Source organism: Rathayibacter sp. PhB186, from assembly GCF_003751825.1.
GTDB lineage: Bacteria > Actinomycetota > Actinomycetes > Actinomycetales > Microbacteriaceae > Rathayibacter > Rathayibacter festucae.
The window spans coordinates 1,470,705-1,527,486 of record NZ_RJKO01000001.1; the positions used below are offsets into that span (position 1 = coordinate 1,470,705).

Below are 56,782 nucleotides of genomic sequence, written 5' to 3' on the forward strand. Positions count from 1 at the left end.
TCGGTCCTCCCGGGCCTCGCGCGGGCCCGGCGTCCGAGGTCCGACCTATGATCGTCGGGTGATCCCGGACCCCCTCGACGCCTCGCTCGCGCCGCTGATCGGCCCGCGCACGGCCAAGCCGATCGAGAAGGCGTTCGGCTACCGTACGGTCGGCGAGCTCCTCGGCCACTACCCGCGCCGCTACGCCAAGCGCGGCGAGCTGACCGACGTGTCGCGGCTGCCGGTGGGCGAGAACGTGACGATCGTCGCGGAGGTCCGCGAGGTGCGCTCCCGCGAGATGAAGAACCGCCGCGGGGGACTGCTCGAGGTGATCATCTCGGACGGCACCGGCACCCTCTCGCTGACGTTCTTCGGCCAGCCCTGGCGCGCCGCGCAGCTGCGCCGGGGCGTGCGCGGCATCTTCGCCGGAACCGTGTCGATGTTCCGCGAGACGAAGCAGCTCACCCACCCCGACTACCGGCTCTTCGACGACGAGGAGGTCACGGCGCACGGCCCGATCGCGAAGTCGGCGCTCACGAAGGACTGGACCGAGCGGCCGATCCCGATCTACCCCGCGACCAGCACGATCGCGAGCTGGCAGCTGCAGGCCGCGATCGACGTGGTGCTCGACGACCTGAAGTACGTGCAGGACCCGATCCCCGCCGAGGTGCGCGCGAACCGCAAGCTGCTCGACCTCGGCGTCGCGCTCGAGCTGATCCACCGGCCGCAGCGCGAGGGCGAGGAGATCCCGGCGCGCGACACCCTGCGCTTCCACGAGGCGTTCCTGCTGCAGCTGGCCCTGCTCGAGCGGCGGGCGGCGGCGCGCTCGACCCCGGGCACTCGGCGGGTCGCCGAGGCCGGCGGGCTGCTCGAGCGCTTCGACGCCGCGCTGCCGTTCACGCTGACCGACGACCAGAGGACGGTCGGCCGGGAGATCGCCGGCGACCTCGCGGCCGAGTCGCCGATGTCCCGGCTCGTGCAGGGCGAGGTCGGCTCGGGCAAGACCCTGGTCGCGCTGCGGGCGATGCTCGCGACGGCGGAGAGCGGCGGGCAGTCGGCGCTGCTGGCGCCCACCGAGGTGCTCGCCGGCCAGCACCTGCGCTCGATCGTGCGCACCCTCGGACCGCAGCTGGCGGCCGAGCTCTCGCCGACCCTCCTGACCGGCGGCCTCGGCGCCGCGGCCCGGCGCGCGGCCCTGCTGCGGATCGTCTCGGGCACCGCGAAGATCGTGGTCGGCACGCACGCCCTGCTCGGCGACAAGGTCTCGTTCTACGACCTCGGTCTGGTGGTGATCGACGAGCAGCACCGGTTCGGCGTCGACCAGCGCGATGCGCTGCGGCGGAAGGGGGCGCAGCCGCCGCACGTGCTCGTGCTGACCGCGACGCCCATCCCGCGGACGGTCGCGATGACCGTCTTCGGCGACCTGGACGTCTCGACGATCCGCGAGCTGCCGGCCGGTCGCCCGGGCATCACCAGCCACGTGGTGCCGCTGGCCGATCACCCCGCCTGGATCGCCCGGGCCTGGGAGCGGGCCGAGGAGGAGATCCGGAAGGGCCATCAGGTCTACCTGGTCTGCCCGGCGATCGAGCCCGGGGAGGCGGCGGAGGGTCCGCTCGCCGGTGACGACGAGCCCGCGGCCACCCCGCTGTCGACGGTGTCGGAGACGATCGAGGGCGTCCGCGGGCACGCCCTGCTCGGGAAGCGGCGCTCGGCCGCCCTGCACGGCCGGATGACGGCGGAGGAGAAGGACGCCGTCATGCGGGCCTTCGCGGCCGGCGAGATCGACGTCCTCGTCTCGACGACGGTCATCGAGGTCGGCGTCGACGTGCCGAACGCGTCGATGATGATCGTCCTCGACGCCGAGCGGTTCGGCGTCTCGCAGCTGCACCAGCTGCGCGGCCGGATCGGGCGCGGCGGCGTGCCCGGCGTCTGCCTCTTCGTCACCGCGGCCGAGGCCGGCACGACCGCGCGCGAGCGGGTCGAGACCGTCGCGGCGACCCTCGACGGCTTCGAGCTGGCCGAGGCCGACCTCGAGCTGCGCCGCGAGGGCGACGTGCTGGGCGACTCGCAGTCCGGCGGGCGGTCCTCCCTGCGCCTGCTGCGTGTCGTGCAGGACTCCTGGCTCATCCTCGAGGCGCGGGTGCTGGCCGAGCGGCTGCTCGAGACCGATCCGGTGCTCGCGACGCACGACCGCCTGCGCGCCGCGCTCGAGCGGCGCGTGCAGGAGCGCGACCGCGAATTCCTCGGCAAGAGCTGACCCCCGACGGGGTGGTCGGGGCCCGGCCGGCCCGCCGGGGCGCCCGATACGCTGGGGGCATGGCCCGCATCGCCGTCGTCCCCGGCTCGTTCGACCCCGTCACCCTCGGGCATCTCGACGTCATCGAGCGCGCCGCGCGTCTCGTCGACGAGCTGCACGTCGTCGTCGTGCACAACCCGTCCAAGACCGCGCTGCTGCCGATCGCGCAGCGCGTGGCGCTGATCGAGCAGTCGATCGCCGAGGCCGGCATCGAGGGGTCGATCGTCGTCGCCTCCTGGAGCATGGGACTGCTCGTCGACTACTGCACCGACGTCGGCGCGAGCATCCTGGTGAAGGGCATCCGCTCGCAGGTCGACGTGGCCTACGAGACGCCGATGGCCATCGTGAACCGCAACCTCGCGCACGTCGAGACGGTCTTCCTCCTGCCGGACCCCGCGCACGCCCACGTCTCCTCCTCGCTGGTGCGCCAGGTGTCGGGACTGGGCGGCGACGTCTCGCCCTACGTGCCGCCGGCCGTCGCGGCGTACCTCGCCTCCTGACCGCCCGCTCGCACGGTCCGGGCCCGGGCCGCAAGCGCCCCGGGGGCGTGCGCTCCGCGTCTCCGGCGCCTGGGACAATGGCGGGATGAGTGCGATGCGCGTGGCGGCCTGGGTCCTCGAGGGCATCCCCGAGGTGGTCCCGGGGGACGACCTGCTCGAGCTGATCCTCGCGGCGGTCGCGGCCGCTCCCGAAACCGACCGTCCCGTCGACGGCGACGTCCTCGTGGTGACCAGCAAGGTGGTCTCGAAGGCCGAGGGCCGGGTCGTCGCGGCCGACGACCGCGAGGACGCCATCACCGCCGAGACGGTCCGCGTCGTCGCCACCCGCGCGCACGCGCACGGCGTCACCCGGATCGTGGAGAACCGCCTCGGCATCGTCCAGGCCGCGGCGGGGGTCGACTCCAGCAACGTCGCGGAGGGCACCGTCCTGCTGCTGCCCGAGGATCCGGACGCCTCGGCCCGCGCGCTCTGCGCCGGTCTGCGCGAGCGGCTCGGTGCGCGCGTCGGCGTCGTCGTGAGCGACACGCTCGGACGTGCCTGGCGGGTCGGCCAGACCGACGCCGCGATCGGCGCGGCCGGCCTGCTGGTGATCGACGACCTGCGCGGCGCCGTCGACGCGCTCGGCCGGACGCTCGCGGTGACCATGCCCGCGGTCGCCGACGAGATCGCCGCGCTCGGCGACCTGGTGAAGGGCAAGGCGACCGGGCACCCCGTCGCCGTCGTCCGCGGCCTCGACCGCTTCGTCAGCGGCCTCGATGCACCGGGCGCCCGCACGCTGACCCGCACCGGTCCGGACGACATGTTCCGCGTCGGCGCCGACGAGGCGCACGCGGAGGGCTACGCCGAGGGCCACGCGGCCGGGCTCGCGGCAGCGGCCGGGCGGGTCGCGTCGTGAGCGGCGCCTGGACCGCCGTCGTCGTCTACCGGGGCCGCGGCACCTCCAAGACCCGCCTCGAGCTCGTCGCGCGCTCCGCCCTCGCCGAGGCGTTCCTCCTCGACACCCTGGCCGCGGTCGGCGCGGCGGAGTCCGTGAGCGCCGTCGTCCTCGTCACCTCCGACATGTCCGCGGCGGAGCGGGCCGCGCTCGAGCACCCCGGACTGCACGTCGTCGGCGATCCCGGACAGCTCAATCCCGCCGTCGCCGCTGGCGTCGCGGCGGCGCAGGACCACCGCCCCGGCTCGCCGGTGATCGCGCTGACCGCCGACCTGCCCGCGCTCACCGCCGCGGATCTCGACGCCGCGCTCGCCGCCGCCGGCGACACCCCGGCGATGGTCGGCGATCGCGCCGGCAGCGGCACGACCGCGCTGCTCCTGCCCGGCGGGGCCGGCCCGGAGCCGGCCTTCGGTCTCGACTCGCGGGAGAAGCACGTCGCTGCCGGCTACCGCGTGCTCGGCCTGCCCGAGTCCTCGACGCTGCGGCTGGACGTCGACACCGTCGACGACCTGCGCCACGCCGAGTCGGTCGGGGTCGGCGCCTGGACCGCGCGAGAGCTCTCCGACGCGGCCTGAGCGCTCGGGACACGTCAGTCGGCGAGCAGTCCCTCCTCGAGGGCCGAGGTCAGTGCACGGTCCACGGTGAGCGGCTCTCCGGCCACCGAGCGGATCGGCACGGCGCGCCGGGTGCTCGACACCAGCCAGGCCGCGTCGGCGCCGGCCAGCGCCGCGACGGGCAGGTCCCGCCGCGCGGAGGAGAGGCCGCGCCCCTCGCCGATCGCCAGCACTCGCGCCACCGTCGTCCCGTCGAGGATCCCGGCGCCGGCGGCGGGCGTCACGAGCACCCCGTCCGCGAGCAGGACGAGACTCGAGGTCGCGCCCTCGAGCAGCAGGCCGTCGCTCGTGCGCCAGACCACGTCGTCCGCGCCCCGCCGCTTCGCCTCGCGCAGTGCGGCGCGGGTGACGGCGCCGGAGGTCGTCTTGACGCCGCCGAGCAGCCAGGGGGCCTCCTCCTGCACCCCGTGCGGGTAGCCGCGGTCGAGCACGGCGACGGCGACGCCCCGGGCGCGCAGCTCCGAGGCGTCGGCGGTCGGCTCCGCACGGACCGTGGCCCGCGCCGTCGTGGCGTCCCGGTAGCCCGCGACCAGCCGGATGCTGAGGTCCTCGACTGCGTCGTGCTCGGCGACCGCGAGGGCGATCGCGGCGGACCACGCCGCCGCGGACGGGATCTCGAGCCCGACGGCCGCGGCGGAGGCCGCGAGGCGTGCCAGGTGCTCCTCCTGCCCGCGGGCTCGGCCGCGGATCACGGCCAGCGTCTCGAAGACGCCGTCGCCGCGCAGGTAGCCCGGCTCGTCGACGCGGACGAGGCCGGCCCCGGCTTCGCGGAGCAGGGGAGTGCCGGAGTCGTCGATCTCGACGAGGACGGGGGAGGTCATCTCCCCATCCTGGACCGCCGGGCGGCTCGGCGTGCGGCTCAGCGGGTGGTCAGACCGCGCGCCACGTCCTCGGCCGTGAGCAGCTCGCGCGGCGGCTCCGCGCGCGCTCCGGCTGCGCCGAGGACGTCGACGGCGGCGAGTGCGTCGAGGTCGAGACCCGTCGCCCCGGCCAGGCTCGACACCGCGACCTGGAAGGTCCGGTAGGCGCCGAGCGGGGCGAGGCCCTCGCGGTCCTCGCCGTCGACGATCCGGCGCACCAGCGCGGTCTGGTCGAGCAGGTACGCGCTCGCCGCGAGGGTCGTGCCGTCGGGGCTCCAGGCCGCGATCTTCCAGAACCGCAGCGGGATGCCGATGCCTCGGTAGACCGGGTCGCCCTCGGCCAGCACCGGGCCGGTGAAGACGTCGATCCGGGCGCGGTTCGCCTGCGCGTACTCGAGGACGAGGTCCTCGAGGCCGAGCCACAGCTCCTTGGACTGGTTGAAGCCGCTCGCCTGCGGTGCCGCGTTCGTGTAGCAGAAGCTGTCCACGTTGCCGGCGCGCGCCTCGGCCGGCTCGCCCCAGACGGGGTCGCGGCGGCGGACGAGGTGGCCGCGGTCGAAGTCGTTCCGTGCGTACACCTCGGGGCCGGTCTGCTCGCTCGCGGGGACCCGCTCGTCGAGGTGCCAGTCGTCGCCGCGGCCGAGGTCGAGCAGGCGCGCGCCGTCGATGTTCACCGCGGTCGAGAGCGCGAGGCGGCGCTCCGGGTCGAGGAGCACCTCGAAGTGCGTGTACGGCAGCTGCCGCACCACGCGGTCGCCGGAGGGACGGGGCGCCGCCAGCGGGGCGCCGAGGAAGCCGGGATCGAAGCCGCTCACTGGTCGACCTCCGCCGTCGGGGTGACGGTGGGCGTCGCGGTCGGCAGCGGCGTCGAAGTCGCGGTCGGCTCCGCGGTGGGCTCGGCCGTGGCGGTCGGAGCCGTGGTCGCCGTCGGAGCGGGCGCCTGCGTCGCGGGAGCGGGCACCAGGGCGCCGTTGCTCACCAGCAGCGTGATGCTGGAGTAGCGGGCGATCGTCGTCCCGGCGCCCGGGTCGGTGCCGGCGACGGTTCCGGCGGGCGTCGCGGCGTCGACGGTGGCGCCCTCCTCGACGTCGAAGCCGAGGTCCTCGAGGACCTCGGTCGCGTCGTCGACGGACTGCCCGGCGACGTTCGGCACGGCGATCTGCCGGCCGTTCAGCAGCGCGCTGCTCGGCTCGGCGAAGTCGTCTCCGCCGTACTTCTCGTCGGCGGCCGTCATCACCCTGTTCCAGATGTAGTGGCGCAGGTTCGACGCGTAGGCGCGCGCGTTCGTCTCCGCGCTGCGGACCAGCACGCCGCGCATCGACGCGTCGCCGACGATGTTGCCGACCCAGACCACGGTCGCGACGCGGCTGGACGCGCCGTCCATCCAGGTGTGCACGGCGTCGTCGGTCGTTCCGGTCTTGCCGATGTGCTCGATGCCGTCCTCCGGATCGGAGGCGGCGGCGGTCCCGCTCGTGACGACGTCCTGGAGCGCGTCGTTCGCCACGGCGGTGAGCTCGGGCGAGAGCGCCTGGGTGCAGGTCGAGACCGGCGCCTGGACGCCGACCCCGGCCGAATCGGTGATCGCGTCGATCGCGATCGCCGTGCAGGCCGTGCCGTTGTTGGCGAAGCCCGCGAAGGCGGTCGCCATCGAGATCGGCGCGATCTGGTCGGCCGACCCGAGGATCGCTGCCGGTGAGGGCGTCAGCGGAGCGCCGGACGCGGTCTTCACGCCGAAGGCGGCGGCCTGGTCGCGGATCGCGCAGAGGTCGAGCTGCTGCGCCATCGCGACGAAGACGGTGTTGATCGAGCGCATCGTGCCCTGCAGCACGCTGTAGGTGCCGTTCTCGTCCTCGTCGTTGCCGACGGCGAAGGTCCCGTTCCACTCTCCGCTCGGCTCGCAGGAGGAGGGGAACTCGGTGAAGGTGCGCTCGCGCCCGTTCACCGTCTCGTAGATGGTGTGGCCGTTGGCGATCCACTGCGCGAGCGTGAAGATCTTGTAGGTGGAGCCGACCTGGAACCCGGCGGATCCGCCGTAGGCGGTGTCGGCGTTGAAGTTGATCGCCGAGAAGTTCTCGCCGTTGACCGAGCCGGCCGCGTCGTAGTCCTTGTTCTGCACCATCGCCAGGACCCGGCCGGTGCCGACCTCCATCGAGAGCGTCGAGCTGCCGATGTTGACGTCGTCGATCGGGGTCTTCGGCACCCACTCGTTCGTGGCCGCCGTCGCGACGTCCTGCAGGTCGCGGTCCAGCGTCGTGTAGATCTTGTAGCCGCCGCGCTGGAAGTTGGCGAAGCGGGTGTTCTCGTCGTCGCCGAAGGCGGGGTCGTTCTGGATCACCCGGGTCACGTAGTCGCAGAAGAAGGCGGCGTTGCCGGCCTGCTGGCAGCCCGTGGGCGTCTCCTTGATCGCCGGGACGACCTCCTCGGCCACCGCCGCGTCGTGGTCGGCCTGGGAGATCTTCCCCTCCTCGAGCATCCGGTCCAGGACGTAGTCGCGCCGGACCTTGTTCTCGGGGATGTTCTCCGGCTGGTCGATCCGGAGGCCGTTGGGGTTGTTCACCGTCGCGATCAGGCTGGCGGCCTGGGCGAGCGAGAGCGTCGCCGCGGTGCTGGAGAAGTAGTACTCGGCCGCGGCCTGGATCCCGTAGACCTGCCCGCCGAAGCCGGCGATGTTGAGGTAGCCCAGCAGGATGTCGTCCTTGCTGTACTTCTTCTCGAGGTCGACGGCGAGCTTCATCTCCTTGAGCTTGCGCGCCGGCGTCGTGGCCGTCGCCTCGTCGTAGGCGGCCTGCGAGGCGGCGGCGTCGGTGTCGCTGAGCGCCTCGGCCTTCTGCACGAGGACGTTCTTGACGTACTGCTGCGTGATCGAGGACCCGCCCTGCAGATCGCCGCCGACCACGTTGCTCAGCACCGCGCGGATCGTGCCCTGCAGGTCGACGCCGCCGTGCTCGTAGAAGCGCGGGTCCTCGGTCGAGACGGCCGCGTCCTTCACGAACTGGCTGACCTGGTCGAAGGCCACCTCCTCGCGGTTCTGCGCGTAGAAGGAGGCGAGGAGACCGTCGGTCCCGTCGGCGTTCTTCGCGTAGATCTCGGTCTTCTGCGCCAGCTGGCCCAGCTCGAGGTACTCGGGCACGGTCTCGAAGAGGCCGATCGGGTTGTTGGCGGCGAGCCCGGTGACGGCGAGGGCGGGAGTGACGCCGACGGTGATCAGCAGCCCTCCGGCCAGGCTCGCTCCGACGACACCGAGGACGCGGGCGAGCAGGCCGCTGCGGGCGGTTCCTTGCGCAGACATGGCTACGAGAGTAGGCGACGAGTCTGTACCGGCGGTGCCGCGCTGCGCCGCGTCGGCTCGGAGTACGGTGAGCGGATGAGCCGGCAGCAGCGATGAGCACCTCCGCAGACACCGCGACGAGCCGCCCGCGCGCGGTCCTCGTGGTCGCGATCCTCGCCTCCTTCGTGGCGTTCCTCGACGGCACCGTCGTCAACGTGGCACTGCCCGCGATCACCCGCGAGCTCGGCGGCGGGCTCGCCGTGCAGCAGTGGGTGGTCGACGGCTACCTGATCACCCTCGGCGCGCTGATCCTGGTCGCCGGCTCGCTGGCCGACCGGATCGGGCGCGCCCGCAGCATGACGATCGGCCTGATCGGCTTCGGCGTCACCTCGCTGCTCTGCGCGCTCGCGCCGACGGCGGAGGTGCTGATCGTCGCGCGGATGCTCCAGGGCGCCGCCGGGGCGATCCTCGTGCCCAGCTCGCTCGCGCTGATCATCGCGACGGTCCACGGCGCCGCGCAGGCGAAGACCATCGGCGCGTGGACCGCGTGGACGGGCACGGCGACGATCGCGGGCCCGGTGATCGGCGGGCTGCTGGTGGACGCCGGCTCCTGGCGCTACGTCTTCGCCCTCAACCTCCTCCCGATCGCGGTGACGCTGCTGCTCCTGCGGCGGCTCGGCCACGTCGACTCCGGCACCCGGGTGCCGATCGACGGCGTCGGCGCGGTGCTCGGCGTGATCGGCCTCGGCGGGCCGGTGTTCGCGCTGATCGAGCAGGAGCGGCTCGGCTTCGGGAACCCGCTGGTGCTCGTGGCCCTGATCGGCGATCTGGCCGCCCTGGTCGCCTTCGTGCTCTGGGAGCGGCGGACGCCGAACCCGATGCTGCCGCTCTCGCTGTTCGCCTCGCGCAACTTCACGGTCGGCAACGTCTCGACGGCGTTCATCTACGGGGCGCTCTCGTTCGGCTTCTTCGCCCTGGGTCTCTACCTGCAGCAGGGACTCGGCTTCTCGGCCACGCTCGCCGGCCTCGCCACGCTGCCGCCGACGATCCTGCTCCTGCTGCTCTCGCAGGTCGCCGGCTCGCTGACGGCGCGGTTCGGGCCGCGGCTGTTCATGGGTGTCGGACCCCTGGTGGCCGGCGTCGGCTTCCTGCTGCTGGCCGGCGTCCGTCCGCCGGCCGACTACGCCACGCAGCTGCTGCCCGGCATCCTGCTGTTCGGACTGGGCCTCGCGATCACCGTCGCCCCGCTGACCTCGACCATCCTCGGCGCGGTCGACAGCCGGCACAGCGGAGTCGGCTCCGCCATCAACAACGCGGTCTCGCGGATCGCCGGGCTGGTCGCGATCGCCGCCACCTCGCTGATCGTCGGCGACACGCTCGACGCCGAGGGCTTCCGCCGCGCGGCGATCGCGACCGCCGTGCTGCTCTTCCTCGGCGGGCTGGTCTCGCTGCTCGGCATCCGCAACCCGGTGCGCGACACGGAGCCGACGGCCGCGCGCTGACAGGTCGGCCGCCCCGGACGGCTCAGCCGTCGAGCTCCGCGACGTCGTAGCCGAAGATCGCGCCGTCGGCGTCCTCCTCCGCGATGCCGGCGTAGGCGAAGCCGAACGGGTTCTCGCCGTCGACGATCGCGTTGTAGACGCCGTCGAAGGAGAAGCGGCCGGTCACCGGGTCGACCGGGGTGAACCGGCCCGCGTCGCGGCGGAGGTCGACGCGCTCGTTCGGGTCCGAGAAGTTGACGAACGCCTTCGAGGGCATCGGACCGCGCGAGATGGTGACGGTGCCGGTCAGCGGCGGGAACTCGACCCGGTCGCCGACGCGGGTCCCGCGGTACTGGCGGGGGGTGAAGACGATCGTCCCGGTGATCTCCGTGGTCGAGGCCGCGGCGCCGGGGGAGGCGAGTGCGGCTCCGACCACGGGAGCGGCCCAGGCGCCGGCCAGCACGGTGCGGCGGCGGAGGGCGTCGGCGGGGGTGGGGGCGTCGGTCATCGGTGTCTCCTGTCGAAGGGCGCCTCCGGAGGGGCGCCGGCTCTGGCCGGGGATCGCGCGGATGCTGCGGGGCCGTCCTCAGTCTTCGTCGTGCTCCGCGCGGACTCGCCCGCGCCGTGGCGACCGTCTGTGCCCCTTCCGAGGGTGGAAGGCGGCGTGGAAGTGTCCATCAGTCGTCGGACAGGGGTCCGGTGTCGAAAAAGGTTGTCGCTACATGGAATACTCGATCCGTCGATGCGCTTGCATACATCGGACGGGGACGAGCTTCCCGCGCGATTCACACTCTCGAGGAGAAACCATGAGCGACACCACCACCATCCCCGGATACCGCGCCGGCACCTGGGTCATCGACCCCACGCACAGCGAGGTCGGCTTCAGCGTCCGCCACCTGATGATCAGCAAGGTCAAGGGCAAGTTCGAGCGCTTCACCGCCACCTTCACCACCGGCGAGAACCCGCTGGACTCCAAGGTCGAGGCCACCGCCGAGGTCGCCTCCATCAACACCAACGAGCCCAACCGCGACGGACACCTCCGCACCGGCGACTTCTTCGAGGCCGAGAAGTACCCCTCGATCCACTTCGTGTCGACCGCGGTCCGCGCGAACGGCGACGACTTCCTCGTCGACGGCGAGCTCACCATCAAGGACGTCACCAAGCCCGTGACCTTCGAGGTCGAGTTCGGCGGCTTCGGCTCCGACCCCTACGGCAACTACAAGGCCGGTCTGACCGCCAAGGCGACCATCGACCGCACCGACTTCGGTCTCACCTACAACGCCGCCCTCGAGACCGGTGGCGTGCTCATCGGCGAGAAGGTCACCATCACGCTCGACCTCCAGGCCGCGCACCAGGCGTAGTCCGTCCCACCACGACCGAGGCCGCCCCTCCCCACCCGGGGAGCGGGCGGCCTCCGTCGTTCCAGGCCACCCCTCCGCCACTCCACCCCTCCGCCACCCCGGTACCTCCGGCTCGCGAAACCACCTCCGGCTCGCGATTCCTGCCGGTTCCCGCGTGCCGAGGCGGTCTCCGCGAGCCGAACCTCCGGCTCGTGATTCGCCCTCCGGCTCGCGATTCCGCCCCGTTTCCGCGTGCCGCGACGGTTTCCGCGAGCCGAACCTCTGGCGGGAGAACCTCCGGCTCGTGATTCCGCCCCGTTCCCCGTGCCGAGGCGGTTTCCGCGAGCCGAACCTCCGGCGGGAGGACCTCCGGCTCGTGATTCGGCCTACGGCTCGTAGTTCTGCGGGGTTCCGGCGTGCCGAGACGGTTCTCGCGAGCCGAACCTCCGGCGGGAGGACCTTCGGCACGCGAAATCATCTCCGGCTCGTCGTTCTGCGCGGTTTCCGCGTGCTGAGGACGTTTCCGCGAGCCGAACACGTCAGGCGCGATGAGCTTCGGCTCGTGATTCGAGCTCCGGCTCGTGGTTCTGCGGGGTTTCCGCGTGCCGGGGCGGTTTTCGCGAGCCGAACCTCGGGTGGGAAGCCCTCCGGTTTGCGATTCGACGGTCGGCTCGCGAAATGATCTTCGGCTCGTCGTTCTACGCAGTTTCCGCGTGACTGGGCGGTTCTCGCGAGCCGGAGCTTGGGCGGCGAGGCCTTCGGCTCGCGATTACGCGTACGGCTCGTGGTCTGGCGGGGTTTCCGGGTGCCGAGGAATGTTCGGCGATCCGGAGGTACGGCGGGAGGATCTTCGGCTCGTGATTCGACCTCTGGCTCGCGGTTCCTCACGGTTCCCGCGTGCCGAGGTGGATTCTGCGAGCCGGACTTCGCCGTCGAGCAGCTTCGGCTCGCGGAATCAGCTCCGGCTCGTCGTTCTGCGCGGTTTTCGCGTGCCCAGGCAAGTTTCGCGAGCCGAAGCTCGGGCTGCGGGAGTCGCGGCTCGCGATTCCACGTCCGGCTCGTCGTTCCGCACGGTCTCCGCGTGCCGAGGCCGGCTCTGCATGCCCGAGACCCGCGCGTCGGCACGGCCGTGCCGCACCGGGCTAGAGGATGCCGAGCTCGGTCAGCTGCTCGGAGATGCCGGCGCCGTCCGGGGCGTAGACCCACGGGGTGCCGCTCGTCTCCGAGAGGTCGGCCGCCTTCGAGCGACCGCCCGCGAGCACCGCCTCGCCGTTGGAGAGCTGGCGGATCGCGATCGCCGCGACCTTCTCGGGGTGCTCGTGCGCGAAGTCGGAGTAGATCTCCTCGTCGTGCTGCCCGTCGTCGCCGACCAGCAGCCAGCGGACGTCCGGGAACTCCATGGCGAGGCGGCGGAGGTTCTCCTCCTTGTGCTGCTTGCCGCTGCGGAACCAGCGGTCGTGCGTCGGCCCCCAGTCGGTTAGGAGCAGCGCCCCCGCCGGGTAGAGGTGCCGCGACAGGAACCGCGTCAGCGCCGGCGCCACGTTCCAGGCGCCGGTGGAGAGGTAGATGACGGGCGAGCCCTGGTTCTGGCGGGAGAAGCGGTCGAGGAAGACGGCCATCCCCGGCGTGGGCATCCGCGCGTGCTCGTCGAGCACGAAGGTGTTCCAGGCGGCGACGAAGGGCCGGGGGAGCGCCGTGACCATGACCGTGTCGTCGACGTCGGACACGACGCCGATCCTCGCCTCCGGCCGCACGATGAAGACGGGGGCCTCGACCGGCGCGCCGCCCTCGACGGTGAGGGTGATGCGGTGCCAGCCCGGCTCGAGCGTGATCGGGATGTCGGTGTCGATCACGCCGCCGCGGTCCGCGACCATCCGGTGGCTCTGCCCGTCGACCGAGACCGAGACGACCGCCCCGCTGATGTAGAGGCTCGTGAAGCTGCGCCAGCCGCGGACGCTCTCGACGGGCTGGACCTCCTCCGCCCCGGGCGGGGTCGGCCGGGTGTAGAGGACGCGCGCGAGCACGCGGAGCTGCTCGGTGGTGCCGTAGCCGGTGTAGGGGATGATCCGCGGCACGTAGCCCTTGCGCGTCACCCGGCGCATGCGCAGCGCGTGGATCCGGTCCTCGATGCGTGCGGCGCGGTGCAGGACCTCGGCCGCCCCGGCGCTCATCGGTTTGCTCTCAGGCGTCAGCGGCATCCGCCCAGTGTGCCAGACGGCCCCGGGAGCCGGACGCCCCCGTCGGGCGGGCGCCGCGCTGCACTGGAGGAGGGACGGCGGTCCGGCTCAGTCCTCGACGGGCTCGATCAGCTCCGGCCCGTTGCTGCCCACCGTGCCGACCGCGGCGCCGACGCGGTGCACGTCGAGCTCCTCGGCCAGCTCGGCCGCGCCGTCGGACGCCGCGCGCAGCAGCGAGCCGTCGCCCGGGGTGAGCGGGTCGAGCCAGTCCTCGATCAGCTCCGGCTGCAGCAGCACGGGCATCCGCTCGTGCACCTCGGCCACCGCTCCCGCGGAGGGGCGCGTCAGGATCGTCGCCGACAGCAGCCACGGGGCCCCGGGCTCCGCCGAGCGCCACCACTCGTACAGCCCGGCGAACAGCACGAGCGCGCCACCGCCCGGCGACACGAAGACAGGTGCCTTCACGCCGTCGGCGCCGACCCGCCACTCGTACCAGCCGGAGGCCGGCACGATCGCCCGTCGCGCCGCGAAGGACTCCCGGAAGGAGGGCTTCTCGGCGACCGACTCGATCCGCGCGTTGAAGAGCGGCGCACCGGACGGATCCGCGGCGGAGCGCGGCACCAGGCCCCAGCGCGCGCCGGCCAGGCGGCGGCGCGGCGGCTCGCCCTCCTCCACGCCCTTCATCGACTCCGCGACGACGGCGATCCGCTGCGTCGGCGCGATGTTCCAGGACGGGCCCGGAAGATCCGCGCCGGGCTCGTCGATGTCGAAGAGCGCGACCAGGTCGGCGCTGGTCTGCGAGAGGACGAAGCGTCCGCACATGGGTCCTCCTGGGGTGCCGCTGCGCGCCCACCCTACGCGGGGCGAAGAAAGCGAGAGACATTCGGTGATTCGATGCGAACGGCACGTCCGCGTGCGTACGATTGTAGAAACCGATACCGAAGGAGCTTCGCCGTGCCGCTTGGAAACCTCGTCGATCGACCTTTCGGAGAGTCGCCTCAGGTCCGCAACGAGCCGGTCCAGGTCCGCAGCGCGGCCCGGCTGGCCTCCCTCCTCGACGCCGCCGCGGCCGTGGTCGACGAGGTCGGCTTCGACCGCCTGACCACCGCGATGGTGGCCGAGCGCGCGGGCGCCGCGATCGGCACCGTCTACCGCTACTTCCCCGACCGCATCGCCGTGCTCCAGGCGCTGCGCGAGCGCGCGCTCGAGCGCTTCCGCAAGAAGGTCATCACCGACATCCGCGAGAAGCACCCGGCGGACTGGTGGGGCGCCGTCGACTGCGCGGTCGATGCGTTCTGCGACATGCACCGCACCGAGGCCGGCTTCCGCTCGATCCGCTTCGTCGACACGATCCACGCCCCCGAGGTCGCGGGGGAGGCGTTCGAGGCCGGCTTCTTCGCCCGCCGCTTCGCCGAGATCCTCGCCTCCGAGTACGGCCTGCCCGGCGGCGCCCAGCTGTCGTTCCGCCTCGAGGTCGTGATCGAGGTCGCGGACGCGATGCTCACCCGCGCCTTCCTCATCGACCCGGCCGGCGACCAGCGCTTCATCGACGAGGCCCGGGTGCTGCTGCGCAACTACCTCTCGATGCACTACGGGCCGATCGAGCCCTGACCGCGACGGCCGCCGGCGGCCTAGCTCTTTCCACGCTCCGGTGCAACACTGCGCCATCCGGGTTGGCACGCGTCTCCGAATGATGTTTTGCTGATCGCCAGGTTCTGACCGGGACCACGGGACAGGGAAGAGCAGGACCGTGATCGAATTCCGCGGAGTGAGCAAGCAGTATCCGGACGGCACGCGGGCGGTGGACGACTTCTCGCTCGTGCTGCCCTCCCGGCAGACGACCGTCTTCGTCGGCTCGTCCGGCTGCGGCAAGACGACGATCCTGCGGATGATCAACCGCATGATCGAGCCGACCGGCGGCACGATCGAGATCGACGGAGAGGACATCTCGCGGCTCCCCGCCGTGTCGCTGCGCCGCCGCATCGGCTACGTGATGCAGAACTCCGGCCTCCTGCCGCACCGCCGGGTGATCGACAACATCGCGACCGTGCCGCGGCTGAACGGCGTCGCGAAGAAGCCCGCCCACGACCGCGCGCTCGAGCTGATGGACACCGTCGGCCTCGACCGCTCCCTCGCCACCCGGTACCCCAGTCAGCTCTCCGGCGGTCAGCAGCAGCGCGTCGGCGTCGCGCGCGGTCTCGCCGTCGACCCCAACATCCTGCTGATGGACGAGCCGTTCGGCGCCGTCGATCCGCTCGTGCGCGCCGACCTCCAGCGCGAGACCCTGCGCCTGCAGCGCGAGCTCGACAAGACGGTCGTCTTCGTCACCCACGACATCGACGAGGCCTTCCTGCTCGGCGATCAGGTCGTCATCCTCGAGAAGGGCGGCCGGATCGCGCAGAAGGGCTCGCCCGCCGAGATCCTCGCGAACCCCGCCAGCGAGTTCGTCGCCGGCTTCGTCGGCGCCGACCGCGGCAAGCGCTCGCTCTCGATCGAGGAGCGCGACGGCGCCCGGATCGTCGTCGACGGCGACGGGCGGCCGACCGGCGTCCTGCGCGCGCAGGACGGCGTCGACGCGTGAACTGGGTCGTCAACAACACCGATCAGATCCTCGCGAACCTGCTGGCGCACCTGGCGCTCTCGGTCCCGCCGATCCTGCTCAGCTTCGTGATCTCGCTGCCGTTCGGCTGGGTCGCCAACCGCTACCGCTGGAGCCGCGGCACGCTGCTGACCGGGCTCGGCGTGCTCTACGCGATCCCGTCGCTGGCGATGTTCATCCTGCTGCCCGCGCTGCTCGGCATCCCGCTGCGCTCCACCGCGAACGTCATCATCGGCCTCACGCTCTACGGCATCGCGCTGATGGTGCGGACCACCTCCGACGCGCTCTCCGCGGTGTCGGAGGACGTGACCCAGTCGGCCACGGCGATGGGCTACTCCGCCTGGGCCCGGTTCTGGAAGGTCGAGTTCCCGCTCGCCGGTCCCGTCCTGCTCTCGGGTCTGCGCGTGGTCACGGTGAGCACGGTCAGCCTCGTGACGGTCGGCGCGGTGCTGGGCATCCAGAGCCTCGGCCTGCTCTTCACCGACGGCTTCCAGCGCGGCATCCAGGGCGAGATCATCACCGGCATCGTGCTCACGATCGTGCTGGCCCTCGTGCTCGATGGGCTCCTCGTCCTGCTCGGTCGCCTGCTGATGCCCTGGACCACGCTCGACCGGAGCCGCTCCCGCCGCAGGAGCGCCGCGAGCGCGAAGGCGGTGACCGCGTGAACCTCATCGCCCAGGCCTTCGCCTGGATCGGCGACCCGACGCACTGGGAGGGCATCTACGGCGTCCCGACCCGCGTCGCGCAGCACCTCGGCATCAGCCTCATCGTGCTGGTGATCGCCGCGGCCATCGCCATCCCACTCGGCTACCTCATCGGCCACACCGGCAAGGGCAAGGGCATCGCGGTGCCCGTCGCCGGCGGCCTCCGCGCGCTGCCCACCCTGGGCGTGCTGGTGCTCGCGGCGATGAGCCTCGGCCTCGGCCTGGGCGCGCCGCTGATCGCACTGGTGATCCTGGCGATCCCGTCGATCCTCGCGGGCGCCTACTCCGGGCTCGAGGCGGTCGACCGCCGCACCGTCGACGCCGCGCGCTCCGTCGGCATGACGGAGTGGCAGATCCTGGCGAAGGTCGAGATCCCGCTCGGCCTGCCGCTGCTGATCGGCGGTCTCCGCGTCGCGGCCCTGCAGATCATCGCCACGGCGACGCTCGCCGACTACATCGGCGCCGGCGGTCTCGGCCGCTACATCTTCCAGGGCGTGAAGGCGGGCGACTACCCGCAGATGCTCGCGGGCTCGATCATCGTGATCGTGCTCACGCTGCTCAGCGAGGTGCTGTTCGCGGTCCTCCAGCGGATCGCCGTGCCCCGCGGCGTCGTGCTCGGCCTCGGCCGCGCCACGACGGAGCGCTCAGGTTTCCGCGCGTCGTCACTCCGACGCCGCGCGGTGGTGGGAATCCCCATCGACGAAGGGAAATAAGAGATGTTCACAGCAACCAAGAAGGGCCGTGTCGTTCTCAGCGCACTCGCGGTCGGCGCCGTGGTGGCGCTGGCAGGGTGCTCGTCCAGCGATCCGCTCGACGAAGGATCGGGAGCGACCGCCGGCGGCGACACCATCGTCATCGGCTCGCAGGACTACTACTCGAACGAGATCATCGCCGAGATCTACGCGCAGGCCCTCGAGGACGGGGGGATGACCGTGCAGCGCGACTTCCGCATCGGTCAGCGCGAGATCTACCTGCCCGAGATCGAGAGCGGCTCGATCGACGTGTTCCCCGAGTACGGCGGCAGCCTCCTGCAGGCGCTGGAGCCGGACACGACCGCGACCACGGCCGACGACGTCTACTCGGCGCTCACCGACGCCCTGCCCGACGGACTGCGCGCGCTCGACGCCGCGGACGCGAGCGACCAGAACTCCTACACGGTCACCCAGGCCTTCGCCGACCAGTGGAACCTGACCGACATCGCCTCGCTGAAGAACGTCACCGACCCGATCGTGCTCGGCGGCAACTCCGAGCTGCAGACCCGTCCCTACGGGCCCGACGCTCTGCAGTCGAAGTACGGCATCGCCACGACGTTCCAGGCGATCGAGGACAGCGGCGGATCGACGACCGTCGACGCGCTGGCCAGCAACCAGATCCAGATGGCGAACATCTACACCGCCGACCCGAACATCGAGTCGAACGACCTGCTGCCCCTCGCCGACCCCGACGGCCTGTTCGTCGCGGACAACGTGGTGCCGATCGTCTCCGACAAGGTCGACGACGACGCCGCCGAGATCATCAACGGGGTCAGCGCGAAGCTGACCGCCGACGACCTCGTCGCGCTGAACTCCGAGAGCGTCAACGAGCAGAAGTCGGCCGCGGCCATCGCGACCGAGTGGCTCACCTCGGCCGGCCTGATCGGCTGACCCGACCCGCTCACGCCCAGAGGCGCGTCACTCGTCGAGGTGACGCGCCTCTGCGCGTGAGAGGAGCTTCTTCACGCCGAGGACGACCAGCACGAAGACCACGATCGCTCCGACGAAGAGGTAGCCCGCGTAGTGCAGGCTGTCCGACAGCTCGCGGTAGCCGCCCGCCGCGGCGGCCCCGACGCCGACGTAGGCGAACGACCAGAGGATGCACGCGGGCGTCGTCCAGGCCATGAAGGTCCGGTAGCTCATGCCGCTCATCCCGACGGTGAGCGGGATGAGGGAGTGCAGCACCGGGAGGAAGCGCGAGAGGAAGACGGCGATGCCGCCGCGGCGCGCGAGGTAGCGCTCGGCCCGCAGCCAGTTCTTCTCGCCGAGGCGGCGGCCGAGACGCGACCCGCGGATGCGCGGCCCGAACCAGCGGCCGAGGTAGAAGCCGACCGATTCGCCGCAGAGCGCCCCGACGATCACGGCGATCGCGAGGGCGACGAACTGCAGGGGAGACGTCACGCCGGTCGCGCTGACGATCACGACGGTGTCGCCCGGCACGATCAGCCCGGCGAGGATCGTCGTCTCGAAGAAGACGGCGAGGCCGGCCAGCAGCGTCCGCCAGACGGGCGGCACGCTCACGACGAAGGCGAGGATGCCGGTCAGAGCGTCGTTCACGGCCGCGTGCGCTCCGGCATCTCAGCGGACCCGCTTGAGCAGCGACCAGAAGGTCTCGACGATCGAGCCCATGTCGACCCGGTCGTCGAGCAGCCACTGCACCTGCAGGCCGTCGGAGAGCGCGGTGATCATCTTCGCCGCGAGCTCGGGGTCGATGTCGGCCGCGATGAGCCCCTCGCTCTGGTCCTCGCTGACGCGGGCGGCGAAGACCTCGTTGACCGTCCGGTAGCGCTCGATGAAGAACTCGTGCGCGGGGTGCGACTCGTCGGTCGCGTCGGCGGAGAGCGTCGCGTAGAGATGGACGAGACCGGGCACCTCGCTGTTGTGGCGGATCAGCTTCACGACCTGCTCGATCGCCTGATCGCCCTTCCGCTCCAGGTCGTAGACGGCGCGGTCGGTGTCGTCGCGCTTGCGGAGGACCTCGGCGAAGAGCTCCTCCTTCGAGTCGAAGTAGTGCAGGAGCCCCGCCTGCGTCAGGCCGACCTCCTCCGAGATCTCGCGCAGCGAGGCCTTGCGGTACCCCTGCCGCGAGAACACCTCCAGGGCGGTCTGCAGAATCTCCTCGCGCTTCGCGACGCCCTTGGCGTAGCTCCCCTTGCTCGGCATCCCTCGATCGTAGGGGGCGCGGCCGAGCAGGAGCCGCGAGCGTCGCGCGGTGACGGCGCACGATCTCTCAGTGCGGACGCGGGACGCCGGAGCAGCTGTGAAAGACCTGTGAAGGTGCGAGCTCGACAGCGCGAAGCGGGGTCGCGAGCGATCGCTCGCCGTCGAGAGGTCCGTCGCCGACCCTCTGACGGACGCGGGCGCTGCTCGACCGGGCCCACGGGAGGAGATCTCTCGACGTGGAGACGCTCTGTCTCGACGTCGAGACGTCACTGACGCGCGGGTCGGCGGCGGGCGGCTCGGACCGCCCCGGAAGGGTGTCGCCGGGGGCACCGCGGGAGGCGCACATCCGCCCCAGTACTGGGATCCGAGGGCATCGCGCCCCTCCGGCCGACCTAGGCTCGGAGCCGTGAACGAACTCCTGGACCCGCTCCTCCTGTCGCGCTGGCAGTTCGGCCTGACGACGATCTACCACTTCCTCTTCGTGCCGCTCACCATCGGCATGGCGCTCACGGTGGCGATCTTCCAGACCTGCTGGGTGCGCACCGGCCGCGTGCACTACCTGCAGCTGACGAAGTTCTTCGGCAAGATCTTCCTGATCAACTTCGCGATGGGCGTGGTCACCGGCATCGTCCAGGAGTTCCAGTTCGGGATGAACTGGAGCGACTACTCCCGCTTCGTCGGCGACGTCTTCGGCGCCCCGCTCGCCTTCGAGGGCCTGCTCGCGTTCTTCCTCGAGGCGACGTTCATCGGCCTCTGGATCTTCGGCTGGGACAAGCTCCCGGCGAAGCTGCACCTCGCGACGATCTGGCTCACCACGCTCGGCACGACGCTCTCGGCCTACTTCATCATCGCCGCGAACGCCTTCATGCAGAACCCGGTCGGCTTCCGGATCAACGAGGCCAAGGGCCGCGCCGAGCTCACCGACATCTGGGCCCTGCTGACCAACAAGGTCGCGCTCGCCGCGTTCCCGCACACGATCTTCGCCTGCTTCATGGTCTCGGCCGCGGTGATCGTCAGCGTCGCCGCCTACCACCTCTCGCGGAACCAGCACCTCGAGACGATGCGCCCGGCACTGAAGTTCGGCGCCTGGATGATGCTGATCAGCGGCGGTCTCACCCTCTTCACCGGCGACTCGCTCGGCCTCGCGATGGTCGACACGCAGCCGATGAAGATGGCGGCCGCGGAGGCGCTGTACAAGACGTCCACCGGTGTCGACGCCTCGTTCTCGATCTTCACCTGGGGCACCCCCGACGGCTCGAGCGAGCTCTTCTCGATCCGCATCCCGTATCTGCTCTCCTTCCTCTCGACGCACACCTTCACCGGCACCGTCGAGGGCATCAACGACCTGCAGGCGCAGTACAGCGCGGTCTACGGCCCGGGCGACTACACGCCGATCATCTGGGTCACCTACTGGTCGTTCCGCTGGATGATGGCGCTCGGCGTCCTCGCCATCGGCGTCGCCGCCGCCGGCCTCTGGTTCACCCGCAAGGGCCGCGAGCCGAAGCAGTGGATGTGGAAGATCGCGATCTGGGCGGCACCGCTGCCGCTGATGGCGATGATCGTCGGCTGGGTCTTCACCGAGATGGGCCGCCAGCCCTGGCTCGTCTTCGGCCTGCTGAAGACCGCGGACGGCGTCTCGCCCGGGGTCAGCGGCCTCGAGGTGCTGATCTCGCTGATCGCCTTCACCGCCATCTACGGCACCCTCGCGGTCGTCGAGTTCCGGCTGATCAAGCGGGCGGCCCAGGCCGGCCCCGACGACGCCCCCGAGATCGACGAGGAGAGCGGTCGCCCGCAGCTCGTCGGCACCGTCTACTGAGAAGGGCACTGCGCACATGGACCTCGGATCGCTCGATCTCGCCACGCTCTGGTTCTGGATCGTCGCCGTCTTCTTCATCGGCTACTTCGTCCTCGACGGCTTCGACTTCGGCGTCGGGATGTCGCTGCCGTTCCTCGGCCGCGACGACACCGACCGCCGCGTCCTGATCAACACGATCGGGCCGGTCTGGGACCTCAACGAGACCTGGGTCATCGTCGCGGGAGCGGCGATGTTCGCCGCGTTCCCCGAGTGGTACGCGACGCTCTTCAGCGGCTTCTACCTGCCGCTGCTGCTGATCCTGCTGGCGCTGATCGCCCGCGGCGTCTCCTTCGAGTACCGGCACCAGCGTCCGGAGGCCGCCTGGAAGAAGCGGTTCGACACGATGATCGTGATCGGCTCGGCCGTGCCCGCGTTCCTCTGGGGCGTCGCCTTCGCGAACATCGTGCAGGGCGTGCCGCTGGACGCGGACCACAACTACATCGGAACGGTCTTCGATCTGCTGAACCCGTACGCGCTGCTCGGCGGCGCGACGACGCTCCTGCTCTTCTTCACCCACGGCGTCGTGTTCGTCTCGCTGAAGACCGACGGCGAGATCCGCGAGCGGGCGCGCCGGCTGGCGACGCGGGCGGGGCTGGTGACCATCGCGGTCGCCGCGGTGTTCCTCGGCTGGACGAACCTGGCCCAGGGGAGCGGTCCGTCCTGGCTGCTGTCGATCGCCGCGGCAACCACCCTGGTGCTCGCCTGGCTCGCGAACGTCCGCGGGCGGGAGGGCCGTGCCTTCGCCCTGCTGGCCGGCACGATCGGCCTCGCTGTGCTCGCGCTGTTCACCACGCTCTTCCCGGCGGTGATGCCCGCCTCGAACGACGTCGCCAACAGCCTGACCATCGAGAACGCCTCGAGCACGCCCTATACCCTGAAGGTGATGAGCTGGACGGCGCTGGTCTTCGTCCCGCTCATCGTGGGCTACCAGGCCTGGACCTACTGGATCTTCCGCAAGCGCATCACCCGGAGCCACATCCCGGTCGACGCGCACTGACCGATCGCGACCGTGAAGCCCCTCGACCCCCGACTGCTCCGCTACGCCCGCTCCGCACGGCTGTTCCTCGTGCTCGGCGGGGCGCTCGCGCTGGCCCGCACGGCGACCGCGGTCGCGTTCGCGTGGCTGGTGGCGCAGCTCGTCGCCGGGGCGGTCGGCGGGCGATCGGCGGCCGACCTGGCGCCGTCACTCGCGGCGCTGCTGGTCGTCGTCGCGGTGCGCGCGGTGCTGGCCTGGGCCGTCGAGGTGAACGCCGCCCGGGGCGGCGCCGGCGCGAAGGCGCAGCTGCGGTCGGCGGTCCTCGCCGCGCTGGTCGCGCTCGGGCCGGCCGGCCGGACGGGTGGCTCGGGCGGCGTCGTCGCGCTGCTCGGCGGCGGGCTCGACGCACTCGACGGCTACTTCGCCCGCTACCTGCCGCAGCTGATCGCCACCGCGATCACCACGCCGATCCTGACACTCGTGGTCTTCCTCGCGGATCCGCTCAGCGCGCTCTTCCTCGTGGTGACGCTGCCGCTGATCCCGGTCTTCATGATCCTGATCGGCTGGGCGACCCAGGCGGTGCAGAAGCGGCAGTGGAGCCGCCTGCAGGCGCTGGCCTCCGGCTTCGTCGACACGGTCGGCGGACTGGCCACGCTGAAGATCTTCGGACGGGCGGAGCGGCAGAGCGCCCGCATCCGCGCCCTGACCGAGGACTACCGCGTGCACACCATGAAGGTGCTGCGGGTGACCTTCGTCAGCAGCTTCGTCCTCGAGCTGGCCGGCTCGCTCTCGGTCGCGCTCGTCGCGGTGTCGATCGGGCTGCGGCTGGTCGACGGCTCGCTCGGACTCGCGATCGGGCTCTTCGTACTGGTGCTGGCGCCGGACGTTTTTCTGCCGGTCCGCCAGGTCGGCGCCGAGTTCCACGCGGCGGCGGACGGCGTGCAGGCGGCGGACGAGGCCTTCGCGATCATCGAGGCGGCGGCGACCGTCCCCGGGCGAACCGCGGTGCCCGGTCGCTCGGGGGCGCTCGAGCTGCGCGGGCTCGCGGTGGACGACGGTGCGGGCCGCGTGCTCGCGCCCGTCGACGCCGTCCTGCCCGCCGGCTCGATCACGGCGCTGACCGGGCCCAGCGGATCCGGGAAGTCGACCCTCCTCGCCGCCCTCGCCGGCTTCGCTCCCGCGACCGGCTCGATCGCCCTCGGCGGGGTCGCCGTCGACGAGTCGACCGGCCGCGACTGGCTCGCCTGGTCGGGGCAGCGGCCCGATCTGCTGCCCGGGACCGTCGGCTCGAACGTCGCGCTCGGCGCGCGCTCGCCCGACCCGGAGCGCGTCCTGCGGGCGCTGGCCGTCGCAAGCGCCGACCTCGATCCGAGCCGGCGGATCGACGCGGACGGCAGCGGACTGTCCGGTGGGCAGGCGGCGCGCGTCGCCGTGGCGCGTGCCGTGCACCGCGTCCTCGAGCGCGGCTGCACCGTCTTGGCCCTCGACGAGCCGACCGCCGCGCTCGACGAGGAGTCGGAGCGCGCGCTGCTCGCCGGGCTCCGCTCACTCGCCGACGAGGGCGTGATCGTGCTCGTCGCCACGCACCGCCCGGCGACGATCGCCGCCGCCGACGCCGTGCTGGCGCTCGCCCCCGCCGAGGCGGTGCTCCTGTGAACCGCACCGAGGTGCTGCGGGCGGCGATGCCGGCGCCGCGGCGCTTCCTCCCCGGACTGTCCTTCGGGCTGCTGTCGTCCGCGTCGGTCGTCGCCCTGCTCGCCTGCTCGGCCTGGCTGATCGTGCGGGCGGCCGAGCAGCCGCCGATCCTCTTCCTCTCGATGGCCGTCGTCGGCGTGCGTGCGTTCGCGCTCTCGCGGGCGTTCTTCCGCTACCTCGAGCGCCTGTCCGGGCACGACGCGGCGTTCCGCGCGCTGGCCGAGCTGCGCGCCGGCGTCTACGACCGGCTGGTCCCCGTGGCGCCGGACGGCCTCGGTCGGGTGCGCCGCGGCGATCTCGTCTCGCGGGTGGTCGCCGACGTCGACGCCCAGCAGGACGTGCCGCTGCGGATCGTGCAGCCGCTGGTCGTCTCCGCCGTGGTCTCCGCCGCCGCGGTGGTGGGAGTCTGGCTCCTGCTGCCCGCGATGGGCGCCGTGCTGCTCGGTCTGCTCGTGCTCGCCTTCGCCGGCGGAGCCCTCGGCTCGGGGCTGGTCTCGGCGCGCGCCGACCGCGAGCTGGCGCCGCTGCGCGGCGAGCTGGCCGAGCGCCTGAACCTGCTGGTCACCCGGCTCGACGTGCTGATCGCCTTCGACGCGGCCGATGCGGCGATCGCCGACGTCGCGCAGGCGGAGGCGGCGCTCACCCGGGCCGCCCGCCGGCGCGCGGCGTCGACCGGGCTCGCCGCCGCCGTCCTCGCGCTGTGCTCCGGTGGCGCGGTGTGGGCCGGTCTCGCGCTCGGGATCCCCGCGGTCGGCGAGCTCGGCGGGCCCGCGCTCGGGGTGCTCGCCCTGGTGCCGCTCGCCGTGTTCGAGGTCGCCGCCGCGGCGCCGCTCGCCGTGCAGAGCGCGCGCTCGGCGCTCTCGAGCGCGCAGCGGCTCGCCGACCTCGACGCGCAGGCCGCGTCGCCGGCGCTGGCGACCGACGCCGACGTCGATCCGTCGGCCGCCGTCCCGCTCGGCCGCGACATCGTCCTCCGCGACCTCTCGGTCTCCTGGCCCGGAGTCGCGACGCCCGCGCTCCGCGACGTCTCGCTCGAGCTCCGGGCCGGCGAGCGGATCCTCGTCACCGGTGGCAGCGGCTCGGGCAAGACGACGCTCGCGCACGCGCTCGTCCGCTTCCTCGACCACACCGGCTCCTACCGGATCGGCGGGGTGGAGGCGCGCACGCTGCCCCAGAACGAGCTGCGCCGGCTGGTCGGCCTCGTCGAGCAGCAGCCCTACCTCTTCGACGACACGATCCGGCAGAACCTGCTCTTCGCCCGGCCCGAGGCCGACGACGCGGTGCTGACCGCCGTCCTCGAGCGGGTGGGCCTCGCCTCCTGGACCGCGGCCCGCGGCGGTCTCGACGCCCGGGTCGGCGAGCGCGGCTCGCTCGTCTCGGGCGGTCAGGCGCAGCGCCTGGCGCTCGCCCGCGCCCTGCTCGCCGACTTCGACGTGCTGGTGCTCGACGAGCCCACCGCCTCGGTCGACGCGCCGGTCGCGGACGCGCTGCTCGCCGACCTGCTGCATGCCGCCTCGGGCCGCACGGTCGTGCTGATCGCGCACCGCGTCCCCGCGTCCCTCGCCGTCGACCGGCGGATCACGATCGCGGACGGCACCGCGGCCAGCGCCTGATCGAAGGACCGAGCCGCCGCAGCGCGGCCGTCAGCGCGTCGCTCGTGCCAGCGCCGACACGCGCGCCAGGCGGTCACCCTCGACGGCCCAGCGGTCGAGAACCGCGTCGGCCCGCGTGCGAGCAGGGCCCGCCAGCGTGGACAGCAGGGGAGCGATCACATCGACGGCCAGGGGATCGCCGAGCTCGTCGACCCGCGAGTCCCGAGCGAAGCCCTCGAGCCGGGTCAGATCGGAGGCCCGCAGGAGCGCCGCCCGCGACTGCAGCAGGACGACCGCCGCCAGCCGCGTCTCGAAGACGGGCGGAGCCCACAGTTCCGACGACAGCGCGGTCACGTCGTCGTGCTCGAGCCCGCGGAACTTCTTCAGCGCGTCCCGCACGGTCCCGCGCACGGCGCCGACGGAGGCGCCGGTGGAGTCGAGCCCCGCGTCGAGCCGCTCGCGCACGTCCTGCGCCCGCCAGACGTCGCCCTCGTACTCGAGCGCCGTGCGGATGAAGTCGCCGGCGTCGCTCACCCCTCCATCATGCGTCCCGCGGGGGAGCCGCGACGAACCGTGCGCCGCTGCGGGCCGCACGCCGGAGGTGGCGGTCCGCCCTTGGCAGCGGATCGCGCCGTCCGGGAACGCCGACGGCCCGGCTCGTGCAGGGGATGCACGAGCCGGGCCGTCGGTGCGGGCCCGCGGGAGGCGGGACCCGATCAGAGGAGCGTCGAGTCGACCGCGGTCAGCGGCTCGACCACACCGCCTGGTTGCGTCCGTCGTACTCGACGAGGTTGCCGTCGTCCTGCATGACGAGGCGGAACGGGGCGACCGCGCCGGCGCGGGGCGTGACCGTCCAGGTGCCGATGCCGTCGCCGCGGACGACGGCCATGAAGCCGTCCTCGTAGAGGTTGAACGAGCTGCCCGCGCCGGACGTGCCCGTCGACCAGATCGGACCGGAGCGGCCGTAGACCACGAAGTTGCCGTCGCCCTGCATCACGGCGCGGTAGACGCCGTTGGCCGAGCGGAGGAGGCTGCCGGCGGCGAGTCCGTTCTCGGCGTAGAGGCTCGAGCCGGGCAGCTGCGCCTGGCTGGTCCAGAGCACGGTGTCGACCTGGTCGACGATGATCAGCGATCCGGCGTTGTTGATGCCGAGCCGCAGGTCGCTGCCGCGGGTGCCGGAGGACCACTGGACCGAGTTGTCGGGACCGTAGATCACGGCGTTGCCGTCGGTCTGCAGCACGAGGCGGTTGCCGGCGCCGCGGGTGCCGGTGTTCCAGACGACGCCCTGCGGGCCGTAGCCGACGAAGTTGCCGTCGGTCTGCATCACGGCGCGGAAGCGGCCGTCGGCCGAGGTGAGCTGGCGTCCGCCGCGGAGGGTCTCGCCGGTGAAGAGGGTGTCGGTCGCCGGCTCGGCGATCCTCCCGTTCACGCTGCTCGCCCAGGCGGGGGAGCCGTTCTCACGCGAGACGACGAGGTTGCCGTCCTCCTGGATGATCAGGTACGCACCGGGCTCGTCGTTCGTGCCGGTGCTCCAGACGGGCCGGTCGTCGGCGGAGTAGATCACGACGTTGCCGTCGGTCTGCATCGCGAGGTGGTCGCCGCGGCCGGCGGTGCCGGTCGCGAAGACGACGCGGCCGTCGGGCGCGTAGGTGACGGCGTTGCCGTCGGTCTGCATCACGAACTCGTAGGCGGGTCCGGGATCGTCGGAGACGATGCTCTCGCCGCGGGCGAGCTCCTCGCCGCCCTCGAGCGCGTTGTAGTACGCGCCGGCGGCGCGGGACTGCGGGTCGGCGTTCGTCTGAAGCGCAGGAGCCGAGTCGGAGGAGGAGGAGAGCGTCTGCTGCACCGCCTCCTCGGCGACCGCGGGCGTCGCGGTGAAGAGGAGGGCTCCGGTCGCGACGAGCGCGACGAGCCCGGAGCCGACGAATCGGGAGGGCCCGGTGGAGCGGGAGGAAGAGGGAGGCGTCATCGCAGATCTTTCTCGAGAGGTCGGCATCGCCGATCGGATCCTCGAATGCTCGCACGCGGGGGCGGGATCGGGCGTGCGCTCGGGACGCCGTGTCCCGGTCCAGCGCTCGTCGGCATCTCGGAGGCACTCGCTAGCCCGTCGCCCCGACCTCGGGCCTTCACGACGGCGGCCCGGTTCGTGCGGGATGCGCACGACCGGGCCGTCGGAGCAGGGCCGACCGCCTCGGCGGAGCCCGCTGTCCGCTGCCGTCAGCGGCTGGACCAGACGACGTGGCCCTGGCCGTCGTACTCGACGAGGGCGCCGTCGTTCTGCATCACGAACCGGAACGGTCCGACCGCACCGGAGGCGGGACCGTTCGTCCAGAGCACGGTGTCCTTCCAGTCGTAGATCGACGCGACTCCGTTCTCGGCGACGTGCAGCGCGTTGTCGATGCCGGAGGTCCCGCTCTGCCAGACAGTGCCCGTCGGACCGTGGACGACGAGGTCCCCGTTCGACTGCATCACCGCCAGGTACCGACCGTCGTCCGAGCGCAGCACGTCGCCGGCCGAGAGGTAGTTCGGTGCGTACAGGACCGACCCCGGCAGCTGGGACTGGCTGTCCCACGCCAGGTCGCCCTCGTCGTCGACGAGCATCAGCACTCCGCTGTCGTCGAGCTGGACGGTGAGAGTGTCGTCGCTGGTGCCGGACGTCCACTTCACCGAGCCGTCGGCGCCGAGGACGACGGCGTCACCGTCGTTCTGCAGGACGAAGCGGTTGCCCGCGCCGTGGGTGCCGGTGTGCCAGATCACGCCGGAGGGCCCGGAGCCGACGAGGTCCCCGTCGGTCTGCATGACCGCGCGGAACAGCCCGTTCTTCGAGGTGAGCTGGTCGCCCGGCGCGAGGGTGCCGCCGGTGCCGAGGGTGTCGTGCGGCGGTTCGGCGGTCGTCCCGGCGCCGGCGGACCAGGCGGGAGCGCCGCTCGTCGAGGATGCTGCTCCGACGGCGCTCTCGGCGAGGGCGGGTGTCGCGCCGAGGAGCAGGGTTCCCGCCGCGACGAGCGCGACGAGTCCGGAGGCGAGGGAGCGTGGATGTGAGGTGGACGTCATGGCAGTTCCTTACTCGAGAGATCGGCACCGCCGTCGACGAGGCGGCATCGCCGAACGGTCTTCCCTCTCACCGAAGCACTGCTGCTGGACTTCGATGCGTTCCGGCGCGGGGCGCAGGGTCGTTGTCGCGTCGTCCCGCTTCTGCCCTCTGAGGGGGAGTCGCGCACGGCCGGACCTTGCGCGTGAGAACGCCGATGGCCCGGCGCGTACAGGGTGTGCACGAGCCGGGCCATCGGAGGGGGACGTCAGCGCGTCCGCCGACGCGTCGATCGCGGCGGGGTCAGCGAATGGACCAGATCGCGTGGCCCTGTCCGTCGTACTCGACGAGGTTGCCGTCGCTCTGCATGACCAGGCGGAACGGGCCGTCACCGCCGGCGGCGGGTGTCGCCGTCCAGGTGACGGCGCCGTTGTCGGCCACGACCTCTGCTGTCCCGTCCCGGAAGAACTGGAACGAGCTCTCGACTCCGGAGGTGGCGGTCTGCCAGATCGCTCCGGTCGGGCCGTAGACGACGAAGTTGCCGTCGGCCTGCATCACGGCACGGTAGGCGCCGTCGTCGGAGCGGAGGTGGTCGTCGACCTCGAGGGTGTTGGGGGCGTACAGCTGAGCGCCGGGCAGTCCGGACCGGCTCGTCCACAGGACGGCGTCGTCCTCGTCGAGGACGTTCAGGACGCCATTGTCGTCGAGGGTGACGTGGTCGACCCCGCCCCCCGTTTCAGCCACCCATTTCCGCGTCCCGTCCTCGCGCCCGACCGTGATGCTGTCCGGCCTCACGCCCAGCCAGTTGTCGGTCCCGCGAGTCCCCGTGTTCCAGACGACACCGTCGGGGCCGTAGCCGACGAGGTTGCCGTCCCGCTGCATCACCGCGCGGAACCGTCCGTTCGGTGAGGTGAGCTGGTGACCACGGTGCAGGATCTCGTAGGTGAGGAGGGTGCTGAGCGGCGGCTCGGCGATCAGGCCGTTGATGCTGCTGGCCCAGGCGGGAGAGCCGTTGACGCGGTAGAGCACGAGGTTGCCGTCCGCCTGGATGACGAGGCGCGAGTCCGGCTCGATGTCGGTCCCGGTGCTCCAGAGCGGGCGATCGTCGGCGGAGTAGATCACCGCGTTGCCGTCCTCCTGCATCACGAGGCGGTTGCCGCGCCCCGAGGTGCCGGTGCTGAAGACGGCTCGGCCGGCCTGGTCGTACGTCACGGCGTTCCCGTCGTCCTGCATCCGGAAGGTGTAACCGCCCCCGGGTCCGCCGGAGGCGATGGACTGTCCCGGCGACAGCTGGGCGGAGGCCTCGAGGGTGTTGGAGGTCGCGGAGTCGCCCGCGCGTGCTGTCTCGGAGCGGGGTGCCGGGACTGCGCCGTGCGCGCCCTCAGCGGAGGCGGGCGCGGCGCCGAGGAGCAGGGCGCCGGTCGTGACGAGCGCGACGAGCGCGGAGGCTAGTGGGCGTGAGGACGTGTGAGATGTCATCGCAGTTCTTTCTCGAGGTGTTGTCGTGGAGGGCGAGAGGTCGGTATCACCGAGCGGTCGTCCCTCTCACCGAAGCAGCTGTGTTCGAGCCCGTCGCCCGCTGGCGTTCGACACGTGCTCTCTGTCGCGTGGTCCGGCTCCCGGCCCTTCCGGACGGCGTCGGCGGTCGGTGCGCGAACTCCTCGCGCGCTGCTCCGAGGGCACGACGACGGCCCGGCTCGTGCTGACGAGCACGGGCCGGGCCGTCGAGTGAGGGCCTCATCGCGACTGCGGGAGCCGGACTGCAGAAGCCGTCAGCGGCTGGACCAGACCGCGTGGTGGTGGGCGTCGTACTCGACGAGGTTGCCGTCGCTCTGCATGACGAGGCGGAACGGGGCGGTGCCGCCCGCGGGCGTCGCCGTCCAGGTGACGGCGCCGCTGCCGGCCACGACCTGCGCCGTCCCGTCCTTCGAGAACTCGAACGAGCTCTCGACGCCGGAGGTGCCGGTCTGCCAGACCGCCCCGGTCGGGCCGTACACGACGAAGTTGCCGTCACCCTGCATCACGGCGCGGTAGCGGCCGTCGTCGGAGCGGAGGAGGCCGTCGCTCGCGAGGGTGTTGGGGGCGTACATCTGCGCGCCGGGCAGTCCGGACTGGCTCGTCCACAGGACGGCGCCGTCCTCATCGAGTGCGGTCAGGACACCCCTGTCGTCGAGCGTGAGGGAGTTGGCCACACCCCCGGTGTCGGCCGCCCACCTGATCCCCCCGTCCGCGCCGATGATCACGGCGTAGCCGTCGTCGGAGACGAGGAGCTGGTTGTCCGTGCCGACGGTGCCGGTGTTCCAGACGACGCCGTCCGGGCCGTAGCCGACGAGGTTGCCGTCGCGCTGCATGACCGCGCGGAAGAGTCCGTTCGGCGAGGTGAGCTGGTGCCCGCGGGAGAGCGCGTCGTCCACGTAGAGGGTGCTGAACGGCGGCTGGGGGATCCTGCGGTTCACGCTGCTCGCCCAGGCCGGCGAGCCGTCTTCCCGGTAGACGACGAGATTGCCGTCCGCCTGGATGATCAGAGACGCGTCCGTCTCGTTGTCCGTCCCGGTGCTCCAGAGCGCTCGGCCGTCGGCGGAGTAGATGACGACGTTGCCGTCCTCCTGCATCACGAGGCGGTTGCCGCGCCCCGAGGTGCCCGCGTCGAAGACGGCGTGACCGACCTCGTCGTAGACGACGGCGTTGCCGTCGTCCTGCATCCGGAAGGTGTAGCCGCCTCCCGACTGGCTCGAGGCGATGGACTGGCCGGCGAGGAGCTGCTGGCCGGGATTCAGTGCGTCGGGGGCCGACGCGCGGGCGGCGGAGACGCTCGAGGACGCGGTGCTGAGACCGCCCTGAGCGAGGGCCGGTGTCGCGCTGAAGAGCAGGGCCCCGGTCGCGACCAGCGCGACGAGTCCTGAGGCGAGCGGGCGTGGGGAGGTGTGTGGTGTCATGGCAGTTCCTTCTCGAGAGATGGGTGCCGTCGGGGTGAGGGCGGCATCGCCGAGCGGACTGCTTCGATCCTGGCGCGCCGGAGCACCCGGAGTCGCGGCCCGGCGCGTGCCGCGGGGTCCCTGTCACGCTGTCCCGCCTCCGGGGACCGGATCGCTGCCCCGCGCGCCCTCGGGCAGGTCCGCTGAAGCACGACGACGGCCCGGTCCGTGCAGGTCGTGCACGAGCCGGGCCGTTCGGGCGAGCTGCTCCTCGTCGTCGAGCGCTCCTCCGCACGTGTCGTCAGCGGATCGACCACACGGCCTGGTCGCGGCCGTCGTACTCGACGAGATTGCCGTCGTCCTGCATCGCGAGTCGGTACGGCGCGACCGAGCCCGAGGCGGGGGCCGCCATCCATGTCGCGACGCCTTCCTTCGTCACGATCTGCGCGACTCCGTCGCCGTGCACGACGAACGTGCTGTCCGGGTCCGAACCGCCGGTCGACCACGTCGCTGCGGCCCGGTCGTAGACGACGAAGTTGCCGTCGGTCTGCTTCACGGCACGGAACCTCCCGTTGTCCGATCGCAGCAGATCACCTGCGCCGAGATGATTGGGGGCGAAGAGGCTCGACCCGGGGAGGGCGGACTGGCTGGTCCACAGGACGGCGTCGTCCCTGTTCCGGATCGAGAGCACTCCACTGTTGTCGAGGGCGAGGCGGAGGCCTCTGCCCTTCGTCCCGGAGGCCCACTTGACGGATCCGTCCGCGTACAGGACCGCGTTGCCGTCGGCCTGCATGACGAGTCTGCTGTCCGCGCCGCGGGTGCCCGTGTTCCACACGACACCCGCGGTGCTGTAGCCGACGAGGTTCCCGTCCCTCTGGAGCACCGCCCGGAAGCGTCCGTTCTCCGAGGTCAGCTGGTGTCCGCGGAGCATCGACTCATCGGCGTGGAGGGTGCTGAAGGGCGGCTCGGCGATCGGGCCGTTGATGCTGCTCGCCCAGGCGGGGGTCCTGTCCGCGCGCGAGACGAGCAGATTCCCGTCCTCCTGGATGTGGAGGAACGAGTCCGGCTCGTTGTCCGTCCCCGTGCTCCAGAGGGGACGGCCCGCGGCGGAGTAGACCACCGCGTTGCCGTCCTCCTGCATGACGAGGCGGTTGCCCGCACCGGTGGTGCCGGTGCTGTAGACCGAGTGGTTCTGGGGGTCGTAGGTGACGGCGTTGCCGTCGGTCTGCATCACGAAGACGTAGGCGGGACCGGCGGGGTCCGGGTTGGACCTGATGCTCTCGCCGGGGAGGAGCTGCTCACCGCTGACGAGGCCGTCGTAGGCCTGGTGCCCGGGGAGGGGCCTGATGGTCGGCTGCGTGCCCGTCGGGGAGCTCTCCGCGGAGAGCGTGCTGTGCGCACTCTGGGCGAGTGCCGGTGCGCCGCCGAACAGGAGGGCACCGGTCGCGACGAGGGCGACGAGCCCCGAGGCGAGTGGGCGTGGTGAGGTGTGAGGTGTCATGACTGGTCCTTCTCGAGAGGGTGAACCGTCGGTGCGAAGGCGGCGTCGCCGAGCGGACTGATTCGAGGCTGGCACGTCCCCGAAGACCTCGACCGCGTCAGGCGCGTGGTGAACGGCGTCTGGCATGCCGCACACGTCGGGTCGTGGTGACGCCCTCCGAGCAGGACGCCCGGGGAATCAGGGCAGGGGACGGCGGAGGGCGTCCAGGCGCCGGCGCCAGGCGTCGAGCCGGCCCGGCACTGCGGCGAGCGCCGGTCCGTCGACCCAGCCCGTGGCCAGGCGGAGGCCGTGCAGGGCGTTCGCCGTCCACACCTCGCGGCCGTCGAGGTCCACCGGCTCAGCCGGCGCCTCGATGACGTCGACGCCCAGCGCTCCCGCGAGCACGGAGACCGTGCGGGCCGTCACGCTCCGGACCCGGCGGCTGCTCGCGGGCGGGACGACCAGCGCGTCGCCGAGCCACCAGAGCACAGCGCTCGAGGCGCCGTCGATCACGGCGCCGTCGGCACCGAGGATCACGGCCTCGTCCGCGCCGGCGGCGAGAGCACGGGAGCGCAGGAGCGCCAGCCGTGCGATGTCGGGTCCCTTGCGCTCCGGGGTGCGGCGCGGATCCACGGGGCTGGTCCAGAGGACGACGGTCCGGCTTCGCGGCGGGGCAGGGCGCAGCCGGAGGCGCAGACCCTCGGCGGTGAGCTCAACACGGGGGAAGGAGTCGCCGGTGCGGGGGAGCGCCGCGATCGCGGCGTCGAAGAACGCCTCGGTGTCATCGGAGCCGGCGCCCGGGGTCGATCCGGCGTCGCCGACGGCGCCCAGGAACCGCTCCCGGTGCAGCTCGAGACCGCGCACGCGGCCCTCTGACACCAGCCAGGAGTCGGCCGCGAGGAGAACGCCGGCCGGATCGTCCACAGCAGGGCCGAGCTCCCGCCCGTCCCACTTCCGCACCAGCTCGCCGTCCACGACGGCCTACGCTAGCCCAGTGGCCGCGCTCCCCGAGGTTTCCGCCGCCCGGCGGCAGCTGACCTGGGTCGATCCCGAGCGAGCATACCTCGGCTTGTTCGCCTCGGCGGACACCTCCTTCTGGCTCGACTCCGGTCGCGACGCCGCGGAGGGCCTCTCCTTCCTCGGTTCCTCGGACGACGTGCTCACGGTCAGGCCCGGCGCGGACGTGTCGGCGACGCTCGCCGCCGTGGAGACGGAGCACACCGGCGACCGGGCGCTCGGCCGGTACGGCTGGATCGCCTACGAGGCGGGTGCGCCGTTCGTCGCCCTTCCGCCCGCCTCCGTCGACGCCGACGCTCCGCCCGCGCTCGCGCTGATCCGCGGCGACCCGGTGCTCGAGTTCGACCACGCCCGGCAGATCCTGCACCTCGTCTCCTCCCCGGAGAGGGAGCAGGAGGCGCGGCGGCTGGAGCGAGCGCTGACGGCGCTCGCCGAGACCGCTGCCGACGTCGGCGAGCCGCGTGACGCGGAGCCGTCCGGACCCGCCGAGTGGCGGCACGGTCCCGAGCGGTACCGAGCCCTGATCGCCCACTGCCAGGCCGCGATCCGCGCGGGTGACGCCTATCAGCTCTGCCTCACCAACGAGGTGGTGGTCGAGGGCGCGTTCGACCCGGTCGAGGCGTATCGGCGCCTGCGCCGCTCGAGCCCCAGCCACCACGGCGGACTGATCCGCATCGGCGGGCTCGCCCTCGTCAGCGCCTCGCCCGAGCGCTTCCTCGACGTCACGGCCGACGGCCGCGTCGCCACGCATCCGATCAAGGGCACCCGGACCCGCAGCACCGACCCCGTCGTCGACGCGGAGCTGCGGGCCGAGCTGCTCGCGAGCGTCAAGGAGCGCGCCGAGAACGTGATGATCGTCGACCTCGTGCGGAACGACCTGGCCCGCATCGCCGCCCCCGCGTCGGTGCAGGTGGACCGCCTCCTCGAGATCGAGACCTACCCGCACGTGCACCAGCTGGTGAGCGAGGTGTCGGCGCAGCTCGCGCCCGGTGTCGGACCGGCCGAGCTGCTCGCGGCGACCTTCCCTGCCGGATCGATGACGGGAGCGCCGAAGCGCCGCGCGATCGAGCTCCTGCGCGAGTGGGAGGCCGGGCCGCGCGGTCTCTACGCCGGCGCGTTCGGCCGGCTCGGCGGCGACGGCTCGCTCGATCTCGCGATGACCATCCGCACCCTCGTGCTCGACGGCGCCCGCGCCCGGATCGGCACGGGCGGGGGCATCACCGCTCTCTCCGTCGCGGACGAGGAGGTGGAGGAGACCCGCCTCAAGGCCCGCGCGCTGCTGGCCGCGCTCGGAGTCGACCTGCACGTCACGGCGGAGTCGTCGCCCGGTCGCTAGAGGCCAGTAGGGTTGTTGGTCGGACGCAGGCGCCCTCCGAGCGCGCGCCCACCCCCACCCTCACAGAAGTAGGACACACCTGTGGCAGAAGAGACCTCCCAGCAGACCGGCGCGCCCGACGAGGAGCGCTACGACTTCCGCGCGCTCCAGGAGAAGTGGCTCCCGATCTGGGAGGAGACCCGGCCGTTCGCGACCGGCGACTCCACCGACAAGCGCCCGCGCAAGTACGTGCTGGACATGTTCCCGTACCCCTCCGGCGACCTGCACATGGGCCACGCGGAGGCGTACGCGCTGGGCGACGTCATCGCGCGCTACTGGCGCCAGCAGGGCTTCAACGTGCTGCACCCGATCGGCTGGGACAGCTTCGGCCTGCCGGCCGAGAACGCGGCGATCAAGCGCGGCCTCAACCCGGTCACCTGGACGTACGACAACATCGAGCAGCAGAAGCGCTCGATGAAGCGCTACGCCGCGTCCTTCGACTGGGACCGCGTGCTGCACACCTCCGACCCCGAGTACTACAAGTGGAACCAGTGGCTGTTCCTCAAGATGTACGAGAAGGGCCTCGCCTACCGAAAGGACAGCTGGGTCAACTGGGACCCGGTGGACCAGACCGTCCTCGCGAACGAGCAGGTCCTCGCCGACGGCACCTCGGAGCGCTCCGGCGCCGTCGTCGTGAAGAAGAAGCTCACGCAGTGGTACTTCAAGATCACCGACTACGCCGACCGCCTGCTCGACGACCTCAACCAGCTCGAGGGCTCCTGGCCGTCGAAGGTCATCGCCATGCAGCGCAACTGGATCGGCCGCTCGATCGGCGCCGACGTCGAGTTCGAGATCGAGGGCCGCGAGGAGCGGATCACCGTCTTCACGACGCGCCCCGACACCCTCTTCGGCGCGACCTTCATGGTCGTCGCGCCCGACTCCGACCTGGCCGCCGAGCTGGTCGAGGGTGCCGAGCCCGAGCTGCAGACCGCGTTCAAGAGCTACCTGGAGAAGGTGCAGAAGTCGAGCGAGATCGAGCGCCTCACCGTCGACCGCCCGAAGACCGGCGTGTTCCTCGGCCGCTACGCGATCAACCCCGTCAACGGCGAGCGCCTGCCGATCTGGTCGGCCGACTACGTGCTGTCCGACTACGGTCACGGCGCGGTCATGGCCGTGCCCGCGCACGACCAGCGCGACCTCGACTTCGCCCGTGCCTTCGACCTGCCCGTGCGGGTCGTCGTCGACACCACCGCGTCGGTCACCGGCGCGATCCCGGTCATCCCGAAGGACCCGGAGGAGCTGGCCGCGCTCGAGAAGGAGTACTCCCTCGACCCGGCCACCACCGGCGAGGCACTGACCGGCGACGGCCGCCTGATCAACTCCGGCCCGCTCGACGGACTGTCGAAGCGCACCGCCATCGAGCGCGTCATCAAGCTGCTGGAGGAGCGCGGCCGCGGCCGCTCGGCGAAGAACTACCGCCTGCGGGACTGGCTGATCTCGCGCCAGCGCTACTGGGGCACGCCGATCCCGATCATCCACGGCGAGAACGGCGAGCTGATCCCGGTCCCCGAGGACCAACTGCCCGTGCGCCTGCCCTCGACCGACGGCCTGGACCTGCAGCCGAAGGGCTCCTCGCCGCTCGGCGCCGCGGAGGACTGGGTGAACGTCGCCAACCCGAACGACGGCAGCCCCGCGCGCCGCGACCCGGACACGATGGACACCTTCGTCGACTCCTCGTGGTACTTCCTCCGCTTCCTCTCGCCGAAGGACGACACCCAGGCGTTCGACCCGAAGCTCGCCGAGAAGTGGGCGCCCGTCGACCAGTACGTCGGCGGCGTCACCCACGCGATCCTGCACCTGCTCTACGCGCGCTTCATCACCAAGGTGCTCTTCGACCTGGGCTACGTCTCCTTCACCGAGCCGTTCACCGCGCTGCTCAACCAGGGCATGGTGCAGATGGACGGCGCCGCGATGTCGAAGTCGAAGGGGAACATCGTCCGCCTGTCGGACCAGCTGGACGAGTTCGGCGTCGACGCCGTGCGCCTGACGATGGCGTTCGCCGGACCGCCCGAGGACGACATCGACTGGGCCGACGTCTCGCCGTCGGGCAGCGCGAAGTTCCTCGCCCGCGCCTGGCGCCTGGCGAAGGACGTCACGACCAAGCCCGACGTGGAGTGGAAGAACGGCGACGCGGCGCTGCGCCGGCAGACGCACCGCTTCCTCGCCGAGTCGCCTTCGCTGATCGAGGCGTTCAAGTTCAACGTCGTCGTCGCGCGCCTGATGGAGCTGGTCAACGCGACCCGCAAGGTCATCGACTCCGGTGCCGGCGCGGGCGATCCCGCCGTCCGCGAGGCGACCGAGGTCGTCGCGATGGCGCTCAACCTGTTCGCGCCGTACACGGCCGAGGACATGTGGAACCGTCTCGGCTACGAGGGCTCGGTCGCGCACGCGCTCTGGCGCAAGGCTGATCCGACGCTCCTGGTCGAGGAGAAGATCACCGCGATCCTGCAGGTCGACGGCAAGGTCCGCGACCGCATCGAGGTCTCGCCGAAGATCTCCTCGGACGAGCTCGAGCAGAAGGCGCGCGCGGCCACCGGTGTCGCTCGGGCGCTGCAGGGCCGCGAGGTCGTCACGGCCGTCGTCCGGGCGCCGCGCCTGGTGAACCTGGTGACGAAGCCGGCCTAGGTCCTCTCGCCCACCTGGTGTTCTCGAAGGGGCCCCTCCACTCCGGAGGGGCCCCTTCGGCGTTCCCGACCCGACTCGCTGTCCCGGGCGGTGAGGCCTGCCGTGATCCGCAAGGTGCCTGGGCTGACGACGCCAGGACGTCGAGCCGACCGTCGCCCGACGTCAGGCCAGGGCGCACCGTCTCCATACGTGTAAGAGTGCTGTCTCTCGTGTCCTCCCGGCATTGATGCTCATCGACGTTGATGCCGTCTCGTTCCTCCTCTGACCCCGGGAGTGCTCATGCAGGCCTTCTACCTCTCCTTGCGGCGCATCGTCGCCTCGCTCCTGATCGCGATGATCCTGTTCGACGCGGCGTTCACCGCACTCCGTGCTCTCGACACGGCGGCGATCGTCGTGGCGGCGTACGCGATCGTCGCCGCCGCGCTGCTCGCCTCGGTCGCAGTGCGGCCGACGCAGCACCTCGGAGTCGATCTGTCGGCGTTCATCGTCGCAGCGCTCGCGATCAGCGTCTCCTGGGGAGCCGCCCCGGTCTCGCTCGGGGCCCTGACTCACCTGCCGGCGCTGGTCGCCGCCGTCGCCTTCGCCACGATGGCGCTGATGCTGCGCACCGATGCGGCGGCGGGGACGAAGAACCGTCGTTGACCCTGCTGCCGTGGGAGCGGAGTTGACTCCGACGCGTCGAATCAGGCGGGCGGCACCGAGCCGTTGCGGATGTGCTGGTAGACGACCGAGGTGCGGACGTCCGCGACCTCGCGACGCTCGGTGAGGCGGTCGATGACGAAGGCGTAGAGGTCGTCGTTGTCGCGGACGGCGACGTGGATGATGAAGTCCTCGTTGCCGGCGGTGACGAAGACGCCGAGGGTCTGCTCGAGGCCGCTCACCCAGTCGCGAAAGGACTCGATCACCTCGCGGGACGGCGGACGGATGCGGACGGCGATCAGCGCCTGGACGCCGCGGCCGATCGCGGCGAGGTCGACGTCGAGGGTCGTGCCGCGGATGACGCCGCGGGTGCGCAGGCGCCGCATGCGGTCGAGGGAGGTCGTGGGGGAGACGCCGACCGCGGTCGCGACTTCGCGATTGGACATCCGCGCATCCGACTGGAGGAGGCGGAGGATGGCGATGTCGAGCGCGTCGAGGACCACTCCGTCGCGGTTCTGCTGGTCGTTCATACGGACATCCTGCGGGACGCTCGTGCATCCGCCTATCGTGAGCGCGGCCGGTCGGGAGGACCGACCAGAGAGGGACGACGATGAGCACTGCACCGGTCGGCTACGCCGAGGACGAGATCGACACCGCGGCGCCCACCCGCTCCGCCCGTCTGAAGTGGGTGGTCGTGGTCGACGAGACGCTGCCGATCGGGCGGGCGGTGAACGCCGCCGTCTGCGTCGCGGCCGCGACCGGCGCTCAGGTGGCCGGGCTGCTCGGTCAGGCCGCGCAGGACGGCTCGGGCTCCGAGCACCCGGGGCTGCCGTGGGCGGGCTGCACCGTCCTCGCGGCCGATGCGGCGACCCTGCGGACGATCCGGGCGAAGGCCGAGGCGCACGAGGGGACGTTCGTCGCCGACATGCCCGCTGCCGCGCAGGACACCCGCGTGTACGACGAGTACCGGGAGGTGCTCGGGGCGACCGCGCCCGAGCTCGTCGAGTACCTGGCGGTCGGTCTGATCGGGCCGAGGAACCGCGTGGACAAGATCGTCGGACGTCTGCGGCTGCTCTGAACGGTCGGGGCAGGCGTCCTCCACAGGACGGGATGTCGAAGCTCGTCCACTGATCCGAAGGAGTCGCCGATCGCCGGAACCGGGTCGCCCTAGCGTCGTCGGATGCAGCAGACGAGCCAGGCCGACGACCCCGCGGGACTGCTGCGACGCGCGCGCCGGCCGCGCTCGCGCTGGCGGATCGGGGTCGGCACGGCGGTGGTCCTGGTGATCGCGGCGGCGGTCGTCGCGGTGCTCCTGGCGGGGACGCGCGCGAGCGGCCGGACGGAGGTGCTCGCGCCGACCGGTGGCGCCGGTGCTGCAGCGGGTCCGCCGGGAGCGCCTGCGTCCCCGGGCGGAAGCGGGTCGCCCGCTCCGAGCAGCAGTCCGGGCGAGGTGCTCTACGTGCACGTCGCCGGAGCGGTCGCCGCTCCCGGCCTCTACCTGCTCGATCCGTCCGCGAGGGTCGCCGACGCGCTCGCTGCGGCGGGGGGCTTCACGGAGCCGGCCGAGCTCGCCGGCGTCAACCTCGCCCGACGGCTCGTGGACGGCGAGCAGATCCTCGTTCCGGAGCGTGGGGCCGCCGCGGTGCCGGGCGGGACGGGGCCGGCCGCAGCGGGCGGAGCCGCGGCGGGCGGGACCTCGTCAGGTGGCGTCGTCAGCCTCAGCACGGCCACGGCCGCGCAGCTGGAGGAGCTGCCCGAGATCGGCCCTGCGACGGCGGCGAAGATCGTCGCCTACCGCGAGGAGCACGGGCCGTTCACCTCGGTGGACCAGCTGCTGGAGGTGCCGGGCGTCGGCGAGAAGACGCTCGAGGCGTTCCGGGAGCAAGTGGCGCCGTGATCCGAGCCCAGGACCTGCGGCTGCTGCCGCTCGCACTCTCGGCCTGGGCGGCGGCCGCGGCGACCGGGCTGCTGCCGGTCACGGCCGTTCTCGGGGGCGGGGTGCTGCTCTGCACGGTCGCGTGGTCCGTGTGCCTCGTCGCCGTCCTGGCTCTCGGACTGCTCCGTCGGCGGCGCGGTGCCGTCGTCCTGGCCGGGATCGCGGTGGCGCTCGGGGGAGCGGCGCTGGCCGTCACCTCCGTCGTCGTGACGACTCCCGATCGGCATCCTCCTGAGCTGCGGGCAGCCGCGGAGTCCCGAGCGGCTCAGGCCGTGCTCGTCCGGGTCGAGACGTCCGCGCGGTCGCTCGTCACCGGCGGGGTGTGGTTCGACGGCACCGCACTCCAGCTGGAGGATCAGCCGATGTCCGCGCCGGTGCGGGTGTTCCTGGCCGAGCCCGGAGGGCGGCTGCCGGTCGGCTCCGAGGTATTGCTGCGGGCCCGGGCCGAGGAGCCTGGCGTCGTCGGCGAGAGCACGCTCCTGACGGCGAGCGCCGTGCTCGAGCGGCGCCCGCCCGTGGGGGTGGCGGCGGTCGCGGAGGTGCTGCGCTCGGCCTTCCTCGCCAGGACCGCGGTGCTCGAGGGAGACGTGGCGGGCCTGCTGCCGGGCCTCGCGACCGGGGACACCTCCGCCCTCCCGTCCGATCTGGAGGACGACATGCGGACCGCCTCGCTCACCCACCTCACCGCGGTGTCCGGAGCGAACTGCGCGGTCGTGGTCGCGGCAGGCTGGCTCATCGCCGCGCTGCTCGGCGCGGGCCGTCGCCTGCGGACCGCGTCGGCTCTGGCACTCCTCGGCGCCTTCGTCGTGCTCGTCACTCCCGAGCCCAGCGTCGTCCGCGCGGCGGTGATGGCGAGCGTCGTGCTGCTCGCGCGACTGGGGCGGCGCTCGGGCGCGGCGGTCCCGGCGCTGCTGGCGAGTGTCGTCCTGCTGATGCTCATCGATCCCGCGATCGCGGGGCGGCTCGGCTTCGTGCTGTCCGTGCTGGCGACGGGCGGGCTGCTGCTCGCGGCGGAGCCGATCGCGGACCGGCTCGGCGACGTGCTGCCGCGTCCGCTCGCGCTGGTGGTCGCGGTCCCGCTGGCGGCCCAGCTGGCCTGCCAGCCCGCGGTCCTGCTGATCGACCCGTCGATCCCGGTCTACGGGGTGCTGGCGAATCTGCTCGCCGAGCCGGCGGCCCCGGTGGCCACCGGACTCGGACTGATCGGCTGCCTCTTGGCGCCGTGGTGGCCGGGCGGCGCCGACGTCGCGATCCGTCTCGCGGCCGTGCCTGCCTGGTGGATCGCCTCGATCGCGCGCGCCGTCGCCACCTGGCCGTCGCCGCGGATCGCCTGGCTGCCCGGGCTCGGCGGGATGCTGGCGCTCACGGTCCTGACCGTGCTCGCCCTGCTGCTCGTCACCCGTTCGCGTCGCCTCACGCGTGCGCGACAGGTCGCAGCGACCGTGCTCGTCGGGGCGCTGGTCGTCGGGGGAGCGTCGAGCGTGGCGACGCCGCTGCTGCGCTCCGGAGCCGTCCCCTCGGACTGGCGGGTGGCGATGTGCGACATCGGGCAGGGCGACGCGGTGCTGGTCCGCGGCGACGCCGGCGTGGTCCTCGTCGACACCGGGCCGCTGCCGGAGCGGCTCGACGCGTGCCTCGACCTGCTCGGCATCGACCGCCTCGCGCTGCTCCTGCTCACTCACTACGACCTCGACCACGTCGGCGGCCTGGCGGCCGTGGTCGGTCGCGTCGACGAGGCGCTCGTCGGCCCGGTGGCGGACGAGGGCGACACCCGCGATCGCGCCGACCTCGTGTCCGGCGGGGCAGCGGTGCGCGAGGCGGCGCGCGGCGACAGCGGCTCGGTCGGCTCGCTGCACTGGCGGGTCGTCTGGCCGGAGCGGGGGACCACCCTCCGCGGCAACGAGGCGAGCGTGACCCTCCGGATCGACATCGCGGCGGACGCCACCGGCGGTCCGCTCTCGCTGGCCATGCTCGGCGACCTCGGCGCGGAGGAGCAGGGCCGGCTCGCGCGCCTGGATCCGGGCCGCGTCGACGTCGTCAAGGTGGCGCACCACGGCTCGGCCGACCAGTCGCCGGCCCTCTACGACGCACTCGGCGCCCGCATCGGGCTCGTCTCGGTCGGCGCTGACAACACCTACGGCCACCCGACCCCGTCGCTGCTCACCCTGCTCGCCGAGCGCGGCACCCGCGCCCTGCGGACGGACCTGGAGGGCACGGTGCTGCTCTCCTCGCGACCGGAGGGGGTCGTCGTCTGGACGAGCGGAGCCGCCGCCCCGCTGGCTGCTTCGACCGAGCACGGCCGTGGAGTCGCGGCTGCGCTCGGCAGCGGGCGCCCGTCGCTGCGGAGGACGGTGCTGCCGGAACCCGATCTGCGGGCGTCTCACGACGGTGTGGGCATCCTGGCGCCGCGGGTCGGTCGCAGACGCCGACGGCTGCTTGGATACGGGATCGACGTGGCGTGACGAGGAGAAAGAGTCGGCGTGACTCGGAAGGAACGACCCGAACTCCGGAAGGACCAACCAGGTGTCTCGATCCCACTGGTCATGTTTGCCCACATGGCAGTCCTCCTGTTCCTGGCCGCGGTGCCGCACCAGCCGCCGTGGTGGATCGTCCTCTCCGCGGTCGCGCTGGTCGGAACGGGGATCGGCGCCTTCTCCGATTCCCGCAGGTACCGACGGAAGTACCTGGAGAGGCAGCGACGGCGCGGTCCGTCCTGACGGCGCGACCTCTCCTCGCTTCTCCAGCGCGTGTCTCCGGACTCGTAGAATCGAGGGTCACGGAAGGACGACGGCATGGCAGGCAGAGCCCCGGCGCGCGGCAAGGCGGCCCCCTCGAAGGCGGCGATCCCGCAGCTCGCGTGGAACCAGACGCGACCGGCTCCGATCGTGCTGATCACCGGTCCCGAGCAGTTCCTCGCCGACAGGGCCCTGCGCTTCCTCCGCGAGTTCCTGCGCGCCGAGGACCCGAGTCTCGAGGTCAACGACATCGACGCCGGCGGCTACGCGCCGGGAGAGCTGCTGACGCTGGCGAGCCCGTCGCTGTTCGACGAGCCGCGACTCCTGCGCGTCTCGAACGTCGAGAAGTGCTCCGACGCGTTCCTCGTCGAGATGATCGAGTACCTCGCCCAGCCCGCGGACGGCGCGACGGTCGTGCTGCGGCACGGCGGCGGCAACCGCGGCAAGAAGCTCCTCGACGCGATCCGCTCGGGCACCGGCGGCGGCATCGAGATCGTCTGCGCCGAGCTCAAGCGGGAGAGCGACAAGGTCGACTTCGCGATCGCGGAGTTCCGCACCGCGGGGCGCACCGCGACCACCGGTGCGGTGCGGGCGCTGGTGTCGGCGTTCTCCGACGACCTGGACGAGCTCGCCTCAGCCTGCCAGCAGCTCGTCTCCGACGTGACCGGTGACATCACCGAGGCGACGGTCGCGAAGTACTACGGCGGTCGCGTCGAGACCACCGCGTTCACGGTCGCCGATGCCGCGATCGCCGGCCGGCACGGGGAGGCGCTTCTGGGGCTCCGGCACGCGCTGGCGTCGGGTGCGGATCCGGTGCCGATCGTCGCGGCGTTCGCGAGCAAGCTGCGCACGATGGCGAAGGTCGCCGGGTCCCGCGAGGGGTCCGGTCAGATCGCCTCGCGGCTGGGACTCGCGCCGTGGCAGGTGGACCGCGCCCGCCGCGATCTGGCCGGCTGGACCGGCGACGGCCTGGGAACGGCGATCCTGACCGTCGCGGAGGCCGACGCGAACGTGAAGGGCGCGACGCGGGACCCGGTCTTCGCGCTCGAGCGCATGGTGTCCGTCATCTCGGCGCGCGGGGTCTGACGCTCAGCACTTCTCCGGCCGGTGGCGGTGAGTCTCGATACGCCCCTGCGGGGCTACTCGACCAGCATGCACGTGCCGGGCCCGCCAGGCCGAGCTCCTCGGGGAGCGTGCGGGTGTGGAGTGTTACCCCGGGCAGAGCTCCTCGACCAGCATGCACGTGCCCGACCCGCCACCCGGGGGCTCCTCCGACCAGCCCGCATGTGCCGGGCCCGCCGTGCAGAATCATGCTGATCGAGCAGCCCGCGGAGCGGGCGTATCGAGATCCGACCCGTCAGCACCCGGGTCTCAGGGCACGTAGGTCTGCCGGTTCTCCGGGTCGAAGTGGAAGACGGCTCCGCCGAAGAGCAGCTGCGCGCCGCCGAGCCCGATGACCGACGCGACGATCACCGCAGTGCCGGCGAAGACGAGCGCCGAGCCCGGGTAGGCCCTGTGCGCGAGGACGAGGAGCACGATCAGCCCGACGACGTGCGCGACGGCGACCGGTACTCCTCCGACGGACTCCCCGAAGCCCGCCATCGTCGTCCCCGCGGCGAGGGCCTTGCCCTGCTCCGACTGCGCCTCGGCCATCGCGAAGCCGAACCAGCACCAGGAGAAGAGCGCGACGGGGACGCCGAGGCAGGCCACGGTCCAGAAGCCGATCCGCGCCCGGTGTCCGGAGGTCCGCTGCCGGACGGGAGAGGTCGTGGCGTCGAGCGGTGCGGTCACCGTCAGCCCGCTTCGATCAGCCGGGTGAGGCGATCCGCCGCGGAGGAGATCGTCGAGACGGCGCTGAGCGTGAAGACGCAGGCGACGCCCCAGAACCAGGTGCGGCCGGGAGCGTGCGCGCGGCGGCGGTCGAAGGCGAGCCACCAGGCCGCGACGACGGAGACGAGCGCGGCGATCACCGAGCCGAGGGCCATCCTGACCCAGTCCGCGGCTTCCGGCTCCGTCCAGGAGTTCGTGCCGACCACGATCGCGGTCGGCACGACGATCATGCCGAGCAGTCCGAGGAGGATCGCCCTGTCCTGGCTCAGCGGTTTCGCCGTCTCCGTGCTGGTCATGATCCCCCGATCGTGCGCGGGCAGCTCCCTGCGGGAGTCGTCCGTCACGGCGACGCTACCGGACGTCCTTGCGGTGGTGGGTCTCGATGCGCCCCTGCGGGGCTACTCGACCAGCATGTGGTCGCCCGCGGGGCCACTCGACCAGCATGTGGTCGCCTGTGGGGCGACTCGACCAGCATGAGGTCGTGCGGGCTCGTGCTGCGCGGTGTCCTGGCGAGCCGACGCCGGTGGTGCTGGAGCCGCGGCCCCGCAGGCGAACAGGCGATTCGCGTGCCAGCGAATCGTCGTAGCCGGATCGCGACCCGCTCCTCCCAGCGCGACACCTCGGGAAGCCGACCGCGCGACGGACGACGAGGAACGAGGAGTCCGTCGACGGCGAGCGGAAACGAGGAAGGGCCCGGCCAGAGGCCGGACCCTTCGTCGTTGCAGCGAGACGCAGCCTTACAGCGCGGCGACCTGCTTCGCGATGGCCGACTTGCGGTTCGCGGCCTGGTTCTTGTGGATGACGCCCTTGCTCGAGGCCTTGTCGAGCTTCTTGGCGGCGAAGGCGAGCGCGGTGGCGGCCTTCTCGGTGTCGCCGGCGGCGATGGCGGAGTGCACCGCGCGGACGGCGGTCTTCAGCTCGCTCTTGACGGCCTTGTTGCGCTCGTTCGCCTTCTTGTTGGTGAGGTTGCGCTTGATCTGCGACTTGATGTTTGCCACGTCTATTACCTTCTTCTCGGATGTGTGTGCAGCCGGCTACTCGACGGAGTGCCCCTTCCGGTGGCGTGGAAACGCCATCCCGGTGCGACTGGAGGTCGCCGGCTTCTGAATCACTCCACACACGCCAATGGTGGAGCGCAAGCCAACAAGGAACTTTAGCGCACCCGCCGCCACCCTTCAACCGCGCCGCGCCCGCCGCCCACGCCCCCTCCCGCGAGATGCCACTTGTGCACGCGACACGCCGCGCGAGGCGTACGCAAGTGGCATCTCGCGGGAGGAGCCCGCCAGTAGCCTGACCAGCGATGCCCCGACTCGCCGATCACATCCCCGCCGTTCCGCCCTCGGGCATCCGCCGGCTGTTCGAGATCGCCCTCCGCCTGGACGGCGTGACGCTGCTCGCCGTGGGGGAGCCCGACGTCGCCGTCGCACCGCACATCATCGAGGCGGCCCGCGCCGCCTGGGCCGCGGACGACACCGGCTACGGCCCGAACGGCGGCCTGATGGAGCTGCGGCGCGCGATCGTCGCCAAGCTCGCCCGCGACAACGGGTTCAGCGCCGACGTCGAGCAGGTCTGGGTCACGGTCGGCGCCACGCAGGCGCTCTACCAGGCGATGACGCTGACGCTCGGCCCGGGCGACGAGGTGCTCCTGCCAGACCCCGGCTACACCACCTTCACGATGAACGCGCGGATGATCGGCGCGGTCCCGGTGCCGTACACGCTGCGTGCCGAGAACGGCTTCCTCCCCGACCTCGACGAGCTCGAGCGGATCGTCACCGACCGCACCCGCGCGATCATCGTGAACAGCCCGTCGAACCCGCTCGGCATCGTCCTGCCGCGGCCGATGCTCGAGCGGCTGCTGGACTTCGCGCGGCGCCACGACCTCTGGATCATCAGCGACGAGGTCTACGAGTGCTTCACCTACGGTCGCCCGCACGTGAGCCTCGCCGCGCTCGCGCAGGAGGCCGGCCACGACGACGACCGCGTCTTCAGCGTCTTCTCGCTCTCGAAGACCTACGCGATGACGGGCGTCCGCGTCGGCTACCTGGTCACCCCGCCCGGCCTGACCTCGACGATGGTCACCGTCCAGGAGGCGTCGATCAGCTGCGTCGCAACGCCCGACCAGCGTGCGGCCCTCGCGGCGCTGACCGGGCCGCAGGACGCGGTCGCCGACGCCTCCGCGCACTACCTCGCCAACCTGCGGCTCGCGACGGCGCTGCTCGACGAGCGCGGCATCCGCTTCCGCGAGCCGGAGGGCGCCTTCTACCTCTGGATCGACGTGTCGCATGCGAGCGACGGCGACGTCGCCTCCTGGGCCGAGGCCTTCCTGCTCGAGACCCTCGTCGCCGTCGCGCCGGGCAGTGCCTTCGGGCGCACTGGTGAGGGCTGGATCCGCGTCTGCCTCGCGGCCGACCCCGCCGACCTCGAGCACGGGCTGCGCGCCCTGCCGGCCCCGATCGCGGCGGCGAGCGCATGAGCGCCGACGACGTCCTGGTCCGCCGGGTGCGCCCGGAGGAGTACGCCGAGGTCTCCCGCCTGCGCCTGGCCGCCTACGCGCACGACTACGAGCTGGGGGAGGAGTACGCGGCGGACGTCGCCGACGTCGCCCGGCACGACCGCGAGGGCGAGGTCTGGGTCGCGGAGGAGCACGGCGCGATCCTCGCGACCGTCACCACCGCGGCTCCCGGCGCCACCCTGTACTCCCTCGGCCGCCCGGGCGAGCTCGACTGGCGGCTGCTCGCGGTCGCTCCGGAGGCGCGCGGTCGCGGGCTGGGCCGCCTGCTCACCGAGTTCGTGGTGATGCTCGCCGTCGAGCGGGGACTCCAGCGCGTGGTCATGAACAGCGGCACCGACATGCTCGCCGCGCACGCCCTCTACGAGAGCATGGGCTTCGTGCGGCTCCCCGAGCGCGAGAACCCGCCCGGGATCGAGCCCACGCGCACCTACGGACTCGACCTCTAGCGAGGACCGCCCGCAGAGCATCAGCGGAGAAGGGCGTTCATCGCCGATCGGCGACGAGTCCCCTCCACAGCTGATGTTCTGCACCGCATCCGGCCGGTCCCGGCCCCTCGCCCGCCGCCGCACCCCGGCCGTGGGACACTGGACGCACGATGTCTCCACGTGCACACCTCGGGCTCGAGCCCGCCGCGACCGATCCGGCGTCCATCCGCAACTTCTGCATCATCGCCCACATCGATCACGGCAAGTCCACGCTCGCCGATCGCATGCTCGGCATCACGGGCGTGGTCGAGGACCGCGCGATGCGCGCGCAGTACCTCGATCGGATGGACATCGAGCGCGAGCGCGGCATCACGATCAAGTCGCAGGCCGTGCGCATGCCGTGGGAGCGCGACGGACAGACGTTTGCGCTGAACATGATCGACACCCCCGGTCACGTCGACTTCTCCTACGAGGTCAGCCGCTCGCTCGCCGCCTGCGAGGGCGCGATCCTCCTCGTCGACGCCGCGCAGGGCATCGAGGCGCAGACCCTCGCGAACCTCTACCTCGCGCTCGAGAACGACCTGGCGATCATCCCGGTCCTCAACAAGATCGATCTCCCCGCGGCCGACCCGGAGAAGTACGCGGCCGAGCTCGCGAGCCTCATCGGCGGCGACCCGGCCGACGTCCTCCGCGTCTCCGGCAAGACCGGCGTCGGCGTCGAGGCGCTGCTCGACCGCGTCACCGAGCTGGTGCCCGCGCCGGTCGGCGACAAGAACGCTCCCGCTCGCGCGATGATCTTCGACTCCGTCTACGACTCCTACCGCGGCGTCGTCACCTACGTCCGGATGATCGACGGCCAGCTCTCGCCGCGCGAGAAGATCCAGATGATGTCGACGCGCGCGACGCACGAGATCCTCGAGATCGGCGTCTCCAGCCCCGAGCCCGTCTCCACCAAGGGCCTCGGCGTCGGCGAGGTCGGCTACCTGATCACCGGCGTGAAGGACGTCCGCCAGTCGAAGGTCGGCGACACCGTCACCACCGCCTCCAAGCCCGCCACGGAGGCGCTGCCCGGCTACACCGAGCCGCTGCCGATGGTGTTCTCGGGTCTCTACCCGATCGACGGCAGCGACTACCCGGACCTCCGCGAGGCGCTGGACAAGCTCAAGCTCTCCGACGCGGCACTCGTCTACGAGCCCGAGACCTCGGTCGCGCTCGGCTTCGGCTTCCGCTGCGGCTTCCTGGGGCTCCTGCACCTCGAGATCGTCACCGAGCGGCTGGACCGCGAGTTCGGCCTCGACCTGATCACCACGGCGCCGTCGGTGATCTACGAGGTGACCACCGACGACAAGAGCACCGTCACGGTCACCAACCCGAGCGAATTCCCGGTCGGCAAGATCGCCAGCGTCACCGAGCCGATCGTCCGGGCCGCGATCCTCGCGCCGAAGGACTACGTCGGCACGATCATGGAGCTCTGCCAGAGCCGTCGCGGCACGCTGATCGGGATGGAGTACCTCGGCGAGGACCGCGTCGAGATCCGCTACCACATGCCCCTCGGCGAGATCGTCTTCGACTTCTTCGACAACCTCAAGTCGAAGACGGCCGGCTACGCCTCGCTCGACTACGAGCCCGCCGGCGACCAGGAGGCAGATCTGGTGAAGGTCGACATCCTGCTGCAGGGCGAGCAGGTCGACGCGTTCAGCGCCATCGTGCACCGCGACAAGGCCTACGCCTACGGCGTCCTAATGACGGGGCGGCTGCGCAAGCTGATCCCGCGCCAGCAGTTCGAGGTGCCCATCCAGGCCGCGATCGGCGCCCGCATCATCGCGCGCGAGTCGATCAGCGCGATGCGGAAGGACGTCCTCGCCAAGTGCTATGGCGGTGACATCACCCGCAAGCGCAAACTGCTCGAGAAGCAGAAGGAGGGCAAGAAGCGCATGAAGATGGTCGGCCGCGTCGAGGTCCCGCAGGAGGCGTTCATCGCCGCCCTGAGTGGTGACGTCGAGACGAAGGACAAGAAGTGAGCGTCCGGCGCTCGAGCTTCGAGGGGCAGCCGCAGGTCACCTACGCGGCGGTCGGCGGCACGCTCGCGCCGGACCTGCTCGAGTACCCGCCGGACGGCTTCACCGCCGAGCGGTTCGAGGCACGCCTGGGCTCGGGCGCCGAGCGCTTCGCGATCACGACCGCGTCGCTGATGACGTGGGGCGTGCAGCGCGGCAGCGGCATCGCCGTCACGGACATCACCGCCGGCAGCGGCGTGCAGTACACCGGCGTGAACTTCGACTCCGCAGGCACCCCGATCGACCTCGCCAGCCGCCCGACCGAGGAGCAGTTCTCGGCGGACGGCACGCCCTACATCACCGCCGGCGTGACGGCCGTGCTCAGGATCACGCTGCTCGGCCGGACGGTGAACGCCCCCGTGCGCGTCGTCTACGTCGTGGACGAGCCCGACCAGGTCGGCTTCGCCTACGGCACCCTCGAGGGCCACCCGGAGAGCGGCGAGGAGTCCTTCGTGGTCGAGAAGCGCGCGGACGACTCGGTCTGGCTCGTCATCCGCGTCTTCTCGCGGCCCTCCACCGCCCTCTACCGCCTCGGCACCCCCGTCCTCCGGGTCGTGCAGAAGCGGCAGGTCAAGAAGTACCTGCGCGCGCTGCTGCCGGCGCGCGTCAGCTGACGTGGGCAGCGCCCTCCCGCTCGCCGACCCGGCACCGCTCGACGGACTCCTGCCGGCCTCCGTCGCCGACGGCGTGGAGACCCGCGACCTCGGGCTGTACGTGCACGTCCCGTTCTGCCGGGTGCGCTGCGGCTACTGCGACTTCAACACCTACACCGCGACCGAGCTGCGCGGCGCGAAGCAGCAGGACTACGCCGACGAGGCGATCGTCGAGATGGAGCTCGGCGAAGGCGTGCTGGCGGCCGCGGGTCTGCCGCGGCGGCCCGCGGCGACCGTGTTCTTCGGTGGCGGGACTCCGACGCTGCTGCCGGCCCGCGATCTGGTGCGCATGCTCGACGGGCTCCGGCGTCACTTCGGCGTCGCCGACGGTGCGGAGATCACGACGGAGGCCAACCCCGACTCGGTCGACGCCGCCTACCTCCGCGAGCTGGCCGACGCCGGCTTCACGCGAGTCAGCTTCGGGATGCAGTCGGCCGTGCCGCACGTGCTCGCGACGCTCGAGCGCACCCACGATCCGGAGCGCGTGCCGCTCGTCGTCGAGTGGGCGCGCGAGGCGGGGCTGCAGGTCAGCCTCGACCTGATCTACGGGACGCCGGGGGAGTCGCTGGCCGACTGGGAGCGCTCGCTCGACTCGGCGCTGGCCAATCGGCCCGATCACCTCTCGGCGTACGCGCTGATCGTCGAGGACGGCACGAAGCTCGCGCGGCAGATCCGCCGGGGCGAGGTGGCGACTCCGGACGACGACCTGACCGCGGACATGTACGAGCTGGCCGACGCGCGGCTCGCCGCGGCCGGCTACTCCTGGTACGAGGTCAGCAACTGGGCGCGTGACGACGCGCATCGGTCGCGGCACAATCTGTCCTACTGGCTGGGGCACGACTGGTGGGGCGTCGGGCCCGGCGCGCACAGCCACGTCGGCGGGGTGCGCTGGTGGAACGTGAAGCACCCGGCGGCCTACGCCGAGCGGCTGCACTCCGGCTCGTCGCCCGCCGCCGGCCGGGAGACGCTGGACGCCGCGACGCGCCGGGTGGAGGACGTGCTGCTGCGCTCGCGCCTGGCGGACGGGCTGCCGATCGACGCTGTCGACCCGGAACGGCGCCGCGAGGTCGCGGGGCTGATCGCCGACGGCCTCGTCGACGGCCGGGCCGCCCTCCGCGGGCGCCTCGTGCTGACCCTGCACGGCCGGCTGCTGGCCGACGCGGTCGTCCGCCGCCTCACGGACGGCTGAGTCGCCCCGCTCCCTGCTGATCGAGCAGCCCGCGGAGCGGGCGTATCGAGATCCGCCGTTGGATGGACGTGGGTCTCGATACGCCGCCTGCACTCGACCAGCATGGGCGCGGCCGCCCGCGGCGTCCTACTTGAAGAAGGGGATGCTCAGCGGGTACGTGTAGTACTCGCCGGCGCTGGCGCGCACCGAGGCGATGATCGCGAAGACGATTACGAGGATCGGCACCACGATGAAGACGATGAAGCCGACGAGCACGAAGCTCAGGATCGTCCCCGCGACGTACGCGATCAGGGTCGTGAGGTGGAAGTTCAGTGCCGTCTTCGCGTGCGCCTCGAGGAAGGGCCCGCGGCCCTTGAAGACGAGGTAGACGATCAGCGACGGGATGAAGCTGAAGAAGATGCCCGTGATGTGGGTGACGATCGCCCAGGTCTTCTCGTCGGCCGGGTTCAGCGGCGGGGCGGGCGTCGAGTAGGCGGGCGGCGGGGGCGGGGTGGCCGACATGGTGATCTCCGTCTCAGGAATCGGCGCGCCGGGCGACCCCGGGCGCTCGGCGTCCATCGTGGCAGAGACGCAGCCGCACCGGGAGGCGATCCGGGGCAAGCCCCGCCCTCCTTCCTCCTGCGCGGTTATGATTGGCACTCAATCTCGCGGAGTGCCAAGCTCCGCGCGGCGCTACGGCGCCGAGGTGGTCGTGCCGCGAGGCACCCGGAGTCCGGCGGGAGGTCGGTCGTATGGTGACGGAGCGCGGTCTCCAGGTCCTGCGCGTGATCGTGCAGGACTACGTCGCGAACCGCGAGCCGGTCGGCTCCAAGTCGATCGTCGAGCGCCACGCGTTCGGCGTCTCCGCCGCGACCATCCGCAACGAGATGGCGCAGCTCGAGGAGGAGGAGCTGATCGCGGCCCCGCACACCTCCTCCGGCCGCGTCCCCACCGACAAGGGCTACCGCCTCTTCGTCGACCAGCTGACCGACCTGCGCCCGCTGACCGCGGCGCAGCGGCAGGCGATCGAGACCTTCCTCGGCCAGAGCCCCGACCTCGACGAGGTGCTCGTCCGCACGGTCCGCCTGCTCTCGCAGCTCACCAACAGCGTCGCGCTCGTGCAGTACCCGTCCTTCGGGGCCGCGCGCATCCGTCACGTCGAGCTGGTCGCCCTCGCCCCGCGGCGGCTGCTCTCGGTGCTGATCACCGACACCGGCCGCGTCGACCAGCGCGTGCTCGAGACGCCCGAGGACGTCGACGAGCTGCTGCTCGGCGAGATCCGGGCGAAGCTCAACACCGCCGTCCTCGGCCTGGGGCTCGCCGCTGCGGCGGAGACGCTGCAGAGCGCGACCGAGCAGTTCAGCCCGGAGCGCCGCGCCGTCGTCGACCCGGTCGTGCAGACCCTGCTCGAGCAGGTCGGCGCGAACCGGCAGGACCGCCTGGTGATGGCGGGCGCCGCGAACCTGGTGCGCACCGAGGAGGACTTCTCCGGCAGCATCTACCCCGTTCTCGAGGCGATCGAGGAGCAGGTCGAGCTGCTGCGCCTCTTCGCCGAGATGACGCCGGACCCGCGCGGCATCTCGGTCCGCATCGGCCGCGAGAACGCGCCGTTCGGCCTCCAGGAGACCTCCGTCCTCACCAGCGGCTACAACACGGCCGGCGGCCAGGTCTCGCGCCTGGGGGTCCTCGGACCGATCAGGATGGACTACTCCGGCAACATCGCGGCGGTCCGCGCCGTCGCCCGCTACCTCTCCCGCCTCCTCGGCGAGGAATGACCCGCTTCCAGACCCTCGCCGGAACCCCGGCTCCCGACAGGTCCGCCGCGCCCGGCGCACCGACCACGAACGAAGGACGAAGCCCCCTGTGGCCGATCACTACGAAGTCCTCGGCGTCGACCGAGACGCCTCCGCCGACGAGATCAAGAAGGCGTACCGCCGGCTCGCGCGCGAGCTGCACCCCGACGTCAACCCGAGCGCGGACGCGTCCGAGCGGTTCAAGCTCGTCACGCACGCCTACGACGTCCTGAGCGACGCCCAGCAGCGCCAGCAGTACGACCGCGGCCCGCAGGACGGCTTCCCCGGCGGTGGCGGGCAGGGCTTCGGCGGCTTCGGCGACATCTTCGAGACGTTCTTCGGCCAGGGCGCGCAGGGCTCCTCGCGCGGCCCGCGATCGCGCCGGGAGCGGGGCCAGGACGCGCTGCTGCGCGTCGAGGTCTCGCTCGACGAGGTCATCTTCGGCACCCACCGCGACCTCGAGGTCGACACGGCCGTGCTCTGCGAGACCTGCCAGGGCTCGTGCTGCCAGCCGGGCACCTCGCCGGTCACCTGCGACATCTGCCACGGCTCGGGCCAGATCCAGCGCACCGTCCGCTCGCTGCTCGGCAACGTGATGACGGCCAGCCCCTGCGGCACCTGCCGCGGCTACGGCACCGTCATCGCCACTCCGTGCTCCACCTGCCAGGGTCAGGGCCGCGTCCGCGCGCGCCGGACCATCCCCGTCGACGTCCCCGCGGGTGTCGACACGGGCCTGCGCCTGCAGATGCCCGGCAGCGGCGAGGTCGGCCCGGCCGGCGGCCCGAGCGGCGACCTCTACCTCGAGATCAAGGTCAAGCACCACGACATCTTCAGCCGCAACGGCGACGACCTGCTCTGCACCCTCGAGGTGCAGATGACGGACGCGATCCTCGGCTCGACGACGACCCTCGCGGCGCTCGACGGCGACATCGAGATCGAGGTCAAGCCGGGCACGCAGAGCACCGAGATCGTCACGATCAAGGGCCGCGGCGTCACCAAGCTGCGCGGCAACGGCCGCGGCGACCTCCGCGTCGGCATCCAGGTCGTCACCCCCACCAAGCTGGGGCACCGCGAGCGCGAGTTGGTGCAGGAGTTCGCCAAGCACTACAAGCCGCAGAAGCCGGCCCTCACGCACTTCCAGCAGGGGCTGTTCTCCAAGCTCCGCGACCGCTTCCTGGGCTGACCGGCGTAGGCGTGGCGCACCACTACATCGACGAGTCGCTCGACTCCGGGGACTTCGTCGCCGGCGGCCGACTGGAGCTCTCCGGCGCGGAGGCGCGCCACCTCGCGACCGTGAGCCGGATCCGCGCGGGCGAGAGCGTCCGCATCGGCGACGGCCGAGGCCGGGTCGCCGTGGCCGTCGTCGAGAGCGCGGAGGCGTCGCGTGTCGTCCTCGCGGTCGAGTCGGTCGAGGAGGTGCCCGCGCCGAGCCCGCGCCTCGTGCTCGTGCAGGCACTCGCGAAGGGCGACCGCGACGAGCTGGCGATCCAGGCGGCGACCGAGCTCGGCGTGGACGAGGTCATGCCGTGGCAGGCCGCCCGCAGCGTCTCGCGCTGGTCGGGCGTCAAGGAGGAGAAGGGCCGCGAGCGCTGGCGCAGCATCGTCCGCGAGGCGAGCAAGCAGTCGCTCCGCGCCCGGGTGCCGGAGGTGTCGGCGGTCGTCGGCCTCCGCGCGCTCGTGGAGCGGGCCGCGACGGCGCGTGTGCTCGTGCTCGAGCCCTCGGCCGAGGACCGGCTCACCGCGATCGAGCCGGACGGGCGCGACCTCGTGCTCGTCGTCGGACCCGAGGGCGGCATCGCGGCGGAGGAGCTGCGCGCCCTCGCCGACGCGGGTGCCGAGGCCGTCGCGCTCGGCGACTCCGTCCTGCGCACCTCCACCGCCGGCCCGGCCGCGATCGCCGTGCTCTCGGCCCGTCTCGGCCGCTGGTGATCCCCGCCGATCCGCGCGCCCTGGGCGAACGCGCCCCCGTCGTCGCCCTCGCCCCGTTTAAGATGGATGCATGACCGAGCCCACTGTCTTCACGCGCATCGTCCGCGGCGAGATCCCCGCCGACGTGGTGTTCGAGAACGAGCGGATCCTCGCGATCCGGGACATCGCGCCGAAGGCGCCCGTCCACCTGCTGATCTTCCCGAAGACCCCCGAGTACGCGAACGTCGCCGAGCTCGCCGCGGGCGATCCGGAGCTCCTCGCCGAGATGGCCGTCGTCGCGCAGACCCTGGCCGACGCGCACAGCAACGGCCAGTTCCGCCTCGTCTTCAACTCCGGCGAAGAGGCCGGTCAGACCGTGTTCCACGTCCACGCCCACGTCCTGGGCGGCCACCTGACGGAAGGCTCCCTTGCCACCGGTTGATCACGCGGGCGATCGCTCCGCGGACCAGAACCCCACTCGAACCGGCTCGACGGGGCCGTCGGTCCCGCAGAGCGACGCGGACCGGACCACCGGCGGGACCCATCGCGTCATCGCCGTCGACGGAATCGCCATGGTGCGCCTCCTCGGACCCCAGGACCGCCTCATCCGGGCGGTCGAATCGCGATTCCCCGACGTCCGGGTGCACGTGCGCGGCAACGAGGTGACCCTCGACGGCGAGGGCGCCCCCGTCGCCGCGGCGGCGCGCCTGGTGGAAGAACTGGTGCTCATGACGGCAGGCGGCCACGACCTCGACCCGGAAGGCGTGCGCGAGTCCGCGCGCATCCTCGAGAACGGCGGGCCGGTGCGTCCGGCGGACGCGTTCGGCCAGGCCATCCTCACGGCGCGCGGGAAGAGCATCCGCCCGAAGACCCTGGGGCAGCGCGAGTACGTCGACGC

The 56,782-nt window shown here is 72.1% G+C and carries 54 protein-coding genes (2 of these 54 only partly in view); 34 read left to right on the top strand and 20 right to left on the bottom strand.

Annotated elements, in window-relative coordinates; all coding sequences use genetic code 11:
• From EDF45_RS06865 to cofC, 5 genes are all read left to right on the top strand, one after another.
• Positions 1–51 carry the 3' end of a DUF3488 and transglutaminase-like domain-containing protein gene (locus tag EDF45_RS06865; protein WP_123735414.1) on the top strand. 2,196 nt of this gene lie to the left of the window's left edge, so the window shows 51 of its 2,247 coding nt (coding positions 2,197–2,247); its start codon lies off the left edge, out of view; its stop codon occupies positions 49–51.
• A gap of 7 nt (positions 52–58) precedes the next feature.
• The gene (locus EDF45_RS06870; protein WP_260311888.1) at positions 59–2,236 is read left to right on the top strand and encodes an ATP-dependent DNA helicase RecG; all 2,178 of its coding nucleotides are present in this window, start codon (positions 59–61) and stop codon (positions 2,234–2,236) included.
• A gap of 59 nt (positions 2,237–2,295) precedes the next feature.
• The gene (gene coaD / locus EDF45_RS06875) at positions 2,296–2,775 is read left to right on the top strand and encodes a pantetheine-phosphate adenylyltransferase (protein WP_123445577.1); all 480 of its coding nucleotides are present in this window, start codon (positions 2,296–2,298) and stop codon (positions 2,773–2,775) included.
• Positions 2,776–2,869: 94 nt separating this feature from the next.
• Positions 2,870–3,670: a coenzyme F420-0:L-glutamate ligase gene (gene cofE / locus EDF45_RS06880; protein WP_123735415.1), complete on the top strand. Its 801-nt coding sequence runs from the start codon at positions 2,870–2,872 to the stop codon at positions 3,668–3,670.
• Positions 3,667–4,284, top strand: a complete 618-nt coding sequence (gene cofC, locus EDF45_RS06885; RefSeq protein WP_123735416.1) for a 2-phospho-L-lactate guanylyltransferase — start codon at positions 3,667–3,669, stop codon at positions 4,282–4,284. Before cofE ends, cofC begins: the two co-directional genes overlap by 4 nt.
• Positions 4,285–4,298: 14 nt before the next feature.
• On the opposite strand, the gene EDF45_RS06890 is transcribed toward cofC, so the two are convergent.
• Genes EDF45_RS06890 through EDF45_RS06900 form a run of 3 tightly spaced genes read right to left on the bottom strand, consistent with a single transcriptional unit; the run spans position 4,299 to position 8,472 of the window.
• Entirely contained in the window at positions 4,299–5,144 is an 846-nt protein-coding gene (locus tag EDF45_RS06890) for an aminotransferase class IV (RefSeq protein WP_123735417.1), read from the bottom strand.
• Between the two features lie 38 nt (positions 5,145–5,182).
• Complete coding sequence (locus tag EDF45_RS06895; RefSeq protein ID WP_123735418.1) at positions 5,183–5,998, bottom strand: DNA/RNA non-specific endonuclease; 816 nt, start codon at positions 5,996–5,998, stop codon at positions 5,183–5,185.
• Positions 5,995–8,472: a transglycosylase domain-containing protein gene (locus tag EDF45_RS06900; RefSeq protein WP_123735419.1), complete on the bottom strand. Its 2,478-nt coding sequence runs from the start codon at positions 8,470–8,472 to the stop codon at positions 5,995–5,997. The genes EDF45_RS06895 and EDF45_RS06900 overlap by 4 nt, the downstream gene beginning before the upstream one ends.
• Before the next feature lie 92 nt (positions 8,473–8,564).
• Here EDF45_RS06900 and EDF45_RS06905 point away from each other — a divergent pair, with 92 nt between their 5' ends.
• Positions 8,565–9,953, top strand: coding sequence for a DHA2 family efflux MFS transporter permease subunit (locus EDF45_RS06905; RefSeq protein ID WP_123735420.1), 1,389 nt, complete (start codon positions 8,565–8,567; stop codon positions 9,951–9,953).
• A 22-nt stretch (positions 9,954–9,975) separates the two neighbouring features.
• Here EDF45_RS06905 and EDF45_RS06910 read toward each other — a convergent pair whose 3' ends face one another.
• The gene (locus tag EDF45_RS06910) at positions 9,976–10,440 is read right to left on the bottom strand and encodes a hypothetical protein (RefSeq protein ID WP_123445584.1); all 465 of its coding nucleotides are present in this window, start codon (positions 10,438–10,440) and stop codon (positions 9,976–9,978) included.
• Between the two features lie 298 nt (positions 10,441–10,738).
• Here EDF45_RS06910 and EDF45_RS06915 point away from each other — a divergent pair, with 298 nt between their 5' ends.
• Complete coding sequence (locus tag EDF45_RS06915; protein ID WP_123445585.1) at positions 10,739–11,293, top strand: YceI family protein; 555 nt, start codon at positions 10,739–10,741, stop codon at positions 11,291–11,293.
• 1,121 nt (positions 11,294–12,414) lie between these two features.
• Here EDF45_RS06915 and EDF45_RS06920 read toward each other — a convergent pair.
• On the bottom strand, positions 12,415–13,470 hold the full coding sequence (locus tag EDF45_RS06920) for an App1 family protein (protein WP_123735421.1): 1,056 nt from the start codon (positions 13,468–13,470) through the stop codon (positions 12,415–12,417).
• 87 nt (positions 13,471–13,557) lie between these two features.
• Positions 13,558–14,271 (bottom strand): SOS response-associated peptidase, encoded by a 714-nt coding sequence (locus EDF45_RS06925; RefSeq protein WP_123732082.1) that lies wholly within the window; start codon positions 14,269–14,271, stop codon positions 13,558–13,560.
• Positions 14,272–14,403: 132 nt separating this feature from the next.
• Here EDF45_RS06925 and EDF45_RS06930 point away from each other — a divergent pair, with 132 nt between their 5' ends.
• From EDF45_RS06930 to EDF45_RS06950, 5 genes are all read left to right on the top strand, one after another.
• Positions 14,404–15,060, top strand: a complete 657-nt coding sequence (locus EDF45_RS06930) for a TetR family transcriptional regulator (RefSeq protein ID WP_260311890.1) — start codon at positions 14,404–14,406, stop codon at positions 15,058–15,060.
• Between the two features lie 139 nt (positions 15,061–15,199).
• The gene (locus EDF45_RS06935; protein WP_123735423.1) at positions 15,200–16,030 is read left to right on the top strand and encodes an ABC transporter ATP-binding protein; all 831 of its coding nucleotides are present in this window, start codon (positions 15,200–15,202) and stop codon (positions 16,028–16,030) included.
• Positions 16,027–16,713 carry an ABC transporter permease gene (locus EDF45_RS06940; RefSeq protein ID WP_123445590.1) on the top strand — a complete coding sequence of 229 codons (687 nt, stop codon included), beginning with the start codon at positions 16,027–16,029 and terminating at the stop codon, positions 16,711–16,713. Before EDF45_RS06935 ends, EDF45_RS06940 begins: the two co-directional genes overlap by 4 nt.
• Complete coding sequence (locus EDF45_RS06945) at positions 16,710–17,465, top strand: ABC transporter permease (protein ID WP_123735424.1); 756 nt, start codon at positions 16,710–16,712, stop codon at positions 17,463–17,465. Before EDF45_RS06940 ends, EDF45_RS06945 begins: the two co-directional genes overlap by 4 nt.
• 3 nt (positions 17,466–17,468) lie before the next feature.
• Positions 17,469–18,395, top strand: coding sequence for an ABC transporter substrate-binding protein (locus EDF45_RS06950; protein ID WP_123735425.1), 927 nt, complete (start codon positions 17,469–17,471; stop codon positions 18,393–18,395).
• 27 nt (positions 18,396–18,422) lie between these two features.
• Here EDF45_RS06950 and EDF45_RS06955 read toward each other — a convergent pair whose 3' ends face one another.
• Together EDF45_RS06955 and EDF45_RS06960 are read right to left on the bottom strand one after the other, a co-directional pair.
• Positions 18,423–19,061 carry a DedA family protein gene (locus tag EDF45_RS06955; RefSeq protein WP_123735426.1) on the bottom strand — a complete coding sequence of 213 codons (639 nt, stop codon included), beginning with the start codon at positions 19,059–19,061 and terminating at the stop codon, positions 18,423–18,425.
• Between the two features lie 21 nt (positions 19,062–19,082).
• Entirely contained in the window at positions 19,083–19,667 is a 585-nt protein-coding gene (locus EDF45_RS06960) for a TetR/AcrR family transcriptional regulator (RefSeq protein ID WP_123735427.1), read from the bottom strand.
• Between the two features lie 406 nt (positions 19,668–20,073).
• On the opposite strand from EDF45_RS06960, the gene EDF45_RS06965 reads away from it, so the two are divergent.
• Genes EDF45_RS06965 through cydC form a run of 4 tightly spaced genes read left to right on the top strand, consistent with a single transcriptional unit; the run spans position 20,074 to position 25,806 of the window.
• Entirely contained in the window at positions 20,074–21,483 is a 1,410-nt protein-coding gene (locus EDF45_RS06965) for a cytochrome ubiquinol oxidase subunit I (RefSeq protein ID WP_123735428.1), read from the top strand.
• 16 nt (positions 21,484–21,499) lie between these two features.
• The gene (cydB, locus tag EDF45_RS06970; protein ID WP_123735429.1) at positions 21,500–22,519 is read left to right on the top strand and encodes a cytochrome d ubiquinol oxidase subunit II; all 1,020 of its coding nucleotides are present in this window, start codon (positions 21,500–21,502) and stop codon (positions 22,517–22,519) included.
• A 12-nt stretch (positions 22,520–22,531) separates the two neighbouring features.
• Positions 22,532–24,154 carry a thiol reductant ABC exporter subunit CydD gene (cydD, locus tag EDF45_RS06975; protein WP_123735430.1) on the top strand — a complete coding sequence of 541 codons (1,623 nt, stop codon included), beginning with the start codon at positions 22,532–22,534 and terminating at the stop codon, positions 24,152–24,154.
• Positions 24,151–25,806, top strand: a complete 1,656-nt coding sequence (gene cydC / locus EDF45_RS06980) for a thiol reductant ABC exporter subunit CydC (protein WP_260311892.1) — start codon at positions 24,151–24,153, stop codon at positions 25,804–25,806. Before cydD ends, cydC begins: the two co-directional genes overlap by 4 nt.
• Positions 25,807–25,836: 30 nt before the next feature.
• On the opposite strand, the gene EDF45_RS06985 is transcribed toward cydC, so the two are convergent.
• From EDF45_RS06985 to EDF45_RS21715, 7 genes are all read right to left on the bottom strand, one after another.
• A complete protein-coding gene (locus EDF45_RS06985) occupies positions 25,837–26,319 on the bottom strand; it encodes a DNA alkylation repair protein (RefSeq protein WP_123735431.1) in 483 nt (160 codons plus the stop codon).
• Positions 26,320–26,527: 208 nt separating this feature from the next.
• Positions 26,528–27,754: a hypothetical protein gene (locus EDF45_RS06990; RefSeq protein WP_185020107.1), complete on the bottom strand. Its 1,227-nt coding sequence runs from the start codon at positions 27,752–27,754 to the stop codon at positions 26,528–26,530.
• Positions 27,755–28,002: 248 nt separating this feature from the next.
• The gene (locus EDF45_RS06995; protein WP_148060236.1) at positions 28,003–28,839 is read right to left on the bottom strand and encodes a hypothetical protein; all 837 of its coding nucleotides are present in this window, start codon (positions 28,837–28,839) and stop codon (positions 28,003–28,005) included.
• 280 nt (positions 28,840–29,119) lie between these two features.
• Positions 29,120–30,295, bottom strand: a complete 1,176-nt coding sequence (locus tag EDF45_RS07005) for a hypothetical protein (RefSeq protein WP_123735435.1) — start codon at positions 30,293–30,295, stop codon at positions 29,120–29,122.
• Between the two features lie 293 nt (positions 30,296–30,588).
• A complete protein-coding gene (locus tag EDF45_RS07010) occupies positions 30,589–31,752 on the bottom strand; it encodes a hypothetical protein (protein WP_123735436.1) in 1,164 nt (387 codons plus the stop codon).
• A gap of 280 nt (positions 31,753–32,032) precedes the next feature.
• Positions 32,033–33,232 (bottom strand): hypothetical protein, encoded by a 1,200-nt coding sequence (locus EDF45_RS07015; RefSeq protein ID WP_165909221.1) that lies wholly within the window; start codon positions 33,230–33,232, stop codon positions 32,033–32,035.
• 177 nt (positions 33,233–33,409) lie between these two features.
• The gene (locus EDF45_RS21715; protein ID WP_148060237.1) at positions 33,410–34,186 is read right to left on the bottom strand and encodes an aminotransferase class IV; all 777 of its coding nucleotides are present in this window, start codon (positions 34,184–34,186) and stop codon (positions 33,410–33,412) included.
• 19 nt (positions 34,187–34,205) lie between these two features.
• Between EDF45_RS21715 and EDF45_RS07025 the strand changes: the two genes are divergently transcribed.
• From EDF45_RS07025 to EDF45_RS07035, 3 genes are all read left to right on the top strand, one after another.
• On the top strand, positions 34,206–35,564 hold the full coding sequence (locus EDF45_RS07025) for an anthranilate synthase component I family protein (RefSeq protein WP_260311895.1): 1,359 nt from the start codon (positions 34,206–34,208) through the stop codon (positions 35,562–35,564).
• Between the two features lie 81 nt (positions 35,565–35,645).
• The gene (gene leuS / locus EDF45_RS07030) at positions 35,646–38,228 is read left to right on the top strand and encodes a leucine--tRNA ligase (RefSeq protein ID WP_123735439.1); all 2,583 of its coding nucleotides are present in this window, start codon (positions 35,646–35,648) and stop codon (positions 38,226–38,228) included.
• Between the two features lie 279 nt (positions 38,229–38,507).
• Positions 38,508–38,870 (top strand): hypothetical protein, encoded by a 363-nt coding sequence (locus EDF45_RS07035; RefSeq protein WP_123735440.1) that lies wholly within the window; start codon positions 38,508–38,510, stop codon positions 38,868–38,870.
• Positions 38,871–38,911: 41 nt separating this feature from the next.
• On the opposite strand, the gene EDF45_RS07040 is transcribed toward EDF45_RS07035, so the two are convergent.
• Complete coding sequence (locus tag EDF45_RS07040; protein WP_123735441.1) at positions 38,912–39,397, bottom strand: Lrp/AsnC family transcriptional regulator; 486 nt, start codon at positions 39,395–39,397, stop codon at positions 38,912–38,914.
• Positions 39,398–39,477: 80 nt separating this feature from the next.
• On the opposite strand from EDF45_RS07040, the gene EDF45_RS07045 reads away from it, so the two are divergent.
• The 5 genes from EDF45_RS07045 (at position 39,478) to holA (ending at position 44,624) form a co-directional block, all read left to right on the top strand.
• Positions 39,478–39,945, top strand: a complete 468-nt coding sequence (locus tag EDF45_RS07045; protein ID WP_123735442.1) for a DUF2000 domain-containing protein — start codon at positions 39,478–39,480, stop codon at positions 39,943–39,945.
• 102 nt (positions 39,946–40,047) lie between these two features.
• On the top strand, positions 40,048–40,764 hold the full coding sequence (locus EDF45_RS07050) for a ComEA family DNA-binding protein (RefSeq protein WP_123735443.1): 717 nt from the start codon (positions 40,048–40,050) through the stop codon (positions 40,762–40,764).
• A complete protein-coding gene (locus EDF45_RS07055) occupies positions 40,761–43,265 on the top strand; it encodes a ComEC/Rec2 family competence protein (RefSeq protein WP_123735444.1) in 2,505 nt (834 codons plus the stop codon). The genes EDF45_RS07050 and EDF45_RS07055 overlap by 4 nt, the downstream gene beginning before the upstream one ends.
• A gap of 93 nt (positions 43,266–43,358) precedes the next feature.
• Positions 43,359–43,520, top strand: coding sequence for a hypothetical protein (locus tag EDF45_RS21190; RefSeq protein WP_185020108.1), 162 nt, complete (start codon positions 43,359–43,361; stop codon positions 43,518–43,520).
• 75 nt (positions 43,521–43,595) lie between these two features.
• A complete protein-coding gene (gene holA / locus EDF45_RS07060) occupies positions 43,596–44,624 on the top strand; it encodes a DNA polymerase III subunit delta (protein ID WP_123735445.1) in 1,029 nt (342 codons plus the stop codon).
• A 285-nt stretch (positions 44,625–44,909) separates the two neighbouring features.
• Here holA and EDF45_RS07065 read toward each other — a convergent pair whose 3' ends face one another.
• The 3 genes from EDF45_RS07065 to rpsT all read right to left on the bottom strand — a co-directional run bounded on the left by EDF45_RS07065 (position 44,910) and on the right by rpsT (position 46,366).
• The gene (locus EDF45_RS07065; RefSeq protein WP_123735446.1) at positions 44,910–45,329 is read right to left on the bottom strand and encodes a hypothetical protein; all 420 of its coding nucleotides are present in this window, start codon (positions 45,327–45,329) and stop codon (positions 44,910–44,912) included.
• Between the two features lie 2 nt (positions 45,330–45,331).
• Positions 45,332–45,664, bottom strand: a complete 333-nt coding sequence (locus tag EDF45_RS07070; RefSeq protein WP_148060238.1) for a hypothetical protein — start codon at positions 45,662–45,664, stop codon at positions 45,332–45,334.
• Positions 45,665–46,105: 441 nt separating this feature from the next.
• Positions 46,106–46,366 carry a 30S ribosomal protein S20 gene (gene rpsT, locus EDF45_RS07075; RefSeq protein ID WP_123445612.1) on the bottom strand — a complete coding sequence of 87 codons (261 nt, stop codon included), beginning with the start codon at positions 46,364–46,366 and terminating at the stop codon, positions 46,106–46,108.
• Positions 46,367–46,668: 302 nt separating this feature from the next.
• On the opposite strand from rpsT, the gene EDF45_RS07080 reads away from it, so the two are divergent.
• From EDF45_RS07080 to hemW, 5 genes are all read left to right on the top strand, one after another.
• The gene (locus EDF45_RS07080) at positions 46,669–47,841 is read left to right on the top strand and encodes a pyridoxal phosphate-dependent aminotransferase (protein WP_123735448.1); all 1,173 of its coding nucleotides are present in this window, start codon (positions 46,669–46,671) and stop codon (positions 47,839–47,841) included.
• Entirely contained in the window at positions 47,838–48,326 is a 489-nt protein-coding gene (locus tag EDF45_RS07085; protein WP_123732102.1) for a GNAT family N-acetyltransferase, read from the top strand. The genes EDF45_RS07080 and EDF45_RS07085 overlap by 4 nt, the downstream gene beginning before the upstream one ends.
• A 149-nt stretch (positions 48,327–48,475) precedes the next feature.
• Positions 48,476–50,326, top strand: coding sequence for a translation elongation factor 4 (lepA, locus tag EDF45_RS07090; RefSeq protein WP_123445615.1), 1,851 nt, complete (start codon positions 48,476–48,478; stop codon positions 50,324–50,326).
• Positions 50,323–50,976, top strand: coding sequence for a DUF1990 family protein (locus tag EDF45_RS07095; protein WP_123735449.1), 654 nt, complete (start codon positions 50,323–50,325; stop codon positions 50,974–50,976). The genes lepA and EDF45_RS07095 overlap by 4 nt, the downstream gene beginning before the upstream one ends.
• A 1-nt stretch (position 50,977) precedes the next feature.
• On the top strand, positions 50,978–52,204 hold the full coding sequence (gene hemW / locus EDF45_RS07100; protein ID WP_123735450.1) for a radical SAM family heme chaperone HemW: 1,227 nt from the start codon (positions 50,978–50,980) through the stop codon (positions 52,202–52,204).
• A gap of 126 nt (positions 52,205–52,330) precedes the next feature.
• Here the strand turns inward: hemW and EDF45_RS07105 are convergent, their stop codons facing one another.
• Positions 52,331–52,705, bottom strand: coding sequence for a DUF4870 domain-containing protein (locus tag EDF45_RS07105; protein WP_123704749.1), 375 nt, complete (start codon positions 52,703–52,705; stop codon positions 52,331–52,333).
• A gap of 230 nt (positions 52,706–52,935) precedes the next feature.
• Here EDF45_RS07105 and hrcA point away from each other — a divergent pair, with 230 nt between their 5' ends.
• The 5 genes from hrcA to EDF45_RS07130 form a co-directional block, all read left to right on the top strand.
• A complete protein-coding gene (gene hrcA / locus EDF45_RS07110) occupies positions 52,936–53,958 on the top strand; it encodes a heat-inducible transcriptional repressor HrcA (RefSeq protein WP_123445618.1) in 1,023 nt (340 codons plus the stop codon).
• A gap of 88 nt (positions 53,959–54,046) precedes the next feature.
• A complete protein-coding gene (gene dnaJ / locus EDF45_RS07115; RefSeq protein ID WP_123445619.1) occupies positions 54,047–55,159 on the top strand; it encodes a molecular chaperone DnaJ in 1,113 nt (370 codons plus the stop codon).
• An 11-nt stretch (positions 55,160–55,170) separates the two neighbouring features.
• Complete coding sequence (locus tag EDF45_RS07120) at positions 55,171–55,905, top strand: 16S rRNA (uracil(1498)-N(3))-methyltransferase (protein WP_123735451.1); 735 nt, start codon at positions 55,171–55,173, stop codon at positions 55,903–55,905.
• Positions 55,906–55,975: 70 nt separating this feature from the next.
• Positions 55,976–56,326, top strand: coding sequence for a histidine triad nucleotide-binding protein (locus EDF45_RS07125; protein WP_123735452.1), 351 nt, complete (start codon positions 55,976–55,978; stop codon positions 56,324–56,326).
• Positions 56,327–56,456: 130 nt separating this feature from the next.
• Positions 56,457–56,782: the 5' portion of a PhoH family protein gene (locus EDF45_RS07130; RefSeq protein WP_123445998.1), read on the top strand. Its footprint extends 697 nt past the window's final position; only the first 326 of its 1,023 coding nucleotides appear in the window; its start codon is at positions 56,457–56,459; the stop codon falls past the right edge of the window.

Bases quoted from the DNA above. Each gene is read 5' to 3' on its own strand.
- coaD (WP_123445577.1), top strand. From the start codon at position 2,296: ATGGCCCGCATCGCCGTCGTCCCCGGCTCGTTCGACCCCGTCACCCTC.
- cofE (WP_123735415.1), top strand. From the start codon at position 2,870: ATGCGCGTGGCGGCCTGGGTCCTCGAGGGCATCCCCGAGGTGGTCCCG.
- EDF45_RS06890 (WP_123735417.1), bottom strand. From the start codon at position 5,144: ATGACCTCCCCCGTCCTCGTCGAGATCGACGACTCCGGCACTCCCCTG.
- EDF45_RS06900 (WP_123735419.1), bottom strand. From the start codon at position 8,472: ATGTCTGCGCAAGGAACCGCCCGCAGCGGCCTGCTCGCCCGCGTCCTC.
- EDF45_RS06905 (WP_123735420.1), top strand. From the start codon at position 8,565: ATGAGCACCTCCGCAGACACCGCGACGAGCCGCCCGCGCGCGGTCCTC.
- EDF45_RS06910 (WP_123445584.1), bottom strand. From the start codon at position 10,440: ATGACCGACGCCCCCACCCCCGCCGACGCCCTCCGCCGCCGCACCGTG.
- EDF45_RS06915 (WP_123445585.1), top strand. From the start codon at position 10,739: ATGAGCGACACCACCACCATCCCCGGATACCGCGCCGGCACCTGGGTC.
- EDF45_RS06920 (WP_123735421.1), bottom strand. From the start codon at position 13,470: ATGCCGCTGACGCCTGAGAGCAAACCGATGAGCGCCGGGGCGGCCGAG.
- EDF45_RS06925 (WP_123732082.1), bottom strand. From the start codon at position 14,271: ATGTGCGGACGCTTCGTCCTCTCGCAGACCAGCGCCGACCTGGTCGCG.
- EDF45_RS06950 (WP_123735425.1), top strand. From the start codon at position 17,469: ATGTTCACAGCAACCAAGAAGGGCCGTGTCGTTCTCAGCGCACTCGCG.
- EDF45_RS06960 (WP_123735427.1), bottom strand. From the start codon at position 19,667: ATGCCGAGCAAGGGGAGCTACGCCAAGGGCGTCGCGAAGCGCGAGGAG.
- cydB (WP_123735429.1), top strand. From the start codon at position 21,500: ATGGACCTCGGATCGCTCGATCTCGCCACGCTCTGGTTCTGGATCGTC.
- EDF45_RS06990 (WP_185020107.1), bottom strand. From the start codon at position 27,754: ATGACGCCTCCCTCTTCCTCCCGCTCCACCGGGCCCTCCCGATTCGTC.
- EDF45_RS06995 (WP_148060236.1), bottom strand. From the start codon at position 28,839: ATGACGTCCACCTCACATCCACGCTCCCTCGCCTCCGGACTCGTCGCG.
- EDF45_RS07005 (WP_123735435.1), bottom strand. From the start codon at position 30,295: ATGACATCTCACACGTCCTCACGCCCACTAGCCTCCGCGCTCGTCGCG.
- EDF45_RS07010 (WP_123735436.1), bottom strand. From the start codon at position 31,752: ATGACACCACACACCTCCCCACGCCCGCTCGCCTCAGGACTCGTCGCG.
- EDF45_RS07015 (WP_165909221.1), bottom strand. From the start codon at position 33,232: ATGACACCTCACACCTCACCACGCCCACTCGCCTCGGGGCTCGTCGCC.
- EDF45_RS07035 (WP_123735440.1), top strand. From the start codon at position 38,508: ATGCAGGCCTTCTACCTCTCCTTGCGGCGCATCGTCGCCTCGCTCCTG.
- EDF45_RS07040 (WP_123735441.1), bottom strand. From the start codon at position 39,397: ATGAACGACCAGCAGAACCGCGACGGAGTGGTCCTCGACGCGCTCGAC.
- EDF45_RS07045 (WP_123735442.1), top strand. From the start codon at position 39,478: ATGAGCACTGCACCGGTCGGCTACGCCGAGGACGAGATCGACACCGCG.
- EDF45_RS07050 (WP_123735443.1), top strand. From the start codon at position 40,048: ATGCAGCAGACGAGCCAGGCCGACGACCCCGCGGGACTGCTGCGACGC.
- EDF45_RS21190 (WP_185020108.1), top strand. From the start codon at position 43,359: ATGGCAGTCCTCCTGTTCCTGGCCGCGGTGCCGCACCAGCCGCCGTGG.
- holA (WP_123735445.1), top strand. From the start codon at position 43,596: ATGGCAGGCAGAGCCCCGGCGCGCGGCAAGGCGGCCCCCTCGAAGGCG.
- EDF45_RS07070 (WP_148060238.1), bottom strand. From the start codon at position 45,664: ATGACCAGCACGGAGACGGCGAAACCGCTGAGCCAGGACAGGGCGATC.
- EDF45_RS07080 (WP_123735448.1), top strand. From the start codon at position 46,669: ATGCCCCGACTCGCCGATCACATCCCCGCCGTTCCGCCCTCGGGCATC.
- EDF45_RS07085 (WP_123732102.1), top strand. From the start codon at position 47,838: ATGAGCGCCGACGACGTCCTGGTCCGCCGGGTGCGCCCGGAGGAGTAC.
- lepA (WP_123445615.1), top strand. From the start codon at position 48,476: ATGTCTCCACGTGCACACCTCGGGCTCGAGCCCGCCGCGACCGATCCG.
- EDF45_RS07105 (WP_123704749.1), bottom strand. From the start codon at position 52,705: ATGTCGGCCACCCCGCCCCCGCCGCCCGCCTACTCGACGCCCGCCCCG.
- hrcA (WP_123445618.1), top strand. From the start codon at position 52,936: ATGGTGACGGAGCGCGGTCTCCAGGTCCTGCGCGTGATCGTGCAGGAC.
- EDF45_RS07125 (WP_123735452.1), top strand. From the start codon at position 55,976: ATGACCGAGCCCACTGTCTTCACGCGCATCGTCCGCGGCGAGATCCCC.